This is a genomic window from Salipiger marinus (assembly GCF_035481585.1).
Taxonomy (GTDB): Bacteria; Pseudomonadota; Alphaproteobacteria; order Rhodobacterales; family Rhodobacteraceae; genus Salipiger; species Salipiger marinus.
Window position 1 is genome coordinate 1 of record NZ_JAYKSL010000008.1, and the last position, 56,379, is coordinate 56,379.

A 56,379-nucleotide genomic window follows, 5' to 3' on the forward strand; every position below is an offset into this window, starting at 1 on the left:
ACAGCGACCGCGCATACATCGCCTCATACCCGGACGCATCCACATGCGCCCGCGACACAAATTCCGCCGAGGGGGCAAACGCACCCGTGGTGGATTGAACCTCGTCCTTCATGGACACCTCCCAGTTTTAAATCTCGCGATGCGCGCCGCAGGCTGCACATCTCCATCCCTGCAAGGATCATACCGGGAAGCGAAAATAATGAAATAACCCTCGGGAATATAAGGGTTTATTTGTAAAGTATTTTCCGGATCAACGCGTATGGTGCAAATTTATTTGCATCACCCCGGAATATCGCATGGATTCAATAGCCTGCGGACAGGGGGGATTTTCCGCGATGACGGGAATGGCGGCACGGGCCGCCGCGCGGCGGGTGTGACAAAATGATGCGGGATACAATGGTATACCAGATTGCGGCTGCCAGCCGCGCCAAACGACTCACGCGGCGGCAGCGGTTCCGCGAAACGATCCGCGCATGGGCCCGGCGACCGGGGCAGGGCACCGGCCCCGAAGGGCCGGATGCCGACAGGTCAGACGAAGCGGATCTCGAGCCCGGGCAGCGAGATCCCCTGAAATTCGGTGCTCCAGACCGTGCCGGGCTGGACCGGATGGGCGTCGGTCAGCGTGCCGGTGCTGATGATTTCGCCCGCCTGCAGCGGGGCGGGATCGGGCTCCTGTGCCAGCGCCTCGACCAGATGGCGGAGCGCGCTCAGCGGGCCGCCCAGCACGTTGCGCGCATGGCCGCTGTCCAGCAGCGCACCGTCGCGGCGCAGCGCCACGCCAAAATCCGAAAGCTGCGCCGCCAGCGCCTGCGGGTTGCGGTGGGTTTCGAACCACGGCCCCACCACCAGCCGCCCGTGCAGCCCATAGGCGGCGGTCGCCCCCGCCGCGCTGAACCGCCACTCCGGAAAGACCGAGACCACGATTTCGCAGCCATGGGCGATGCGGTCGATGCAGCCCATCAGATCGGCCTCGTTCATGCCGGGTTCGGGGGCGCGGGCCAGATGCAGCACAATCTCGGGCTCGATCCGGGGCTCGGGCAGGGCATGAAGCGGAATCTCCGCCACGCCCGCCTCGGCCTCGATCACGGTGCTGTCCCAGACGTAATTCCAGATCGGCCCGTCGACACCGTAAAGCGGCCAGAGCGTGCGGTTGGAAAAGCCGATCTTGCGCCCGGCGACGCGGTCGCCCGCCCCGGCGCGCAGCTGGTGCATCCGGCTGCGGATGCGCCCTGCGGCCTCCATGTCGGCCACCTCCAGCGTCGCGTCCTGCCCGGTGCCACCCCAGAGCGTCATCAGCCGGTTGGTGATCTGTGCCTCGTCCATGCCAAAACTCCCCCTGTCCTGCGCGCGCCACTCTGCGGCGGCAGCCCGCTGCCGGCAAGGGCCAAGGCGGCAGAAATGGAAACGCCGCCTGCGGAGAACAGGCGGCGTCCCGGCAACGGAAACGGCGGGAGAAACGGACTGCCGTTCCGAATCTGCGGTTATTCCTTGCGCTTGTTGGTGACGGTCATCGCGGCGTCCAGATCCATGTCATACTGGCCATCGGCGCAGTAGACATCGTCAAGCTCGAAGCCGCCGCCCTCCTCCATCTCGATGTCATCGACATCCATCTCGCAGTCCATGCCCTCCAGCAGGGTCATGATCTGGGTGACCTGCGCCTCGGTCGGGCCGTGGTCATCGGCCAGACCGGCGGCGGGCAGGGTGGTGGTCAAGGCAAGGGTCGCGGCGATCAGCAGGCGCATGGGGGTCTCCTTCCTCCGTGTTGGGTCCAGACTGCGTCGCCCCTGCCGGACACGCAATTCTTAATTGTTAAGAAACTCCGCCGCCGCAACGGCTTGCGCGGCCCGGGCAGGGGACGGAACCTTTTTTCTGCTCGGGGGTTCTTGACACAGGAACGCCGGTGCCATGGGTGCCGGGGCCCACATCACAGGAAGACGGATCGCGCGGGGCTCTGGCCCGGCGGGGCTGGCGGGTTGTCCCGCCGGGCCGGAGCGGCACGGCTTCCCGCCATATGAAACGAAGGAGAACCTGCCATGGAATATGCAGGCATCGGGGGCCTCATTGTCCTCGCGCTCGACATCTGGGCGATTGTCTCGGTCATCGGGTCGCGCGCCAGCACGGGAGCAAAGGTGCTTTGGGTGCTGCTCATCCTCGTGCTGCCGATCCTCGGCTTCATCATCTGGCTCATCGCGGGGCCGCGGTCGTCGCGCTCGGTGGTCTGACCCTACATTCTCTGACAAAAGGACCTTATCATGCTGTACTGGGCACTTCTTTTCTTCATCGTTGCCATCGTCGCCGCCGTGTTCGGATTTGGTGGCATCGCGTCCGCCTCCGCAGGCATCGCACAGGTGCTGTTCTTCATCTTCCTCGTGCTGTTCGTGGTGACGCTGATCATGCGTCTGGTGCGCCGGGCGTGACCCGTCCAGCCGGGCCGGTGAGCGCGCCATGCGCCCCGGCCCTCACCACCTTCCCCGCAGGATGGGGCATAAAAAACGCCCCTCTCCATCCGGAAAGGGGCGTTGATCCATCGCAGAGCGGCCTGTCAGGCCTTCAGCGTCTCGGTGGAGGAGAAGAACATCGCCTGACTGACCGCAGAGCGCACCTGATCCTCGGAATAGGGTTTGGAGATCAGGAAGGCCGGTTCGGGCCGTTCGCCGGTCAGCAGACGTTCGGGGAAAGCGGTGATGAAGATCACCGGACGGTGGCCGATGCTGGCCAGAATGTCGTTCACCGCGTCGATGCCCGAGGAATTGTCGGCAAGCTGGATGTCGGCCAGCACCAGATCGGGAATGTCGCGCTGCGCCAGATCCACCGCCTTGTCCCGGGTGCGCGCCACGCCGGTGACCCGGTGGCCCAGATCGGCGACGATGCTTTCCAGATCCATGGCGATGATCGCCTCATCCTCGATGATGAGCACGCGGCCAGACACCGCATCCGCCATTTCCTGCCGCGCCAGCGACACCAGCTGCCCGGCCTCGTCGCTGCCGATCTGCATGATCTCTCCGACTTCGGGCAGGGTGAACTCTTCGATCGTGTGCAGCAGCAGGGCTTCGCGGCTGTTGGCGGTCAGCTTGCCCAGCCGGGCCTGCGCTGCGGCGCGCGGCCCCGAATCCTCGTCGACGACGGGGGCGCCGGTGCTGGCCCAGATGCCGTGAAAGACGCGAAAGAGACCGACCTTCGGCCCGGACGCTTCCGACATCGCCCCGCGATCGGCAAGAATCGCCTCAAGCGTGGCGGCGGCGTAATTGTCGCCGGTGGTCTGGCTCCCGGTCAGCGCCCGAGCGTAGCGCCGCAGATAGGGAAGGGCGGCGCCGATGGTCTGGCCCAAATCACCCTGTGTCATGAATTCATCCTTTTTCGCTTTTTTCGGGAACCCAACGCCAGATCTGCGCATTGGTTCCGCGACAACAAGAGATATACAAAGAAAAGTGCGCGGACGCGCACCCCAGAGCCAAGGATCGACCAGAATAAAATGCCCCATTCACGGAGAAATCCCAAGGAAGCGGAAGTCATAGATGAAAACCTTCGGCGCGTGTACCAGGACATGCTCGACGAGAAGGTGCCAGACCGCTTTCTTGACCTCATCTCGCAACTGAAGTCTCAGGACGAGGCCCCCGCGCCCGACGCGGCCGGCAAGGGCGAGGATGTGGCATGAGCGCCGATCCCCGCGATGAAATCGTGGAACACCTGCCGGCCCTGCGCGCATTTTCCTTTTCGCTGACCCGTAACGGCGCCTTGGCCGATGACATGGTCCAGGACACGCTGGTCAAGGCATGGACCAAGATCGGCACATTCGAGCAGGGCACGAACATGCGGGCATGGCTGTTCACCATCCTGCGAAACACCTACTATTCGAACCGGCGCAAGGCGGGGCGCGAGGTGTCTGATTCCGAGGGCGTGTTCACCGAAAGCCTGTCGGAGAAACCTGCCCATGACGGGCGGCTGCAGATGGCCGATTTCCGCCGCGCGTTCATCCTGCTGTCGGATGAACAGCGCGAGGCGCTAATTCTTGTGGGAGCGCAGGGTTTCTCTTACGAAGAAGCTGCGGAAACCTGCGGAGTCGCGGTCGGCACCATCAAAAGCCGCGTCAACCGGGCGCGGGCCAGACTGAGCGAGCTATTGCAGCTTGACGAAAACGACGAGCTTGAGATGACGGATCAGGCGACCATGGCGGTTGTGTCCGGGTCGAGGGCCGGCGCCTTGGGTTGAGACAGCACTGCCCGGCGTAAGACAGGGAACGCCGGAAGGGGTGCCGCGATGCGCGGAACAGAACGACGGGCCGGACGCCGCGATGCGGCGACCGACCATCAGAGCCGGAGAACAAGAAAGGGTGTCATGACCGGGACCGCTGGGGTGTGGCGGCTAAGGCCTACCGGGCTGGCCGCGCGGATCATCCTGTTTCTTTCTCTGGCGCTGGTGCCGATTGGGGTCGTTGCCTATTTCCAGACAACCAAACTTGCAGAGGAAACCCGTCTGCGGTCGCAGCTGAGCCTTGTGGCGCTGACCGAGACGGCGGCCCTTGGCGAGCGCGAGACGATTCTGCGCGCGCAGGGCGGCGCGCAGGCCATTGGCGCGACCCTTGGCCAGTCGCTGGGCGACCGGGCCGACTGTTCGCGCCGTCTGGCCAGCTATCTGACCGCCTCTCCGGGTTACAGCTTTGCCGCGATCATGACGCGGGACGGCACCATCGTGTGCAATTCCATGGCCATCGAGATGCGGATCGAGGATTATCCCCGCCTCGCGCAGCTGGTGGACACGCCGGGCGCCACGGCATGGCTCAACCCGCAGGGCCCGATGAGCGGGCGGTCGGTCATCGTGGTGGCGCAGCCGTTTTTCCTGTCCGGCGCGCTGGCGGGGCATGTGCTGCTGTCGGTGCCCTCGACGCTGCTGCCGCGCGGGCAGAACACCGAAGTCCCCGCCGATTTCGAAGAGCTTATCACCATCAATGAAAACGGCGAGATCCTGTCGGCGCGCGACGAGTTCGCGCAGGTGGAGGATCTGCTGCCCGCCGATCTGGATCTGCAAAGCCTGATCGGCGCCAAGCCGCAGAGCTTTGCCGCACGCAGCGCCGATGGCGAGACCCGCGTCTATGCCTCCGCGCCGCTGGTGCCGGGGATGATCCACGCGCTGGGGATCTGGAGCCCGCAGAACGCCGAGGCGCAGGCGATCAGCGTCGGCGGGCTGGCGATGGTGGCGGTGGCGCTGCCGCTGCTGATGTGGGCGGCCTCGGTCGTGGTGGCGTTTCTGGCGGTCAACCGGCTGGTGATCCGCCACATTCACCGGCTGTCGCGGCGGATGCGCGCCTTTGCCCTGTCGCGCCGCGTGCCCGACGCGCGGGATGGCGCCATGCCTGCCGAACTGGCGGACATGGAGGATGACTTCCTCGACATGGCCGATGCGATCCTGCGCGACGAGGCGCTGCAGGAAAATGCCCTGCGTGAAAAGACCATCCTGCTGAAGGAGGTGCACCACCGGGTGAAGAACAACCTCCAGCTGATCTCCTCGATCATGAACATGCAGATCCGCCAGTCCCGCAACGACGAGACCCGCGCCATCCTGCACCGGCTGCAGGACCGCGTGCGCAGTCTGGCCACCATCCACCGCAACCTCTACCAGACCGAGGATCTGGGCCATGTGAATGCGGGCGTGCTGCTCAAGGACATGGTGGCGCAGATGAGTCAGGTGGCCAATTCCGACACCGATGTCAGCGTCGAGGCGGAGGATATCGAGGCCGTGCCCGATCAGGCGGTGCCGCTGTCGCTGCTGACCGCCGAGGCGCTGACCAATGCCACCAAATATGCCGGACCCGGCGCCGATGGCCGCATCGCCGTGCGTGTGGTGCTGCGCCGCGAACCGGGGCGGCGCGCGCTGCTGGAGGTGGTCAATACCGGCGATTCCGAAGCCGTGGCGCAGGAGCGGCGGTTTGACGGCGAACCGGCGGGGCTCGGCTCCAAGCTGATGCAGGCCTTTGCGATGCAGCTGGGCGGCCAGCTGGAGCAGGGGCCGGTGGCCGACGGCTACCGCGTGGCGATCCGCTTCGCGCTGGAAGAATTCATCCCCGACCCAAGCGTTCCCGACAAGGTGCCCAATGTCCCCAATTTCTGACCTTGCGCCCGACACAAGGCCGCTGCCCCTGCCGCGCCCGATGACCGCTGCGGGCAAGCCCCGCCGCGTCGGGGTGGAGGTGGAGTTTTCCGGCCTGACCGAAGAGCAGGTGGCGGGCGTCCTGACCGAGGTGCTGGGCGGGCGCGCCCATGAACAGCGTCCCGGTCGCTGGCTGGTCGAGGACAGCCGCCTGGGCAGGTTCGAGGTCTATCTGGACAGCCGCCCGCTGGAGGCGCTGCATCATGACGGGCTGGGCAACCATATCCGCGATCTGGCCCGCGCCGTGGTGCCGGTGGAGATCGTCAGCGATCCGCTGCAGGTCGATGATCTGGCACCGCTGGACGAGGCGATGGCGGCGCTGCGCGAGGCCGGGGCCGAGGGCACCGGGGCGGGGATGCTGTCGGGCTTCGGCCTGCATTTCAATCCCGAGGTGGTGTCGCTGGACTTTGCCGATGTGGCGCCGGTGCTCACCGCCCATGCGCTGATCGAGGATCACCTGCGCCGCCGCACCGGCACCGATCTGGCGCGGCGGCTGATGACATGGGTCGATCCCTATCCGCGCACGCTGGTGGACCGGCTGGCGGCGCGCGATGCCCCCGCCGACATGACGGCGCTGATGGACACCTATCTGCGGCTGGCGCCCACGCGGAATCACGGGCTGGACATGATGTGCATCTTTGCCGAGATTGACCGGCCCCGCGTCGCGCGCAGCATGGACATGGAACTGATCTCGCCCCGGCCCACCTATCACTGGCGCCTGCCCGACTGCCGCATCGACGAGCCGGACTGGTCGCTGGCGCTGGAATGGAACCGCTGGGTTCTGGTGGAACAGGTGGCGGAAAACCCCGACCTGCTGGAACGGCTCAAGGAGGCATGGCGCGATCACCGCGCCTCGCTGACCTCGATCCGGGCGGACTGGGCATGGCGGTCGGGCGGGCTTCTGGAGGGCGCGGGCCTGTGAAGCCAAGGATCGGGGTCACGGTGTCCCGCCGCTCGGGCTGGCGGGTCTTTCCTTTCATGGCGCTGGCGGTCTGGCTGGCGGGGGGCCGGGCGCTGCGCTGGCAGGCGGGACACCGGGCCGTCGATCTGGATGATGTGGATGGCGTCGTGATCGGCGGCGGCGATGACATCACGCCCACGCTTTACGGCGGCGAGCTGTCGGTGGGGGTGCGGCTTGACCCCGCCCGCGACGATCTGGAACAGGAGGTGCTGCGCGGCGCCTTTGACCGGGGCCTGCCGATCCTCGGCATCTGCCGCGGCGCGCAGATGCTGAACGTGGTGCTGGGCGGCACGCTGCATGCCGATGCCTATGCCGTGCACCCCTCTCGCAAGTTCAACACGGTGCTGCCGCGCAAACGGGTGGACGTGACGCGGGGCACGCTGCTGGCGCGCACCACGCGGGCGATCTGCCTGAACGTGAACGCGCTGCATTCGCAGGCGGTGGATGATCTGGGCAAGGGTCTGCGCATCGCCGCGCGCGACGAGGGCGGCATGGTGCAGGCGGTGGAACGGATGAGCGACCCCTTCGCGGTGGGGGTGCAGTGGCATCCGGAATATCTGGTCTACCGCCGCGCCCACCGGCGGCTGTTCCGCGCGCTGGTCGCGGCGGCGCGCGCCCGCCAGAGCCGCGCCAGCCAGATGGACGCGGCAGAGGCGATGGCGGCAGAGCCGCGCGGCTAGCAGGGGCCGCCGCGCGAGACCCCGCTGCGGGGTCATTCGGGGGACAGCATGTCGCTGGCCAGCGGCGCGGTTTCAAGCCCGGCCAGCGTCAGATCCAGCACCACATGGCCGCCCCGCTCCGCCTCGGCGCGGGTCACCAGTTCAAACATCGGCACGGCGCGCTGGCGGTGGCCAAAAAGCTTGCCATTGTCGACGACGATATGGGTCAGCTCCCCCGCCACCGGATCATACAGCAGATCCGACACGGTGCCCGCCTCGCCGTCGCGGGCAAAGACCGGATGGCCCAGCCAGTCGCCCAGCCGGTCATAGCGCGCCAGCGCCGCCTGTGCGCGCGGATCGGGCTCGTCCTCGCCGGGGCGTTCATGCTCGGGCATCAGCAGCGGCGCAGAGGGCGCGCCAAACGGCCCGATCACCATGGGGGGCATCGCGGCCAGCATCGCCACCATCTCGTCATGGCCGCCGCCACAGCGGGGCGCACGGTCCAGCTCGTCCTCGCGCAGGTGCAGCGGCATCTCCTGCGCCTCCGCCTCGGGCACCCCAAGCGCCGAAGCCGCGATCAGCACGCGGTCGCCGGGGGCCAGCCCCGCAGGTTCCACCATGACATAGACCAGCCTGCGCGTTTCGGCCTCGAACAGCAGGTCATGCAGCGCAAGCCGCCGCTCTCCCGCGCGCACGCGCCACGACAGCAGGTCCGTCAGACTGATAAGCATAGGTCCGCCCCTTCCTCGATTTGTCCAATCCAACCGGGCAATGCGGGAAATGGTTCCGGAACTGCCCTTGCCCCGGCGGCGTTCCTGCTGTGACTGCAAAGGGAGACAGCCATGTCCGTCGATATCTTTATCGTGGGGCTGGCCGCTCTCATCGTCATCGCGATCCTTATTCTGGCGCTGACCGACGCCGACCGGGGGGACGAGGATTCGCGCTGATCGCGTGACATGCCCCGGCTGGTGACCGGGGCGCAACTCACCAGCGGCCTGTCCCTGCGCATGCGTGCATCCGGATGGCGGCTCCCAAGCGGGAGCCGCCATCCCGGTCCGGCCCGAGAGAGGCCGAAAACCCCGCTGCGGGCCCATCATGCCTTGACGGCACGGGCTTCGCCTCTGGTATACCATTTTTCGAATCCCCCGGGCTCCGGCCCGGGTCCGCCACAAGCGAAAGGAATACGACCACATGTCCGACCAACCCGTTTTCACCCCTCATGGCAAACATCTGATCGCTGGCGCATGGGTCGCGGGCGACACGACCTTCGCCTCCGAACCGGCCCATGGTCCCGTGCATCAGTTTTCCGTGGGCACCCCGGCGCTGGTCGATGAAGCCTGCCGCGCCGCGGAAGAGGCATTCTGGACCTATGGCTACACCACGCGCGAGGCGCGCGCCAAATTCCTGCACGCCATCGCCGACGAGATCGAAGCCCGCGCCGCCCAGATCACCGAGATCGGCACGCAGGAAACCGGCCTGCCCGAAGGCCGCCTGAACGGCGAACGCGGCCGCACCACCGGCCAGCTGCGGCTTTTTGCTGAACATATCCTGAAGGGCGATCATCTGGACCGCCGTCATGACAGCGCGCTGCCCGACCGTCAGCCGCTGCCGCGCCCGGACATCAAGCTGGTGCAGCGCCCGATCGGCCCGATCGCGGTCTTCGGCGCCTCGAACTTCCCGCTCGCCTTCTCCACCGCAGGCGGTGACACCGCCGCAGCGCTGGCCGCAGGCTGCCCGGTTGTGGTCAAGGGCCATTCCGCCCATCCCGGCACCGGCGAGATCGTCGCCGAAGCCGTGCACGCCGCCATCGAAAGCTGCGGCATGCCCAAGGGCGTGTTCAGCCTGATCCAGGGCGGCAAGCGCGATGTCGGTCAGGCACTGGTCCAGCACCCGCTGATCAAGGCCGTGGGCTTCACCGGCTCGCTCGGCGGTGGCCGCGCGCTGTTCGATCTCTGCGCGCAGCGTCCCGAACCCATCCCCTTCTTCGGCGAACTGGGCTCGGTCAACCCGATGTTCCTGCTGCCCGAAGCGGTCAAGGCCCGCGGGGCCGACATCGGCAAGGGCTGGGCGGGGTCGCTCACCATGGGCGCGGGCCAGTTCTGCACCAATCCCGGCATCGCCGTGGTCCAGACCGGCCCCGAGGGTGACGCCTTTGTCGCCGCCGCCGCCGAGGCTCTGAAAGGCGCCGCACCGCAGGTCATGCTGACCGACGGCATCGCCAAGGCCTACAAGGACGGCAAGGCGCGCTTTGACGGGCGCAATGCCGTGGAGCCGGTGCTGACCACCGACAGCGAAGGCCGCAACGCCGCCCCCAACCTCTACCAGACCGATGCCTCCAACTACCTGCAGGATCACGCGCTGGGCGAAGAGGTGTTCGGCCCGCTGGGTCTGGTGGTGCGCGTCTCCGGCGCGGACGAGATGGAAACGCTGGCCCGCGGCTTCGAAGGCCAGCTGACCGCGACCCTCCACATGGACGAGGGGGACACCGCGCTGGCGCAGCGCCTGATGCCGGTGCTGGAGCGCAAGGCAGGCCGCGTGCTGGTCAACGGCTTCCCGACCGGGGTCGAAGTCAGCGATGCGATGGTCCATGGCGGACCTTACCCCGCCTCGACCAATTTCGGCGCCACCTCCGTGGGCACCATGTCGATCCGCCGCTTCCTGCGCCCGGTCAGCTACCAGAACCTGCCCGACGCGCTGCTGCCGGACGACCTGAAGTAACGCCGCCGCCCGGACCGCTCCGGCGCGTCCATTGGCTGCAAATATCCCGGGGGAGTCCCCGCAAGGGGACGGGGGCAGCGCCCCCGCACTGCCCGCTCCGCCGCCACAGCGGCAGCGGGCGGCCCCCCTCCGGACCCGAAAGGGCCGACCGCTTCGCCGGTCGGCCCTTTCGCCTTGGCGCAAAATGCGCTACTCGACCCGCTTGGAATCATGGAGCGCAGCTGATGTCCTTCTCCCTTGCCATCGTCGGCCGCCCCAATGTGGGCAAGTCCACGCTGTTCAACCGTCTTGTGGGCCGACGGCTGGCGCTGGTCGATGACCAGCCCGGCGTGACCCGCGACCTGCGCGAAGGCGAGGCGCGGCTGGGGGATCTGCGGTTCACCGTGATCGACACGGCGGGTCTGGAAGAGGCCACCGACGAAAGCCTGCAGGGCCGGATGCGCAAGCTGACCGAGCGCGCGGTGGACATGGCCGATATCTGCCTCTTCATGATCGACGCGCGGGTGGGCGTGACCCCCACCGACGAGATTTTTGCGGAAATCCTGCGCAAGCGCGCCGCCCATGTGATCCTTGCCGCCAACAAGGGCGAAGGCTCCGCCGCCGATGCGGGCGTGCTGGAGGCTTACGGGCTGGGCTTGGGCGAACCGGTGCGGATTTCGGCGGAACATGGCGAGGGCATGCCCGAACTTTACGCCATGCTGCAGCCGCTGGCCGATGCCTTTGACGAACGCGCCGAGGCCGAGGCGCCCGAAACCGAGGTGGAACTGGACACCGATGGCGAACTCGCCGAGGGCGAGGAGGCCAAGCTGGTCCTGCCCACCGCCAGCAAGCCGCTGCAGATCGCCGTGGTGGGGCGGCCCAATGCGGGCAAGTCCACGCTGATCAACGCCATTCTGGGCGAGGAACGGCTGCTGACCGGCCCCGAGGCGGGCATCACCCGCGATGCCATCTCGGTCCGGCTGGACTGGGAAGGCGTGCCGATGCGGGTCTTTGACACCGCAGGCATGCGCAAGCGCGCCAAGATTCAGGAAAAGCTGGAAAAACTCTCGGTCTCCGACGGGCTGCGCGCGGTGAAATTCGCCGAGGTCGTGGTGGTGCTGCTCGACGCGGCCATCCCCTTTGAACAGCAGGATCTGCGCATCGCCGATCTGGCGGAACGCGAGGGCCGCGCCGTGGTGGTCGCGGTCAACAAATGGGACGTGGAAGACAACAAGCAGGAAAAGCTGCGCGATCTCAAGGAGGCCTTCGACCGGCTGCTGCCGCAGCTGCGCGGCGCGCCGCTGGTCACGGTTTCGGCCAAGACCGGGCGCGGGCTGGACCGGCTGCAGGCCGCGATCATGAAGGCGTGGGAGGTGTGGAACCGCCGCGTCACCACCGGGCAGCTCAACCGCTGGCTGGAGGCGATGGTGTCCTCGCACCCGCCGCCCGCGCCGCAGGGCCGCCGCATCAAGCTGCGCTACATGACGCAGGCCAAGACCCGACCGCCGCATTTTGTGGTGATGTGCTCGCGCCCCGAGGACATGCCGGACAGCTATTCGCGCTATCTGGTCAACGGGCTGCGCGAGAGCTTCGACATGCCCGGCACGCCGATCCGGCTAGTGCTGCGCGGGCAGGGCGACAAAAACCCCTACAAGGGCCGCCGCGAACGCAATGCCGGCGCGCTGAAGAAGCATCTGGGCAAGAAGGGCTGAGCCCGCTCCCAAGGGAGGGGGCGCTGCCCCCTCTGCGGCTTTGCCGCATTCACCCCCGGAGTTTAGGGGCAAGATGAAGGGGCAGGGCCGCGCGCCCGCCCCTTTTTTTCGGGTCAGCTCTGACGGTCGAGCGCCTTGCGGAAGGCCTCGGCGAGGCTGTGTTCCGAAAACGGTTTCTGCACGATCTCGCAGGGCGGGTAGGCCGCGATGATCTCCTGCGCCTCGCCATAGCCGGTGGCGACGACGAAGGGGATGCCCAGTTCCGCCAGCCGTTCCGCCACCGGCACCGACTGTTCCTTGCCCAGATTGACGTCGAGCAGCGCAAAATCCGGCGGTCCGGCGGCGATGGTCGCCAGCGCTTCGGAGACCGAGGCGCAGATGGTGACCTCGGAGGCGCCTGCCGCTTCCAGCGTGCTCTGCGCGTCAAGCGCGATGATCAGGCTGTCCTCGACCACAAGACCGCGCCCCTGCAGAGCCGCCGGGGCGCGGGGGGCCCTTGCTTGGGGGGCTGCGGCGGGCTGCTGGTCCTCGGGCAGGAAGGCCGTGACATGGGCGGGCGGGATGCGGAAGCGGGCCTCGAGCCCGGTGACGTGATAATCCACCTGCGCGTCGCCTTTCAGCTCGTGCGGGATCGAGGTTTCGATGATCGTGGTGCCGAAGCCGCGCCGTCTGGGCGGGCTTACCGGCGGGCCGCCGCGTTCCACCCAGCGGATCTCCAGCGCGCCGCCCCTGTCTTCGGAGAGGGTGATCCGCACCGATCCCGAATTGTCGCAGAGCGCGCCGTATTTGACCGAATTCGTGGTCATCTCGTGCAGCACCAGCGCCAGCGCCGTGTAGGCATTGGGGCCGATCAGTGCATCGGGCCCGTCGATGCGCAGCCGTCTTGCGCCGGGCTGGGCATAGGCATCAAACTCGCAGGTGATCAGCGATTTCAGCGAGGCGGGCTCCCAGCGTTCGGCGGTCAGCTGGTCATGGGCGCGGGCCAGCGACTGGATGCGCCCGTCTAGGTTCGCGGTGAATTCGCCAAGGCTGCGCGCGCTGCTTTTGGTCTGCGCCACCAGCCCGCGCATCAGGTTCAGGATATTGCGCACCCTGTGGTTCAGTTCCGAGATCAGAAGCTGCTGCTGCTGCTGGGCATGGCGGCGTTCTTCGGAGGCGGCATCGGTGATCTTGAGGAAGATCTCCAGCAGCACGGTGCGCAGCAGGTCGGCGGCATGGCGGGCATGGGGGGACCATGGCGCGGAACGGCCGCGCACGGTTTCCTGCCAGACCTCGAAGCTTTTGCGCGGGGTCAGCCGCACGCCGTTGGGGCCGAGCGTCGCGGGTTTGGCGGGATCGCCCGCCCAGTCCACCGTGGTCACCTGTTCCCGGCGGCAGAGGGCGATGTAATCGCGCGGGCGGCGCGAGATCGGGATGGCAAGCACCCCCGCGCAGCGTCCGGCGTAATCCGCGGCAGGGGGATGCACCTCGGCAAGATGTTCCGAGGCGAAGACGCCCGAGCCGATGCTGCGGTCGAAGACGCGGGCAAGGGCGCGGAATTCTTCTTCGGTGGGGGTGTCGCCGGTGGCATGGACATGGCCGTCGGTGAACAGCACCATGCCGTCATGCGGGATCACGGCGCGCAGGTCGTCGGACACCGACAGCAGCGTTTCGGGCAGGGCCGCGCCATTGGCCATATGCGCCATGAGACGGCTCTGCAGCTGCGCCATGTCGGCCTGCGCCTTGGCCTTCTGCCGCTCCAGATGGCGGCCCAGCTCATAGGCGAAGAGATGGGCGAACATCTCTATGGCGGTGCGGCGTTCGAAATCGATGTAGCGCGGGCTGTCATGGTGGCAGGCAAAGAGCCCCCACAGCTCCCCGTCGCGCATGATCGACACCGACATCGAGGCACGCACCCCCATGTTGCGCAGATATTCGATATGGATGGGCGAGACCGCCCGCGTCACCGACAGCGACAGGTCGAGCGGCGCCCCGGTCACGGTCTGCGGCGGCAGGATGGCGGCGCCCGGATCCTCGGTATCGGCGATCAGCCGCAGCAGCGCCCGGGCATAAAGCGCGCGCGCCTGCGCGGGAATGTCCGAGGCCGGAAAGCGCTGGCCCATGTAGCGCGGGCCGCGGTCGGCGCGGTCTTCGGCGATCACCCGGCCCGACTGGTCGGGCTGGAATTCATAGACCATCACGCTGTCAAAGCCTGACAGCGCGCGCAGGCCACGCGCCGCCTCGCGGGCAAGATCGGCCAGACCCGCCTCCGGGGGCAGGGCGCGGATATGCGGATAGACCTCGCTCATCACGTCGCCGCCGCGGCGCGGGGTCTTCGGCTCCAGCTCCACGATCAGATGCGCGCCGCTGTAATGCATCGACACGTCAAAGCCCTGTCCCCGTGCGGTCAGCACCACGTCAAAAAGCCGCGTGGTGCCGTCCTGCTGTCCGGCGGCACGCAGGTTGCTGCGCAGCCGCTCGAACCCGTCGCTGACGATCAGATCCGACAGCGGACGGCCCAGCAGGCTGTCTTCGGGCAGGCCAAGCAGTCCGGCTGCGTTTTCCGAACAGTGCTGCACGATCCAGTCCTGCGACACCGCCAGCAGCGCGCCATAGGATTGCACGCGGCCCAGCTGGTGGATCGGTTCACGGTCGCAATTGGTCAGGTCGACGGGCGCCGTGCCGGTTTCGGGGGAAAACGTGTCAGCCAAGAAGAAGGTCTTTCCGTGTCTGGGCGGGGCGCGGCGGGGCTTGCCGCGGGGGAGATGCCGCTGGGGGGGCCTGCGCGGCCAGCGCGAAGATCTGGAAGGCCCGCCGCGCATCGGCGCAGATCCGGGCGGCGCGGGGGCTGGCGGGGTCGATGCCGTCGAGCAGGGTGCAGAGCGCGCGCCACTCTGCCGGGGCCTGCGTGGCGGTGAAAGAGCGGGGCAGCGGGGCATGGCCCGCCTCGGTCAGCCGTCGCCGCAGCACCTCCGTGCCCAGACGGGATCCGGTCGCGATATACTCTGCCGCCAGCGGGTCCAGCCGGTGGGGGGCGGCAAGGCGGGGCACAGCAAGCCCGCGCGCGGCACAGTCGGCCCGCAGCACGTCCAGCACTTGCGGCAGCACCGATCCGCCGGGCAGATCGGGCGCGGCCTGTCTCAGGGCGGCGAAGCCTGCGGCCTGCGCCTGCAGAAAGCGATCCAGATGGCGGACCGGATCCGCCAGCATCGGGGCAAACAGCTTCTCGACGCGATGATGATCGCGGGCGGTGCTGCGGCGAAGGAGGTGACGGAAGCTCTCTGCTGCGGGGGCAGGCGGGCAGGCGGTCGGGGCGATGGTGGTCGGCGTGATCTGGTCGTTTCCCTGTCTTGCGGCATCGTGACAAAACCCCGGCAAAAGCCGGGGCACGCTGCCACATTTCCCCGTAAACGCGGGAACAGACCCGCAGGTTCCCGGAAATACGAGATTTTTTCGTGATCTATTCTGCGGGCTGCAGGGCGGGCCGGATCTGCAGCAGGGCCGCCATTCCCAAGCCCCCCGCAGCGATGGCCGCCAGCGCCAGAAAGGCCGCGAAGGACAGGGTGGCGGTGCCCGACAGGCCCGCACCCACGGTGCAGCCCCCGGCCAGAACGCCGCCCGCGCCCATCAGCACCGCACCCGCCAGATAGCGCCCGGTTTCGCGCGGGGAGGAGAAGCTTTGCCACTGGAACCTGCGGCTGGCCAGCGCGGAGCCGAGCGCCCCCAGCAGCACGCCGCCCACCAGACCTGCGCCAAAATTCGCGGGCACGGCAGTGCCGGCGATGGCCCAGAACAGGCTGTCCGCCATGCTGGAGGTGAATGCGAGGCTTTCCACCGCGATGGGGTCGAATTCATCCTGCAGCGCCAGCCCGGTGCCGACCCAGCCCAGCGGCACCAGCAGACCCAGCGCCGCCGCCTGCGCCAGCAGCGCGGGCCGCGCGCCGGAGCGCAGCGCCAGCACCAGCGCGCCCGCCGCCAGCAGCGCCGTCCAGACCAGCGCGCCGCCGGGCAGGGCGGCAAAGCCGGTGAGCGTGCCCAGATCCAGCGTGACGCCGCCCAGCGTGGTGCGCAGCGGCGCCAGCAGGCCCTTCAGCGTGGCATGGGCGGTGACGGCAAAGACCAGCACCACGGTCAGCGCGCGCAGGTTGCCCGAGCCGGTGAGCACGGTCAGCCGCGAGATGCAGCCCCGCGTCAGCACCATGCCCGCGCCAAACATCAGCCCGCCCGCAAGGATGGCCGCCACCGGCAGGGCCTGCGCGTAAAAGCGATGATCGCCGAAGCTGATCCAGCCCAGAGCCACCGCCGCCTGCGTGCCGAGCAGGGCCGCGGCAAAGCCCGCCAGCCAGACGCCACGGGCCTGCGGGGCGTCCTCGCGCACCAGCGCGCGGCGGAAACAGAAGGCGGTGCGTTCCGCCAGCAGGCCAAACAGCAGGCCAAGCCCCACGCCAAAGACCACCGCAACCTGCGGCGCTGTCAGCGACTGAAAGCCAAGGGTTTCGAACATGGCGCATCCTCCGGGGTCTGGAACACCGGACCAGATGGCCGAGCCTGTGCGGCTTGGCAAGGGGGGCGGGGCGAAGGATTTCCCGCCTGCCTGCCTTTGGGGCGAACCGCTGTTCCGCGGGATGCGGAACGGGCGGGGGATGGTCCGTCCCCCGCCCGTGCCTGCGCTGCGCGCGTTCCTATTTTTCAGCGCCCGCGGATTCTTGGGTCCAGCGCGTCGCGCAGCCCGTCGCCAAGGTAATTCACCCCCAGCACGGTCAGCGAGATGGCGATGCCCGGCAGCAGCACGCGTTCGGGGAAATCCTCCATCCGGGCGACGGCATCGGCCAGCATCTTGCCCCATGTCGGGAAGTCGGACGGAAAGCCCACCCCCAGAAAGGACAGCGCGGATTCGGTGATGATCGCCGTGGCGAGCCCCAGCGTGGCCGAGACCATGATGGGTGACAGCACGTTGGGCAGCAGGTGGCGGCGGATGATCTTGAAGGGCCGCGTGCCGATGGAGCGCGCCGCCAGCACGAATTCCCGTTCCTTCAGCGCAAGGATTTCGCCGCGCACGATCCGCGCCGTGGGCATCCACGAGGTGATGCCGACCACGGCCACGATCAGGATGAACATCCCGCCTTCGGGGCCGAAATTGGCGCGCAGCGGCTGGCGGAACAGCGTCACCGCCACCAGCAGCAGCGGCAGGATCGGCAGCGACAGGAACAGGTCCGTGAGCCGCATCAGCACGCCATCCGCCTTGCGGAAATAGCCCGCCATGACGCCGATGCCGGTGCCGATGATCAGCGACAGCAGCATCGCTGCCCAGCCCACCGCCATCGACGCGCGGCCCCCCGCGATCAGCTGCGAAAGGTTGTCGCGGCCCAGCTGGTCAGTGCCCAGCGGATGGCCCCAGCCGGTCTTGGCGGTGCTGTCCCAGAGGGCTGTGTAGATGGGCCGCATGTCCTTGGCGCGGATGTCCAGCCGCTGCGGGTCCAGCGTCCAGAGCCATGGCCCGAACAGCACGCCCAGCGTGATGATCAGCAGGAAGGCGGCCCCGACCATGGCGCCCTTGTGCTTGCGGAACTGGCTCCAGACATCGCGCCACTGCGACCGGGGCGGGCGGTCCGGCCCCTTGTCGCGCAGGGCCTCGATCGGAGCGGGGGAGGAGGGCACGGGTTCAGTCATAGCGGATCCTCGGGTCGAGAAGGCCGTAGAGGATGTCGGCGATCAGGTTGAAGAGCACGATCAGCATCGCGAAGATGAAGGTCAGCGTCATCACCATGGGCAGGTCATTGGCGAAAAGCGCGGTCAGCAGCAGCTGGCCGATGCCGTTCACCTTGAACACGTTTTCGGTGATGATGGCGCCGCCGAAGATGGCGGGCACGCCAAGCGCGATCACCGTGACCACCGGGATCATGGAATTGCGCAGCACATGGACCATGACCACCACCGCCTCCGACAGGCCCTTGGCGCGGGCGGTGCGGACGTAATCCTGATTGAGGTTGTCCAGCATCGAGGCGCGCATGTAGCGCGACAGCTGCGCCGTGGTCTGCAGCGCCAGCACCATGACCGGCATCACCATCTGATAGATCTGCACCTTGAAGCTCGCCCAGTCGTTGACGACATGGGTGGTGTCATAGATCGACGGGAACCAGCCCAGATAGACCGAGAAGATCACGATCAGCAGCGGCCCGGTGAAGAAGGGCGGGATCGAAAAGCCGATCATCGTGACAAAGGTGCCCGCCTGATCGAAGACGGAATACTGCCGGTAGGCGGAATAGATGCCGATGGGCAGCGCGATCAGCACCCCCACCACATAGGCCAGCCCCACCACCCACAGCGTCTGCGGCAGGCGCTGCAGCACGATGTCCATGACCGGCGAGCGGGTCTGCCACGAGATCACCCGCAATTCGCCCTGATAGAGCTGCGTGTCGGGCAGCCAGCCCAGCAGCAGGCTGTCACGGGTCAGCCAGTCGATGAAGATCTTGGGCTCGGTCCAGAACACCTGCACCAGCCATTTCCAGTATTGCACCAGCACCGGTTCGCCCAGACCCAGCGCCTGACGCATCTTTTCCTTGACCTCGGGCGGGACGGTCAGCGGCACCTGCGCCATGGGATCCCCCGGCGCCAGCTGCAGCAGCATGAAGATCACGAAGCTGATGAAAAACAGCGTGGGAATCGCCAGCACAAGGCGGCGGACGGCAAAGGTCAGCATGGGGTGCCCCCCGGTGACTGCGGGTGAAGGTGGGGGCAGGCCGGGAAATGCCGCGGCCTGCCACGTCGCCGCAAGGCGGTGCAGGGTCTGGTCGTCATATCGTCCTTGTCGGATGTAAGAGGGCCGAAGGGGCGGGGCAGCCAGCGCCGAAAAGCGAAACCGCGACCGCCGGATCGGCAGGCCCCGAAGTCGTGGCCGGGTGGGGTCCGGAGGAAATCCGTCACGCGCTGTCCTTCCAGAAAACCGGCCCCCGCAGGCGCGGGGACCGGTGTGTCAGAAGGACGTCAGCCGTCGATGCGATACCAGTCGGCAGCGTTCCAGAGTTCGCTGTCCCAGGTGTTCAGCACCACACCGCCCAGCGTGTTCGACTTGGCGGAAACGCGGCCCCGGTCCACCAGCGGCACGATGGTCATGGTTTCCTTGGTGATGATGTCATTCAGCCGCTTCGCGATCTCGCCGCGCTTTTCCAGCTCGCCGGTCTGGGCCAGCTCGTCGAGCAGCGCGTCGTATTCCTCGTTGCAGAAGCGGTTGATGTTCTCACCCTGCCACTGGCTGGACGGCTTCGGCTCGTTGCCGCAGCGATACATGGACAGGTAGGACTGCGGATCGGTGCCGTCGAAGTTGTTGGCGTACATTTCCACGTCGGCATAGAACTTCTGGAAAGTGTCGGGCGAGCCCGGATCCCCGCCGAAGAACACCGACGAGTCGACGTTGCGCAGTTCGGTTTCCACGCCGATCTCTTCCCACCACTGCTTGATGAGCGCCTGGAAATCCTGACGCACGGCGTTGGTGGAGGACTGGTAGAGCAGCGACAGCTTCATGCCGTCCTTGTCACGCACGCCGTCGCCGTCGCTGTCGGTCCAGCCGGCCTCTTCCAGCAGCGCCTTGGCGCCTTCGAGGTCTTGGGTCAGGCATTCGGTGTTGGTTTCAGAGGCGTAAAGCTCGGGCGCGGGCACGAGGTTGCAGGTCGGACGACCGGCGACGCCATAGCCGATCTCGGTCAGCAGCGCCCGGTCGATCGCCATGGACAGCGCCTTGCGCACGTTGAAATCCGACAGGATCGGGTGCGGATGCGCGACGGTGGACCGCTCGCCCTCGGGCAGGGAGGGCGAGGGATCGGTCATGTTCATCTCGATCCGCTCGACCAGCGTGCCGAACGCGGTGATGGGCTCGCCGGTGCCGCCTTCGGCCATGGAGGCGATGACATCGGGGGCCAGCTGCAGGTTCCACGCATAGTCGAATTCGCCGGTCTGCAGCACCGCGCGGGCGGCGGATTCGGCATCGCCGCCGCCTTTCAGCGTGGCGGTCGCGAAGGCGGGCTTGGCCGGGTCGCGGTAATTCGGGTTGGCGGAAAGCGAGATCACGTCATTGGGCTTGAACTCGTCCACCACGAACGGGCCGGTGCCGATCGGGTTGAAGTTGGCCTCGGTGCAGGAGGAGGCGTTGGCGCCCTTGCACTGCTCGAACTGCGCCTTCTGCAGGATGGGCGACTGGTTGCCCATGAAGGGGCCGTAGGGGTTCGGCATCGGCTTGTCGAAGGTGACCACCACGGTCAGATCGTCGGGGGTGTCGATGCTGGCCACGTTGGAGAATTTCGCCAGCTGCGCGCAGCCGCCTTCGGGATCCATGCAGTAATCGGCGGTGAATTTCACGTCAGCCGAGGTCACGGGCGTGCCATCGGACCACAGCAGGCCCTCTTTCAGCTTCCACGTGATCTGGGTCAGATCCTCGGACACGCCGCCGTTTTCCACGGTGGGGATTTCTTGGGCCAGATAGGGCACCAGCGCGCCGGTCTGGTCGTAGCGGCCCAGCGGCTCCAGCACCAGCGACGCGGCTTCGATGTCCTTGGTCCCGCCCGACAGGAAGGGGGTCATGATCGACGGCGCCTGCCAGTAGATGATGTTCACATGGCCGTCTGAGCCACGCTCTGCAAAGGCGGCGGGCGCCAGCGAAACGCCAGCGGCAGCCCCGAGCAAGAGGGTCTTGAGCTTCATGGATCTCTCCTTGTTGGACATCAGTTGATCTGAGTCGTCTCTGTTTCGTCGAAGGGGGCAGCGTTTTTCCCCGGCCCATTCCCCCGGGCGCCGGTTCGCGCCGCTCTCCTTGCCGAATATCGAAACAGAACGGAAGGAAAATGCAAGCATTGCCTTGGAGTAAGCAGGGTCAGGGGTTTGACAGTTCCGCGCCGCTGCCCTTAGCGTTTGCATCTGACAAGCACGGAGAGCTCATATGCTGGACAGCGCCCCCGCGCAGCCCATCGCCCGCATCGAACGCCTGCGGGTGCAATTCCAGACCAAGGACGGCCCCGTCACCGGGGTCGAGGACGTGAGCTTCGACATCGCGCCCGGAGAGACGGTCTGCGTCGTGGGCGAATCGGGGTCGGGGAAATCCGTCTCCTCGCTGTCGCTGATGCGGCTCATCGAATATGGCGGTGGCGAGATTGCCAATGGCCGCCTGCTGTTCGACCGCAAGGAGGGCGGGCAGGTCGATCTGGCGCAGATGGATCAGGATCTGATGCGCACCATCCGCGGCAACGAGATCGGCATGATCTTTCAGGAGCCGATGACCGCGCTCAACCCGGTCTTCACCGTGGGCCGCCAGCTGACCGAAGGGCTGCGGGTGCATCGCGGCATGTCGCGCCAGCAGGCGGAGGCGCGGGCGCTGGAACTGATGCAGCAGGTGCGCATCCCCGAGCCGGAGCGGCGGCTGAAACAGTATCCGCACGAACTGTCGGGCGGCATGCGGCAGCGGGTGGTGATCGCCATGGCGCTGGCCTGCAAGCCGCGCCTGCTGATCGCGGACGAGCCGACCACCGCGCTTGACGTGACGATTCAGGCGGAAATCCTTGCGCTGATGGACCGGCTGAAGCGGGAAACCGGCACGGCGGTGATGTTCATCACCCATGACATGGCGGTGGTGGCGCAGATGGCCGACCGCGTGGTGGTGATGTTCCGCGGCACCAAGGTCGAGGAAGGCACGGTCGAGGAGATCTTCGAGCGGCCCAAGCATCCTTATACGCAGGCGCTGCTGGCGGCCGTGCCCAAGCTGGGGGAGATGACCGGCAAGGCGCTGCCCGAACCGATGAAGCTGCTGGGCCGCGAGGCCGAGGTGCCCAAGCCCATCCCCGGCAGCGACAAGCCGCTGCTGACCGTCGAAGGGCTGGTGACGCGCTTTCCGGTGAAGGGCGGGTTTTTCCGCCGCACCATCGCCAATGTCCACGCGGTGGAGAATGTGAGCTTTACCGTCAACAAGGGCCAGACGCTGAGCCTTGTCGGCGAATCGGGCTGCGGCAAATCCACCTGTGGCCGGTCGATCCTGCGGCTGATCGAACCGCAGCAGGGCCGCATCGTGCTGGACGGGGTGGATGTGATGGGGCTTGGCCCCGAACATCTGCGCGACGCGCGGCGCGACATGCAGATGATCTTTCAGGATCCCTTCGCCTCGCTCAACCCGCAGCAGAAGCTGGCCGATGCGGTGGCCGAGCCCATGCGCAATTTCGGCACCCACAAGGGATCCGAGGTGATGGACCGCGTGGCGCATCTGTTCGACCGGGTGGAACTGCCGCGCAGCTACATGCGCCGCTATCCGCATGAACTGTCGGGCGGGCAGCGCCAGCGCATCGCCATCGCCCGCGCGCTGGCGCTGAACCCCAAGCTGATCGTCGCCGACGAGGCGGTGTCGGCGCTGGACGTGTCGGTGCAGGCGCAGGTGCTGAACCTGATGATGGAGCTTCAGGCCGAACTGGGCCTGTCCTACCTGTTCATCAGCCATGACATGGCGGTGGTGGAACGGGTCAGCCATCGGGTGGGGGTCATGTATCTGGGCCGCATCGTGGAAATCGGGCCGCGCGCGGCGGTGTTCGAGAACCCGCAGCACCCCTATACGCGGGCGCTGATGCTGGCGGTGCCGGTGGCCGACCCGCACCGGCGCAAGTCGGAAAAGGATCTGAACTTCAAGCCGATCCCGTCGCCGATCCATCCCGTGGGCTATGAACCCGCGCCCAATGTCTATGACGAGGTGTCGCCCGGACATTTCGTACTGACCTCGGACAGCGGCTACTGAGCCTGCGCTCCGGTGCCCTGTGCGCCCGGAAAATAGGCATCAGCCCCCGCCCGCAGCCTTTGCGGGCGCCCGGACAATAAACATCCCCCCGCCCGCAGCACCTGCGGGCGGGGGTTCGCGTTCAGCCTTCGCGGTAGTAATAGCTGTAGCCGTTGAGCGCGGGCGCGCCGCCCAGATGGGCGTAAAGCACCTTCGATCCCTTGGGGAAGAAACCCTTCTTCACCAGATCGATCATGCCCTGCATGGATTTGCCCTCATAGACCGGGTCGGTCATCATTGCCTCGGTGCGGGCGGCAAGGCGGATGGCCTCGTTGGTCTCTTCCGAGGGCACGCCATAGGCGGGATAGGCGTAATCTTCGTTGATGACGATTTCATCGTCTCGCACCGGGCGGCCGAGATCGACCAGGTCCGCCGCGTTGTCGACGATCTGGCGCACCTGCGCCCGGGTCTGCTCGGGCGTGCCCGAGGCGTCGATGCCGATCACCCGGTCGGCGCGGTCCTGTGCGGCAAAGCCCACGATCATGCCCGCCTGAGTCGATCCGGTGACCACGCAGACCACGATGTAATCGAACTGGAAGCCCAGATCGGCCTCCTGCTGCGCCACTTCTTCGGCAAAGCCGATATAGCCCAGTGCCCCATATTTGTGCACCGAGGCGCCAGCGGGGATGGCATAGGGCTTGCCGCCGCGGTCCTTGACCGACTGGATCGCGTCTTCCCAGCTTTTGCGGATGCCGATGTCGAAGCCATCCTCGACCATGCGCGATTCGGCGCCCATGAGCCGGGTCATCAGGATGTTGCCGACGCGGTCATAGACGGCATCAAAATGCGGCACCCATTTTTCCTGCACCACCACGCAGTCCATGCCCAGTTTTGCGGCAGTGGCCGCCACCATCCGCGTGTGGTTGGACTGCACGCCGCCGATCGACACCAGCGTGTCGGCGCCTTCCTTCAGCGCGTCGGGCACGATGTATTCCAGCTTGCGCAGCTTGTTGCCGCCCATGGCGAGGCCGGAATTGCAGTCGTCGCGCTTGGCATAGATCTGCACGTCGCCCCCCAGCGCCTCGGTCAGGCGGGGCAGGTGTTCGATGGGGGTGGGTCCGAAGGTCAGGGGGTAACGGTCGAATTTGTCCAGCAGCGACATGCGGCAGCCTCCTTGTTGCGATGGGCGGCAGACTAGCGCCGTATCCCTGAAAGGTGCTTGCAAACTTGGGGCTTGGTTTTTGCGTTCTGTGGGGAAATAACGGGGCAGGGTCGCAGCTTTGCCAGACAGGAGCCGCTGGAATGGAAGAATCTTCCACACAGGATCTGGACCGAATCGACCGGTCGATTCTGCGCCATCTGCAGCGCGACGGGCGGTTGACCAATGCCGAGATCGCGCGGCTGGTGAATGTCTCTGCCGCCACCTGTCACCGGCGCACGCAGCGGCTGTTCGATCTGGGCCATGTCATGGGGGTGCAGGCACGGGTGGCGCCGCAATCGGTGGGGCTGGGGGCGCTGGTCATGGTGGGCGTGGTGCTGGACCGGTCCACCCCGGACAGCTTTGCCGCCTTCGAGGGCGCGGTCAGCGCCCGCAAGGAGGTGCTGGACTGCCACCTTGTTGCCGGAGATTTCGATTACCTGCTGAAAATCCGGGTGCGCGACATGGCGGATTTCAACCTGCTGCACGGGCGGATGCTGATCGCGCTGCCGGGCGTGCGCCAGATCCGCACCTTCTTCGTGATGAAGGAGGTGAAAGAGAACGCGCCGCTGCCGTTCTGACCCGCCGTTCCGGGGGTCAGAGCCGCCTTGCGCCGGGGGACAGCGCGCGGGTCAGCTCATCCTCGCGCCCGTCCATGATCTCTGCCAGCAGCCGCCCCGTGGTGGGGCCAAGGGTAAATCCCTGATGGCCATGGCCAAAATCGAACCACAGCCCGCGATGGCGCGGTGCTGCCCCCACCAGCGGCAGCATGTCGGGCAGGCAGGGCCGGTGGCCGTGCCAGATGCTGTCCGGCACCGGATCGCCCAAGGCGACAAGCTCCGCTGCCGCCTGCGCGCCGCGCTGCAGCTGGCGCAGGTCGCGCGGCGCGGCAAGCCCGGTCAGATGCGCGCCCGTGGTGATGCGCAGCCCGCGCGCCATGCTCGACAGCACGATGCCATTGTCCACATCCACATAGGGCCGCGCCAGCGTCGCGGGGCTGGCGAAATGGCCGTGATAGCCGCGTTTGGTCACCATCGGCACGCGGTAGCCCAGCCGTTCCAGCAGGGCGGGCGACCAAGGCCCAAGCGCCACCACCACATCCGAGGCGGTGACCTCTCCGGCGCTGGTGTAAAGCCGCCAGCCCGGCCCGCGATCCGACAGGGACAGGATCTCTGCCGTGACGATCCGCCCGCCGCGCGCGGTCAGCAGATCCGCATAGGCGCGGCAAAGCGCCCCGGGGTCGCTGCTGCTCCAGCTGTCGGTCCATGTCAGGATGCCCGCAACGGGGGCATGCAGCGCGGGCTCACTGGTGGCGAGGGTGGAGGCGATGCCATACCGCTCCCGCATCAGCTCGGCATGGCGGGCGGCGGCCTCCAGCGTGGCGGGCTGGCGGTGGATCTCGCCCAGTCCCGTGCGCCGGATCAGCCCCTCGCTGCCCGAGGCGGCGATCAGCGGCGCGTGGTCGGTCGTGGCGCGGGCCACCAGCCGGGCATAGCTCTGCGACAGCGCCTGATGCCGCACCGGGCTGGAATTGCCCCAGTAGGTCCAGAGCGCTGCCGCCTGCCGCAGCACCCCGCGCGGGTGCCACAGCAGATCGTTGCTGCGCCCCCGCGCATAGGTCCAGAGCGTGGCGAGATCGCGCGGAAAGGCATAGGGCTCTGCCGCTTCCGCCTGAATCGCCCCCGCATTGCCGTGGCTGGTTTCCGCACCGGGGCCGGTGCGGTCGATGACGGTGACCGCATGTCCGGCCTCCTGCAGGGCGAGCGCGGCGCCCAAGCCCGCCATGCCTGCGCCCAGAATGACAGTTTCCGTCATCGGTCTGCCTCAGCCCTTGGCGATGACGGTGATTTCCACCTTCGCGTCGATCATCAGCGCGCAGCCGATGGTGGTGCGCACCGGAAAGGGCTCCGGAAAGCGCGCGGAATAGACCGCGTTGAAGGCGGCAAAATCCGCAGGATCGGTCAGGTAGCAGGTGCAGGAGATCACGTCGGCCAGCGACTTGCCCTCCTTGGCCAGCGTCGCCTCGATATTGGTAAGGCACTGTTCGGTCTGCGCGGTGATGCCCTCGGGCAGGGTGCCGTCAGGGGCAAAGCCCAGCTCGCCCGACAGATAAAGCGTGTCGCCGTGGCGGCGGGTCTTGGACAGGGGGATGGCCATGGAGAATCCTTTCAGGATCAGTCGAAGGTGTAAAAGCCGGGTGCGTCGCGCAGCGCCGGGGCCGCGCGCAACAGTGCAAGATCCGGGCGGCGCGGGGCAAGGGTGGAGCTGCCCGCGATGACGGCCTCCAGTTCGGCGGCGATGGCCAGCACCTCGGCATCGCCATGGCGGCGCCCGGTGATCTGCAGCCCGAAGGGCATGCCATTGGCGTCATGGCCGCAGGGAATGGTGATGGAGGGATGGCCGGGGATGGTGGTGGCATAGGCCAGCGCCAGCCAGTGGTAATAGCTTTGCGTCGGCGTGCCGTCGATCTGGGTCGGGTAGAACTCGCGCCACGGGCGCGGGCTGATGGTGACGGCGGGCGACAGCAGGATGTCGTGATGGTCGAAGAACCCCTGCCACGCGCGGTGATACTCCGCCTGCCGGTGCAGCGCCCAGGAGACATCCTCGGCGGAATAGCGGCGGCCTTCGGCGACGTTGTCGGTGACGTTGGGGCCCACCTTCTCGGGCATGGTGTCCACAAGCTGCGCGTGTTTGCCCAAGAACTGCACCGCGCGCAGGATGGCAAAGATCCGGTCGGCTTCGGTGCAGTCGGGGGTGGTGTGGTCGAGCCGCCCGAACTGCGGCTCCAGCTCGGCCAGCGCCATCTGGAAATGGCTGCGGATCATCCCTTCGACCGGGGCAAAGCCGAAATCCTCGGTCGCGGCCACCCGCAGCGAGGACAGATCGCGTGCGGGCAGGGTGGCGAAACCTGCCGGATCCCACGGCGTGCGCCCGTCCACCATCACCGTATAGGGATCGCGCCGGTCGGGCCGGGCCATGACCGACAGCATCAGCCCCAGATCGCCGACGCTGCGCGCCATGGGTCCGGGGGTGGGCAGCGGGATCAGCGCCGTGCCCCGGGTGTCGCCCGGCACCACGCCGGGGCTGGGACGGAAGCCCACCACGCCGCAATAGGCCGCCGGGTTGCGCAGGCTGCCGCCGGTATCCGACCCGGTGGCGAGCGGTGCATAGCCGCAGGCCAGCGCCACCGCCGAGCCGCCGGAGGATCCGGCGCAGGTGCGGCTCAGGTCATAGGGGTTGGCGGTGACGCCATTGACGGTGTTGCGGGTGTTGGCGCCCGCGCTCCATTCCGGGGTGTTGGTCTTGCCCATGGGCAGCGCCCCCGCGCCGCGCAGCGCCACCACCATGGCATCGTCGCCGGTGGCGATGTTGTCGCGGAACACCTCTGATCCGTAGGTGGTGGGCAGGCCCGCCACATCCACCATGTCCTTGACCGCCAGCGGCAGCCCGTGCAGCGCCCCCAGCGGCGCGCCGCGCATCACCGCCGCCTCGGCGCTGCGCGCGCCTTCCAGCATGCCGTCAAAATCGCGCGCGATCAGCGCGTTGACGGCGTGATCCACCGCCTCGGTGCGGGCGATGCAGGCCTCGGCCAGTTCCACCGGCGACAGCTGCTTGCGGGCGATCAGGCGGCGGGCGGCAAGGGCGCCCAGATCGGCGGGATCGGCGGGAAGGGAGGTGCTCATGGAATATGGCCTTTCATGGATAAGGAGGGGCTCAGCCCATCACGCCCTTGCGCAGCATGTTGCCCGCCAGCACCAGAACGGTGACGGCAAACACCACCCGCAGATGCGCGGGGCTCAGCCGGTGGGCAAGCCGGACTCCCAAGGGCACGGTGACCAGCGTGGCAAGCGTGACCAGCGCCACGGCGGGCAGGTTGACATAGCCCACGGTGTAGGGCGGCTTGCCGGTGATCTGCCAGCCGGTCAGCAGGAAGGTGATGAACGCGGGGACCGAGATCAGCAGCCCGAACCCGGGCGAGGTGCCCACGGCGCGATGCGGCGGCACGTTATAGGCGGTCAGCAGCGGCACAGTGAAAGACCCGCCGCCAATGCCCATCAGCGCCGAACAGAAGCCGATGAACCCGCCATAAACGGCGCTGAGCGCGCGCCCGGGCAGATCCTGCGCCAGCCGCCAGTGGCGCGGGCCAAAGGCCATATAAAGCCCCAGCGTCACGCCGATCAGGCCGAACACCACCTGCAGTTCGCGCGACCGCAGGGCCGCGGCGGCAAACACCCCCGCCACGGCGCCCACGGCGATGAACGGCCCCCAGCCCCGGATCAGGTCGGCGCTGACCGCGCCGCGCCGGTGATGCGCCAGAACCGACCGCAGCGAGGTGAAGATGATCGTGCCGGTCGAGGTCGCCACGCAGATCTGCATGAGCTGGTCGGGGTGATAGTCCAGCGCCTCGAAGACGTAATAGAACACCGGCACCAGCACGATGCCGCCGCCCACGCCCAGAAGCCCCGAAATGATGCCCGCCACCCCGCCTGCGGCGGCGATCAGGACCAGGAGCAGCAGCGCCTCCTGCATCACGCGGCCCGCCCGGGCAGACCGGCGCCTGCGGCGATCTCGGCGAAAAGCCCGGTCATGCCGATCAGCGCCTGCCGCGCCAGCGGCTTCAGGATATGTTCGTTGGGCGCGTGCTGCGAACAGCCCGCATAGGAATGCGGCACCCAGATCGTGGGCAGCGCCAGCACTTCGGCAAAGCAGTCATTGGGCAGCGATCCGCCCAGATTGGGCAGGATGTCGGGCGCGCGTCCGGTGGCGCGCTCCAGCGCCGCACTGGCAAAGCGCACCCACGGGTGATCGGGGTCAAGCCGCGTGGCCGGAAAGCTGCCGCTGTCGGCGGCCTCGATGCGCACCTGCGTAAAGCCCTGCGCGTCCAGATGGCGGTGCAGCGCGGGCAGGATGTCCGCAGGATCGGTGCCCACCACATAGCGCAGCTGGCAGGTGGCGCGGGCATGGCCGGAAATGGCGTTGACCGGCGCCTCCGGCACGCCGGATTTCATCGCGAGCACCGCGAAGCTGTTCCAGCCAAAGACCCGTTCGGCGGGGCTCAGGCTTTCTTCGCCCCAGTCAGGGTCGAGCGCGATCCCGGCCTCGACGGCGGGCAGCACCGCCAGCACCTCGCGGATGCGCGGGGTCAGGCTGTCGGGGCGCCATTCCGGCACCCGGATCTGGCCGCGCGCATCGGTGATGCAGGCCAGCGCATGGGCAAGGATCATCGCCGGATCGGCCAGAAGCCCGCCGAAATTTCCGGAATGATGCGCGCCCTCGCGCAGATCCACCACCAGATCGAACATCGCGCCGCCGCGCGAGCCGGTAAAGATCGTGGGCCGGTCCGGGGTCAGGCGCGGCCCGTCCGAGGCGATGAACACATCCGCCGCCAGCAGACCGGCATTTTCCTCGCAGAACTGCTTCAGCCCCGGCGAGCCCGCTTCCTCGCCCATCTCGATCAGCACCTTGGCGTTGAAGCCCAGACGGCCCTCCGCCTCGATCAGTGCCGCCATGGCGCGCAGGTTGATGAGATGCTGGCACTTGTTGTCGGCGCTGCCCCGGCCATAAAGCCGCTCGCCCTCTTCGGTCAGGGTGAAAGGGGTCAGCCCCGCGCGCCACTGGTCGGTCTGGGCGCGGATCACGTCGCCATGACCATAGGTCAGCACGGTGGTCAGCGCCGGATCCTCGATCCGTTCCGCCGTCAGGATCGGGCCTGCCCCCGCCGGGTTGGCATGGATGCGGCAGGCAAAGCCCATGGCCTGCAGCATCGGGATCATCGCCTCGTCCAGATAGGCGCGCAGATGCGGCGCGCCATGCGGCTCCTGGCTTTCGGTGGGAAAGGCCACCAGTCGCGCCAGATCGGCCTGAAAGCGGCCCGTGTCGAAATAGTCTGCGCTGATCGCCAGCGCCGCGTCATGAGAGGTCATCGGATCGGTCTTTCAGGACAAAGGTTCGGCCACCCCGTCGCCCCAGGGCGAAAAGGTCTCGGTCGTGCCGGAATTGACATCGCCTGTCCGCATCACCCCGGCGGGGCAGGCGAAGGCATAGGGGAAGGGCAGGCGCTGGGCGGTGGCGGTGGGAAAGCGCGCCGCCAGCGCCCCGGTCACCGCGCCCGCCAGCCGTTCATCGGCGATCACCACATCGCCGCCCGAGACGTCAAGCCGGGGGGCCTCGATCGCGTCCTGCAGGGTCATGCCCTGTTCGATCAGGTGGCCCGCGATCTGGCCCACGGCGGGCATGATCTTGCGCCCGCCGCTGGCGCCCAGCGCAAAGCGCCGCCCCGGCGCCTCGCCGATCACCGGGCAGACATTCATCAGGCAGCGCTTGCCGGGCGCCAGCGAGTTGGGCTTGCCCGGTTCCGGGTCGAACCACATGATGCCGTTGTTGAGCATCAGCCCGGTCTGCGGCGACAGCGTGCGCGAGCCGAAGATCGACAGTAGCGTCTGGGTCATGGCGACCATGTTGCCCTGCCGGTCCACGATGGAAAAATGCGTGGTGCAGCCGGGGGCCTTGGCCGCCTCGTGATCGCCCATGCCCGCCAGCCGCGCCTCATAGGCGGCGCGCAGGGCCGTCGCGCGGGCCACATGCGCCTGCGGGCTTGCGGCCTCCGCTGCGGCATAGTCCTGCTGCCAGCGCGCCACGGCATCGGCCAGCGTCGGCCCGGCGCTGAAACTGGGCACCGCCCACAGCCCGCCGTCGCGGAAGGGGATGTGCAGCGGCGCCTGCCAGTCGGCGCGATAGCTGGCCAGATCGCCTGCGGTCAGAAAGCCGCCCTTGGCGGTCACATCGGCCACCAGCGCCTGCGCGATGTCGCCTTCGTAGAAATCGCGCGGGCCCGCCTCGGCCAGCCGGGTCAGGGTGGCGGCCATGGCGGACTGGTCGAGCCGCAGTTCGGACTGCGCCGTCCAGCCAAAAATCTTGGGCCATGTGCCCTGATCCAGAAACAGCGCCGCCGCATCGGGATCGCGCGACAGCGCCTGCGCCGAGGAGGCGATGATCAGCGCGGCATACCAGTCGACCAGCATCCCCTGCTTGGCAAAGCTGATGGCCGGTGCCAGCAGGTCGGCCCATGGCATCCGGCCAAAGCGGCCATGCACCTCTGCCGCGCCTGCCACGGTGCCGGGCACCGCCACCGAGGATCCGCCGATGACGTTGCGATCCTCCACCACCGCTTCCCACGGGAACAGATCCCCCGTGGCCTTGCCGGTGCCCGCCAGCGGGTAATGGGCCGGATCCAGCGCTTCGGAGGCGCGCATGCCGTAATTCACCGCATAGGCGCGGCCTTCGTCCTCGCGCCACAGCATCATGGCGCCGCCGCCCATGGGGCCGGACATCCACGGTTCCAGCACCCCGATGGCGAAGCTGACCGCCACCGCCGCATCGACCGCGTCGCCGCCTGCGGCCAGCACCTGCGCGCCTGCTTCGGCGGCCAGCGCATGCTGTGCCGCCACCACCCCGCCCGAGGTCGCGGTGACCCCCGGCTTGCGCACGCTCTGCGAACGCGAAAACGATCCGCTCATATCAGCCCTCCCATGGCATCAAGCCGCGCGGGGGGCAGGGAGGCGATGTCGGGCACCTCCCAGGCCTGACCCGGCTGCGCGGCCAGCAGTTTCTGCGTATAGGCGTGTTTGGGGGTGCCGAACACCTCGTCGACGGTGCCGCGCTCCACGATCTCGCCTTTCTGCATCACGATAAGCCGGTCGCAGACCTGTGCCGCCACCCGCAGGTCATGGGTGATGAAAAGCACGGTCAGCCCCATGCGGTCGCGGATCTCGTTGAGCAGTTTCAGCACCTCTTTCTGCACCGACACGTCCAGCGCCGACACCGCCTCGTCGGCGATCAGCACCTTGGGTTCGACCATCAGCGCGCGGGCGATGCAGATGCGCTGGCGCTGCCCGCCGGAAAACTGGTTGGGATAGCGGTTGAGCGCCTCCGGCTCCAGCCGCACGATACGCATCAGCTCGCGGGCGCGCGCCATCACCTTGGCGCGCGGCTCGCCGAAATTGGTCGGCCCCTCGGCCAGCTGGTCGCCGATGGTGCGCCGGGGGTTGAGCGAGCCATAGGGATCCTGAAAGACGATCTGGATGTCCTTGCGATAGGGATGCAGCGCGCGGCGCGAATAGCCCGCGATGTTGGTGCCCTCCACCCAGACCGCGCCGCTGTCCGGATCTTCCAGCCGGATCAGGCATTTGACCAGCGTCGACTTGCCAGAGCCGCTTTCGCCCACGATGCCCAGCGTTTCGCCCCGGCGCACGCCGAACTCGATATCGCGGCAGGCATGGACGGTGCGGGCGGGGCGGAACATGGTGCCCCGGATGTGATAGGTCTTGTCCAGCCCCGCCACGCGCAGAATCTCTGGCGAGCGCGACAGATCCTGCCCCACGGCCCGGCTGCGGCGCGGCACGGCGTCGATCAGCAGGCGGGTATAGGGATGGCGGGGGCGGGTCAGCACCTCCTCGGCGGGGCCCTGTTCGACGATGCGGCCCTGCTTCATCACCACCACGCGGTCGGCAATCTCTGCCACCACGTCGAAATCATGGGTGACGAACAGGATGCCGGCGGAATGTTTTTCGCGCAGATCCTTCAGCAGATGCAGGATCTGCGCCTGTGTCGACAGATCGAGCGCTGTGGTCGGTTCGTCCGCGATCAGCAGCGCCGGGTCGAGCGCCAGCGCCATGGCGATGACGATGCGCTGGCGCTGCCCGCCCGACAGCTGATGCGGATAGCTTTCGTAGATGCGCGGCGGATCGGGCAGCTGCACCTCGTCCAGCAGATGCAGCGTGCGGGCGCGGCGCTCGGCCTTCGACAGCGTGGTGTGCTGTTCGAACATCTCCTCGATCTGGTCGCCCACGGTGTAGCAGGGATTGAGCGCCGACATCGGCTCCTGAAAGATCATCGCCATGCGGCGCCCGCGCAGCTTGGCATGTTCGGCGGCGGGCAGGGTCAGCAGGTCGCGCCCCTCGAACAGCACCTCGCCGGAACTGGGGGTCAGCGCCTTGGGCAGCAGCCCCATGGTGGTGAAGGCGGTGATGGACTTGCCGGAGCCGCTTTCGCCGACGATGCAGACGATCTCGCGCGGCTGGACCTGCAGGGTCAGCGCCTCGACCGCATGGGGGCGGTCGGCGCCACGCGGCAGATCCACGGTCAGGTTGCGGATGGACAGGATGGGATCGGTCATCAGTTGCGCCCCTCGGGGGCGGTGACATCGCGGATGCCGTCGCCCAGCATGTTGATGGACAGGACCAGCAGGAACAGCGCCACGCCGGGAATGGTGATGAGCCACGGCTCGAACAGCAGCATTTCCTTGCCTTCGGAGATCATCAGCCCCCAGGACGGCGTGGGCGGCTGCACCCCCAGCCCCAGAAAGGACAGCGCCGCTTCGAGGATGATGGCATGGGCCATTTCCAGCGTGAAGATCACGATGAGATGGTTCATCACGTTGGGCAGGATGTCCTTCCACAGGATGCGCGGCAGCGAGGCGCCCAGCACCTCGGCGGCGGCGACATATTCCAGCTTGCGCACCTGCATGGTGGCGGCGCGCAGCACCACGGCGAAGCGGTCCCACAGCAGCAGGCCCAGCACGGTGACCACCACGGTCAGCGATCCGCCGAAAAGCGCCACCACGGCGAGCGCCACCAGCACCACGGGCATGGCGAGCCGCACGTTGATGAGAAAGGTCACCGCCATGTCGACGCGCCCGCCGAAATAGCCCGCAAGGATGCCAAGCGTCGATCCGATCAGCGCCGAGATGGTGGCGGCGAACAGCCCGATCATCAGCGACACGCGGGCGCCATGGGCCAGACGCGACCAGTAATCGCGCCCCAGCGCATCGGTGCCCAGCCAGTGGGTCGCCTCGCCGCCCAGAAAGACCGGCGGTTTCATCCGGGCCATCAGGCTTTGCGCATAGGGGCTGTGCTGGCTCAGCAGCGGGGCGAAAATGGCGATCAGCAGGATCACCAGCATCACCGCGCCGCCAAAGAGCAGGCCGCGATGGCGCAGCGCGCGGCGCAGCATCATCTGCCGGGGGCTGGGCTGGACCTCGCGCACGGGGGGGACGGGCGGGGTATGGGTCATGGAACTATCCGTCATGGTCATGACCTTTCAGCCGACGCGCAGGCGCGGATCCATCCACGCGTTGAGCAGGTCCGCCAGAAAGGTGAACAGGATGTAGAACATCGAGAAGACGAGGATCAGCGCCTGCATCACCGGCAGGTCATTGCGCGAGATGCTTTCCCACGCCAGATACCCCGCCCCGTGCAGCGCAAAGATCGATTCCACCACGATGGAGCCGCCCAACATGAAGCCCATCTGCACCGCCGCCAGCGAGATCACCGGGATGATGGCATTGCGCAGCGCGTGCTTGAACAGGATCTTGCGGGTGTCGAGCCCCTTGGCGCGGGCGGTGCGGATGTAATCCGCCGACAGCACCTCCAGCATGCCCGCGCGGGTCAGGCGCATGATGGCGGGGGTGGCGTAATAGCCCAGCACCACGGTGGGCAGGATGAAATGTTTCCAGCTGGCCGAGCCCGAGGCGGGCACCAGCCCCAGCTTGATCGAAAACACCACGATCAGGATCAGCCCGAACCAGAAGGACGGGATCGCCTGTCCCACCACCGACAGGAACAGCGCGGCGCGGTCGATCAGCGAATTGGGCCGCACCGCTGCCGCCACCCCCATGGGAATGGCAAGGATCAGCGCAAAGCTGATCGCCAGCGCCCCCAGCGTCACGGTGACGCCCAGCCGGTCGGTGACGATCTGCGTCACCGGCAGGTCGAAATACCACGACCGGCCCAGATCGCCGGTCAGCGCCCCGCCCAGCCAGTCGGCATACTGCACCAGCAGCGGCCGGTCGAAGCCGTATTGCGCGGTGATGGCGGCGATATCCTCGGAGGAGGCGTTTTCGCCCGCGATGGCCACCGCCGGATCGCCCGCCATATAAAGCAGGCCGAAGCTGATCGCGGACACGGTCAGTGCCACGCAGATCGCCAGCCCGAAACGTTTGAGAGTGAATAGCAGCATGTAAGGCGCCCTTTTGCCGGCCATGCGGGGCCGGGCATCCCGCGAAACCGTGCCGGGCCGGAAGGCGGCCCGGCACGGATCCGGTCATTTCCAGTCGAAGGCGAAGAAGCGCACGATCTCGTCGTCGGTGGGGGTATAGGCGATGTCCGGCCCCAGCACGTAGTTCACGTTGTAGGTGAACAGCGGCACCCAATAGGCTTCCTCGACGATCTTGGTCAGCGCCTGCTTGTAAAGCCCGGCGCGCTTTTCCTTGTCGGTGGTGGAATCCGCCTGCTGGATCCAGTCGATGATCTCGGGGTCGCGGGCATCGTCCTGCGGGCCGCCGGTGAAGAATTCGGCGGTCATGGCCGAGGCATCGGCCACCGAATTGGAGCCCCAAGTCAGGAAGGTCATCGGCACCTCGCCCTTGCGGTGCTGTTCGCGCAGGGCGGCATATTGCATGTAATTGAGGTTGGTCTTGATCCCCACCGCATCCAGAAAGCCCATCATCGCCTCGGCATAGGGGCGGTCGCGATAGGCGTAGAAATCGATGGTGAACCCGTCGGCATAGCCCGCCTCGGCCAGCAGCGCCTTGGCCTTTTCGGGATCATACTCATAGCTCGGCAGATCCTGCGCGCAGGCGGTCTGCACCGGGGCGCAGGCGCTGTCGACCACCTTGGAACTGCCCTTCACCAGCGCGTCGAGGATCGTCTGGCGGTCGATGGCGTGATAGATCGCCTGCCGCACCCGCTTGTCGGTCAGCGGGCTGTCCCCGGACCGGCCCGCCGCGTCCATGCTGATATAGCCCACGCGCATGGCGGGGGCGTTCACCACCTCGTAGCGGCCCATCGCCTCCAGCTTTTCGGCCTGATCGGCGGGGACGTTCCACAGGAAATCCAGCGTGCCGTTGAAGAATTCGGCGATCTGGGTGTTCACGTCGGGAATGGTGCGGATGTCGATGCGGTCGATGGCAGACGCGCCCTTGGGCCCGTCGAAATAGGCCTCGTTCGCCTCCAGCACAAAATGTTTGCCCGGATCCAGCTCTGCCACTTTCAGCGGGCCGGTGCCGATGGGGGCCACGCCCATGCCCTGCGGGCCGACTTCGGCGTAATATTCGTCGGGATAGATCGCGACGGGACCGGCAAGGAAATCCTCTGCCGCCGGGAAGGGCGCCTTGAGGATCAGCCGCACGGTGTGATCGTCGATCTTTTCGGCGCGCTCCATCCACATGACATTGGCAAGGTTCTTCACGCCATTGTCAGGGTTGGTCACATAGTCGACGGTGTAGACCACGTCATCGGCGGTGAAGGCTTCGCCATTGTGGAAGGTCACGCCCTCGCGCAGCTTGAATTCGATGGTGGTGGGGTCGATCCATGTCCAGTCGGTGGCCAGATTGCCCTCATAGGCGCCGGTTTCGGGGTTGCGATACAGCAGCCCGTCCCAGATCGCATGGTTGAGCAGCAGGCCTTCGCGGGCGGTGTTGAAATAGACATCCGCCGTCTCGACCTCCTTGGAGAAGGCAAGATTGAGCGTGCCGCTGGCTTGATCGGCGCTGGCCATGCCCGCGCAGAGCGCAAGACAGGTGGATCCAAGCAGCATCCGTGCAGGGGTCATCTTGGGATTTTCCTCTCTGTTACAGGCAGTTGGCTTGCCTTTGTGAATTGCATTATTTTTGGTATTTTTGTATACAATCACGATAGCGTTGTATTGGTCCTAGGAAAATCCCGATGCCAGAGAAATCCCGCGCCGCTGACCGCATCTGCTCGGAAATTGAGCAGGCCATCGCGATGGGTGCGTATGAGGATGGCGAAAAGCTGAACGAGGTCGCGCTGGCCCGGCAGTTCGACGTCTCACGCACGCCGCTGCGCGAGGCGCTGCAGAGCCTGCAGGCCATCGGGCTGGTCGAACTGATTCCCAATCGCGGCGCCTTCGTGCGGCGCCCGTCGATGACCCGGCTGGTGGAGATGTTCGAACTGATGGGAGAGATGGAGGCGCTGTGCGTGAAGCTTGCCACCAAGCGCATCACGCCCGCGCAGCGGCTGCGCCTGCAGGAGGCCGCGCGCGGCTGCGAGGAGGCGCTGTCAGAGGGCCGGGCGGATGAGTATTACGCCGCCAATGGACGCCTGCATGGGGTGATCTACGAGGCCTCGGGCAACGAGTTTCTGGCCGAGGAGACCCGGCGCCTGCTGCGGCGGCTCAGCCCGTTCCGGCGGCGGCAGCTGGATGTGACTGGGCGCCTGCGCGCCTCCATGGGGGAGCATGCCGCGATCCTTGAGGCCATGGACCGGGGCGAGGCGGAGGCGGCGGCAGATCTGATGCGCGTGCACATCACCGCGCTCAGCCGCACCTATGACCAGTATATCGCCGCCATCGGCCCGCGCGCCGAGGCAGGCTGACCCGCGCGCGGGCGGTGAGGGGGCCGGGCCCTGTCTGGCCGCCAAGTGCAGCGGTCAGGCGCCCTTTGATCCAAAGCCGCGCGTTGGGTTTTGCCGACGAGCCTGCATCAGGCCATTCAGGCAGGCTCTGCACAGAAAGTCCTTGCGTCTCGGTCGGTTACGGCGTTCCTGAAGGCATGGGTAAGCTGGTCCTCCTGCATAAGGCCGACTCGATCTACGAGGACGAGCCGGACATCGTCTATGATTTTCCGCGCTCCTATCTCAGGGCAGTCGAGGAAGCGGTTGGTGACTGGATCGTCTATTGCGAACCGGTCAAAGCCGGGCCGCGCGGTTATTTCGCGGTGGCGAAGATCGAGCGGGTGATCCCGAAACCGGGCGCCGAGGGCCGGTTTCTCGCCATGATCGAGCCCGGGAGCTTTCTTCCTTTCGACCGTGAGGTGCCGCGGCTGGTCGAGGGGCGGCCGATGGAGGCGTCGCTGACCCAACCGGACGGAACGCCGAAGAGGGGTGGCGCCGTGCAGCTGGCCGTCAGACGCCTGCCTGACGCGGATTTCGCCCACATCGTCAACTTGGGGCTTCCTCAGGATCTGGAACGGATCGAGGCGACGCGCTACGACCCGCAGCCGGCAGAGTTTGACGATGGCGCCGAACTTTTCGAGCGACCGGTGCTTGAGCGGCTCACCCGGAGACCCTACCGCGATGTCGCGTTCCGCCGGAAGGTTCGGGACGCGTATGGCTATCGCTGCGCCATGTCCGGCCTGATGCTGCGCAATGGCGGCGGGCGGCCCGAGGTGCAGGCAGCGCATATCCGGCCCGTCGAGAGCCTGGGAAGCGATTCCGTGCGCAACGGGCTGGCGCTTTCGGGCACGCTGCACTGGATGTTCGACCGTGGCCTGATCTCGGTTGCAGCTGACTGCGAGACGATTCTCGTCTCCCACAACAAGGTGCCCGGTGATGTCGTGGGGCGGCTTCTGGCGCCCGGCGGCAAGCTTGTCAGGCCTGTGGACCCACGAAACGCGCCGCACCCGGAGAACCTGCGCTGGCACCGCGAGAACATTTTCGGTCGGTCCTTGCCGGACGACGCCGCGCCGTTCGGGTAGCCGTCCTCTGTCCCTGCGGCCCTTGGCCACCGGAACCCCTAGTCACCTGATTTCCGGCGGGAGGAGGGCCGCTCTTGCAGCAGATCCAGCGCGTCGGAGTTTCGGCGGCCCCAGTCGTAAACCAGATCGACCAAGCCAACGAAGCGGTGTCCAAGCGAGGTCAGGCTGTATTCCACGGCTGGCGGAACCGTGCCCTTGACGTGGCGGTGGATCAGGCCGCTGCGCTCCATCTCGCGCAGGGTCTGGACCAGCATCTTCTTGGAGATCCCAGGCAGGCTGCGATACAGCACCCCGGTGCGCGCCCGCCCGTCATGAAGCGCATGGAGCGTGTGCAGGATCATGCTGGTCCATTTCGTCGAGAAGATCTCGAGCACGCGGCGCGGCGCGCAATCCTCGCGCCATTCCCGCTCGTCTGTGCCGGGTTGCATGGTGGTTACCTCATGGTGCCTATGTCCCAATTCGGTGCCGTCTACCCGAAGTGCCGGCCCGCGCCTAGATGTGGCGTGCAAAGACGAATTGGAGAGCGAGATGACGAAACGCGCATTGGTGGTTGGCGCCACCGGTATTCAGGGAAGCGCCGTGGCCGAGCAACTTGTCGGCGATGGCTGGACGGTCTTCGGCCTTGCCCGGACGCCCGGAGAACAGGATGGCGTGACGCCGGTCGCGGCGGATCTGCTTGATCCTGACACCCTTGGCGCGGCCCTCGCGGGCATTGATCCCACGCATGTGTTCCTTACGACATGGCTGCGGAAAGACACCGAAGCCGAGAATATCCGGGTCAACGCGGCGATGGTCCGCAACCTGCTTGACGCGCTGCGCCCTGCGGGCTCTGTCGAACACGTAGCGCTGGTGACGGGCCTCAAGCATTACCTCGGCCCGTTCGAAGCCTATGGCAAAGGCACCCTTCCCAAGACGCCCTTCCGCGAGGACCAGGGTCGTCTCGACGTGGCGAACTTCTATTACGCGCAGGAGGATGTGGTCTTCGCCGCCGCCGAACGCGACGGCTTCGGCTGGAGCGTTCACCGCCCGCATACCGTGATCGGAAAGGCGGTCGGCAACGCCATGAACATGGGCACGACGCTGGCGGTCTATGCCGCGATCTGCCGGAAAACCGGGCGCCCGTTCCGCTTTCCCGGGTCGAAGGTGCAATGGGAGAGCCTCACCGACATGACCGATGCGCGCCAGCTTGCAGCTCAGGCAGTCTGGGCTGCGGTCACCCCGGAGGCTCGCAACGAGGATTTCAACGTGGTCAACGGCGATGTCTTCCGCTGGAGCTGGATGTGGTCGCGCATCGCCGGCTGGTTCGGCATTGAGGCGGAGGAGTTCGACGGCACCGAGCGCCCACTCGCAGAGCAGATGAAAGACGACGCGGAGGTCTGGTCCGACATGGCCGCCCGCCACGGCCTTGCCGAGGCCGACCTCGCCCGACTCGTCTCGCCATGGCACACCGACGCCGATCTTGGCCGTCCCATCGAGGTGGTGACCGACATGTCGAAGAGCCGCCGGATGGGTTTCACCGGCTACGTCGCCACCGACGCCGCGTTTTTCGACCTCTTCGAACGCCTTCGGGCTGACAAGCTCATTCCGGCCAGCTGAAACCGGTGTGTCCTGGCCACGGGGTCGGCATCGACCGGCGCCGTGGCCTCGCACCACGACCGGCTTCCATTCTGGCCCATGCCCGTCAGACGGAACTGAGTGACCTAAGGCATGCTGCGGCAGGCATGATGGGCCGGTTCAGTCTTGCTGCGCTTCGGGTTCCGTGGGCGTGCGGACCGGCGGCTCTGGTCGGAGAGCGTAGTTGCGAAATTCCGCCTGCAGGAAGTCCAGGAAGGCCCGCACGGATGGGGTGCTTCTTCGGCTCTCCGGCCAGATCGCGGTGATCGCGCTGCGCTCGACGGCGAAGGCACCAAGCACGGGAACAAGCGTGCCACGCGCGACGTGGGGCGCAGCCAGGAGCGTCGAGGTCATGCCGATCCCCGCACCGGCCAGCAGCGCCTGGATCAGGGCGTCGCTGGCATCGACCGTGATCGCGGCCTCTGGCAGGATTTCGGTCGTGCGGTCGCCGGTCCGGAAGGGCCAGGGCATCAGCATCCCCGAACTCTGGTAGCGCAGCGCGACCGTCTCGTGCGCCTCGAGATCCGCGGGGCAGCGCGGCTCGCCGCGGGCGGCAAGGTAGTCGGGAGAGGCAAAGCAGCAGAGCGTCTGCACCGCCAGCTTCCGCGACAGCAGACGGGACTCCGCAAGCTCGCCGATCCTGACAGCGAGATCGACGCCTTCCTCGACCAGATCCACGAACCTGTCGCTCAGCCGCAGATCGAGGACAACATTCGGGTACTGCGCGCGAAAGCGCGGAAGGGCCGGCGCGATCACGTGGATGCCGATCGGCAGCGGTGCCGCGATCCGCAGCCGCCCGACAGGCTCGGACCGGAGGGAACTGGCCGTCTGCTCGATATCTTCGGCCGCTTCGATCAGGCGCAGGGCACGCTGGTGCAGCTCCTGCCCTTCGGTCGTCAGGGCGATCGACCGCGTGGTGCGGGTGAAGAGCGCGATGCCCAACTGGTCTTCCAGCCGCCGGACGCTCTTGCTGACCGCAGAGGGCGACACCGACAGCGACCGGGCAGCGGCAGAGTAGCTGCCGAGCGACGCCGTCCGGGCAAAGGCGATGAGGCCGGTCAGACGCTCCAGTCCGATCTGTTCCATGAGGGCACAACTCAAGTGACTTTCGGGTTTATTATAAACCCAAGGCGAGGCGCGTATCTACCTGTCATCACAGACGGCCCTGAAAGGACCCCCAAGATGACCGAAATGATGAAAGCCGTTCGCCAGCATGCCTTTGGCGGACCCGAGGTCCTGTCCTACGAGGACGCCCCGATCCCCAGACCCGCCCGGGGCGAGATCCGCATCCGCGTTATGGCCGCGAGCCTCAATCCTCCGGACTGGTACCTGCGGGACGGCTACCGCGCGCTCCCCCCGGAATGGCGGCCCGAGGGGGCGTTCCCCTTGATCCTCGGCACCGATGTTTCGGGCGTGGTCGATCTGGCCGGAGAGGGCGTGACCGGCTTCGCCCCCGGAGACGAGGTCTACGCCATGGTGCGCTTTCCCGATGCCCTCATGGAGGGGGCTGGCGCGCATGCCGAATATGTCACCGTTCCTGCCAATCAGGTCGGCCACAAGCCGGCGGGTATCGGTCACCAGCAGGCCGCCGGGGCGCCCATGTCCCTGCTGACCGCCTGGCAGTTCCTGGTCGAGCTTGGGCATGACGCCGCGAACCCGTTCCAGCCACAGGCCCATGCGCCGGTCCCGCTTGCGGGCAAGCGTGTTCTGGTCAACGGTGCCGCTGGCGGCGTCGGGCATCTGTCGCTTCAGATCGCCAAGTGGCGGGGCGCACATGTGATCGCGGTTGCCTCACACCGGCACGGGGATCTTCTGCGCGGGCTCGGCGCGGACGAGGTCGTCGACTATACGCAGGCGAAGCCCGAAGCGGTCTGCGCGGATCTGGATCTCGTGCTCGACTGTGTCGGCGGGGCCGCCGCTGCTCGGTTCCTGCGCTGCCTGAAGCCGGGCGGGGCGCTGTTCATCGTCAATCCGCTGGGATTCGACGGCCATGCCGAGGCGGACCGTCTTGGCGTGACCGTCTCCTCGACGCAGGTGCGCTCCAGCGGGGCCCAGCTTGATGCCGCGGCGCGTCTGCTGGACGACGGCACGGTCCGCGTGGTGATCGACACCGCCTTCCCGCTTGCCGACGCGGCGCATGCCCACCTGCGCGCCGCCGAGGGGCATATTCAGGGCAAGATCGTCCTGAGCGTCGCCTGACCGAAACGCGCCTCCGGGGCGAGGGGCAGGGCCCTTTCCCCGGAGGTCGAGCAAAGGAAATCCGCCATGACATCCAAGATCAACCACACTGCGGGCAGCCACGACTGGCTGACCATGGTCGGAGAGGTCCTGCAGGCTGCCGCGCGGTCAGCGGCGCTGCCTGACGATCTGAACCTGTCCTTTGTCGAGCACTACATCGACGGGTCCGAACTCTCCCCGGGACTTTTTCAGGGACTCCGGTTTGACATCAGGAACGGGGTGCCGGGCTTTTGCGTGGGTGTGGCGCCGCATGAGGTGGGGGACATTACCATCAAGGTGACCGCCTTGGTGGCGCAGAGGCTGAACCAGATCTACAGCTCCGACCCGGCCTATGCGCAGGTCCAAGAGGAAGCCCGTGCAAGCGGTGAGCTTTGCGTAAGCGGAGATCCCTCCAGGCTTGGCGCCTGGTTTGCCGCAGCCCATGACGACATCGTGCGCCGGACCGCAGGTTCGCCCCCGGCAGCGCCACGCGCTGCACCCTAGGTCTGGTTGCCGCTGCCACGCGAAGGAGCCCCTAGCGGCCCGCGTCGGGCGCGTCACGCCGAAGCGTGACCCGCGGGCCGACATCGGCTTGGTGGCCGACAATGCGACAGACTTTTCCGCGCACCGCGCTGCCACCGGCGTTGCAGGGGATCCCGCATGATGTTCTCGCAACGCGAGCCTGCCGCATAGTCACGGGGAGAAAACGCCACTTGATGGCCGGGCCGGGGGGCTCTGCCCCCGTCTGCGCGGGGCGCAGACTCCCCCGGGATATTTTTGGTCAGAAGAAGCGGCGGTCAGCTTTCGGGGCTGGCGCGGGGTTTGCGCGGGGCTTTCGCCTTGGCGGATTTTTCGGCGGGCGCGGCCTTGGCGGGTTTTTCGGGCTTTGCCGCAGCGGTCTTGGCGGGTTTTGCCGCCTTTGGTGCCTTAGGGGCCTTGGCCGCGGCGGACTTGCGGCGGCGGGGCTTGGCGGCGAGGGCCGCTTCGGCTTCGGCCCAGTGTTCTGCGGCGCGGCCCTCGGGGCGGCCTTCGGCGAGCCAGAGGAAATAGGCGGCCTCGGCCAGAGCCTGCGGGGAGAGCGGCGGCGGGGTTTCGCGGGAGGAGTGCGGATCGGACATGGGCGTGTCTTTCTGCTGGGGCGGCATGGGAAGGGCAGTCTGCCGGAAGGATGAGGAAAAAGACTGGCGCGGGGCGGGCGCGGGTCAATGCCGCAGGGCAGGCGCGCGCGGCCATCGGCGGGGCTTTGCCGAAGCGGGTGGCGGGGGCTGCGGCTTTGGGCTAAGCCCGGGCGCGGAGCGACGGGGCAGCGGGGACGGACATGCAGGCCAATATCTTCTGCATCAAATGGGGCACGGCCTTCGGGCCGGAATATGTCAACCGGCTCTATTCCGGGGTGCGGCGCAACATGGACCGCCCGGTGCGCTTTTTCTGCATGACCGAACACGGCGCCGGGCTGCATCCCGAGATCGAGGTGCTGCCGCTGCCGGTGGAGCCCTTTGCCGGGCCGATGGCGGCGGCGCTGGCGGTGGCCAACCGGCAGGGCGCCATGCGCAAGGTGTCGCTGTTCCGCCCCGGTCTGGTGCCCGATCTGGAGGGGCCCGTGCTCGGCTTCGATCTGGATGTGGTCATCACCGGGCCGCTGGGGCCGCTCCACGATCTGGCGCCGGGCACGGTGGCCATGCGCCATGACTGGGTGGAAAAGCGCAAGGGCCGCCCCACCGGCCATGGCTCGGTCTTCCGCTTCGATCCGGCGCAGCACGGCTTTCTTTACGAGGATCTGGCCCGCGCGCCCTATGCCGAGGTGGAACGCGCGCGCGGATCCGAACAGCGCTATACCAGCCACAAGGCGATGGACCGGGGCGTGTTCACCTATCTGCCGGATCCGTGGGTGGTGTCGTTCAAATATGACTGCAACCCGTTTCCGCGCAACTGGATCCACCCGCCGCGCCTGCCCGCCGAGGCCCGCGTGGTGTGTTTTCACGGTCATCCCAAGATGACCGAGGCGCTGGAGGGCTGGAACGGCAGCCTGATCCGGCATTCGAAGCCCTGCGGCTGGCTGCGGGAGCACTGGATCGACAGGACACGGGCGGATCTTGGCCCGGACTGGGCGTGAGGACGATCAAGACTAGGTCAGGACTGATCCTGACCCTGCGCATGGACTTGCCCCGCGCGCCGCGCACGGGGTAAGAGCGGGATCAACGTGAGAAACTTGAGGGAAGGGCTTAACGATGCGTCGCGTTGTGGTCACAGGGCTGGGGCTGGTCACGCCGCTGGCGGACGGGGTCGAAGAAAGCTGGGAACGGCTGCTGGCGGGGCAGTCGGGAGCCGGGCCGATCCAGCAGTTCGACACCGAGGGTCTGACCACGACCTATGCCTGTGAGGTCAAACGCGGCTCCGGCCCCGGCGAGTTCGATCCGGACCGCTACATGGAGCCCAAGGAGCAGCGCAAGGTCGACACCTTCATCCTGTTCGGCATGGCCGCCGCCCAGCAGGCGGTGGAGGACAGCGGCTGGAAACCCACCGCCCCCGAGGATCAGGAACGCACCGGCGTGCTGATCGGATCGGGTATCGGCGGGCTCAATTCCATCGCAAACACCGCCGTCATGATGGAAGAGAAGGGCCCGCGCCGCGTCTCGCCGTTCTTCGTGCCGGGGGCGCTGATCAACCTGATCTCCGGTCAGGTGTCGATCCGCTACGGCTTCCGCGGGCCGAACCATTCCGTGGTCACCGCCTGTTCCACCGGGGCCCATGCCATCGGTGATGCGGCGCGGCTGATCAGCTTCGGCGATGCCGACGTGATGGTGGCCGGGGGCGCCGAGGCGGCGATCTGCCGGATCGGCATTGCCGGGTTCAACGCCTGCAAGGCCCTGTCCACCAAGCGCGCGCATGAGCCGGAAAAGGCCAGCCGCCCCTATGATGCCGACCGCGACGGCTTCGTGATGGGCGAGGGCGCGGGCATCGTCGTGCTGGAAGAATACGAACACGCCAAGGCGCGCGGCGCCAAGATCTATGCCGAGGTGCTGGGCTATGGCATGTCGGGCGACGCCTATCACATCACCGCCCCCGCCGAGACCGGCGAGGGCGCGGAGCGGTCGATGCGCGCGGCGCTGCGCTCGGCCAACCTGCAGCCGCAGGACATCGATTACATCAACGCCCATGGCACCTCGACCATGGCGGATGTGATCGAGCTTGCGGCGGTGGAGCGGCTGATGGGCGATCACGCGCAGAACGTCACCATGTCCTCGACCAAATCCGCCACCGGCCATCTGCTGGGGGCGGCGGGCGCGATCGAGGCGATCTTCTCGATCCTTGCGATTCGCGATCAGGTGGCGCCGCCGACCATCAATCTGGACAATCCGGCGGTGGAAACGCCCATCGACCTTGCCCCCAATGCCAAACGTCCGCGCAAGATCGACCTTGCGCTCTCCAACAGCTTTGGCTTCGGCGGGACCAATGCCAGCGTGATCTTCGGAAAGGTGCGCTGAGATGTGGCGCCACATCGCCTCCAATGCGCTGACCTTCCTTGTCGTGCTGGTGTTTCTGGCGGGCGGTGTGCTGCTCTGGGCGCAGGAGGAATACAGCTCCGAAGGGCCGCTGGCGCAGCCCATCTGCCTGCAGGTGGCGCGCGGGTCCAACATGTCCCGCGTGTCGGAAGATCTGGCCGGGCAGGGGGCGATCTCGTCCGACGTGCTGTTCCGGCTGGGCGCGGATTACGAGAAAAAGACCGGCGATCTGAAGGCCGGATCCTATCTGGTGCCCGAACGCGCCTCGATGTCCGAGATTCTGGGCATCGTGACGCGCGGCGGCGCCTCGACCTGCGGGACCGAGGTGGTCTACCGCATCGGCGTCACCGCCGCCGAGGTGCAGGTGCGCGAGCTTGACCCCGCCACCGGGCGTTATGCCGAGGTGCTGGAATTCGATCCCGGCGCGGGCGAGGCCCCGGCGGAATACGAAAGCTTCAAGACCGGCTTGGGCACGCGGTTCCGCGTGGCGCTGGCCGAAGGCGTGACCAGCTGGCAGGTGGTGCAGGAACTGGGCCAGATCGACGTGCTGGAGGGCGAGGTGGCCGAACTGCCCGCCGAAGGCGCGCTGGCCCCCGACAGCTACGAGATCACGCCCGGCGACAGCCGCGCCGATCTGCTGGTGCGGATGCAGGAGGCGCAGCAGGCGATTCTGACGCAGGCGTGGGAGAACCGCGCCGAGGGCCTGCCCTATGAGACGCCGCAGGACGCGCTGACCATGGCCTCCATCGTCGAGAAGGAAACCGGCGGCGCCGAAGAGCGCCCGCTGGTGGCCAGCGTCTTCGTCAACCGGCTGGAGCGCGGGATGCGGCTGCAGACCGACCCCACGGTGATCTATGGCATCACCAATGGGCAGGGCGTGCTGGGGCGCGGCATCCGGCAGTCCGAACTGCGGGCAGAGACGCCCTACAACACCTATGTCATCGCGGGTCTGCCGCCGACGCCCATCGCCAATCCGGGCCGCGCCAGCATCGAGGCGGCGCTGAACCCGGCGGAGAGCGAGTTCATCTACTTCGTCGCCAAGACGCTGGATCCGGCGGACGGGCATAACTTCGCCACCAATCTTGACGACCATAACAGCAATGTCGCGGCCTATCGGCGGCTGGAGGCGGAACGCGCGGGCCAGTAAGGCCCGGGCCACAGCAGGCAAGCGGGGCCCTGCGGGACCCCGTTTCCCCTGCCGCGCGCGGGGCCGGGGCGCGGGCTTTACGTGGCGCGCGGCGCAGGCTAGGGTCGGGCCATGACCCAGCACCTGATCCTCCCGATCTGCTGCATTCCCTGCTGATCTTTCGGCGGGCCGGTCTTCTATTCCCATCCAGAAGCGAAGTTGCTACTCCCGCCGCGACCCCGTGCGAAGGAGCGCGCCATGGACATCTTTCTGACCAACAGCCGCAGCCGGACGAAGGAGCGGTTCACCCCGCTCGATCCCGCCAATGTGCGGGTCTATGTCTGCGGACCCACCGTCTATGACCGCGCCCATCTGGGCAATGCCCGCCCGGCCATCGTCTTTGACGTGCTGTCGCGGCTGCTGCGCCATGTCTATGGCGCCGAGCATGTCACCTATGTGCGCAATTTCACCGATGTGGATGACAAGATCAACGCCCGCGCCGCCGAGACCGGGCGCGACATCGCCGAGATCACCGAAGAGACCATCGGCTGGTATCTCGACGACATGGCGGCGGTCGGCGTGGCCGAGCCCGACCACATGCCGCGCGCCACGCGCTATATCGCGCAGATGGTGGTGATGATCGCGGATCTGATCGCCAAGGGCCATGCCTACGAGGCCGAAGGCCATGTGCTGTTCGCGGTGGAAAGCTATGCGGACTATGGCGCGCTGTCGGGCCGGTCGCTGGAGGACATGATCGCGGGCGCGCGGGTCGAGGTGGCGCCCTACAAGCGCAACCCGATGGATTTTGTGCTGTGGAAACCCTCTGCCGCCGGGCTTCCGGGCTGGGACAGCCCATGGGGCCGGGGCCGTCCGGGCTGGCATATCGAATGCTCGGCCATGGCGCAGGATCTGCTGGGCGCGTCTTTCGACATCCATGGCGGCGGCAATGACCTGATGTTCCCGCATCACGAAAACGAGATCGCGCAAAGCTGCTGCGCCCATCCCGAAGGCAGCTTTGCCAAGGTCTGGCTGCATAACGAGATGCTGCAGGTCGAGGGCCGGAAGATGTCCAAATCCCTGGGCAATTTCTTCACCGTGCGCGACCTGCTGGATCAGGGCATCCCCGGCGAGGTGATCCGCTTCGTCATGCTTTCCACCCATTACCGCAAGCCGATGGACTGGACGGCGGAGAAGGCAGAGGTTGCTGAAAAAAAGCTACGTCGGTGGCGCCGTTTAGCAAAGGGAGTAAATCCCGGTGCTGCGCTTCACGATGTCCTTGCGCCGCTGGCAGATGATCTGAACACCTCTCTCGTTCTCGATAGGCTGGACAGCTTGGCAAGGGCCATCGAGATGAACCAGACAGATCCCACGAAGGCGCGTTTCGCCCCTTCAATCGAAGATTTTGTCGCAACTGCAAATTTGCTCGGGTTGCTGCTCCCGGGAACTCACGACTGGTCGATGCAAGGTTTCGATCTGTCCGGCCTTGCGGCGCGGCTGGCCGAAATCCGCGCCACGGCCATGGAGACCAAGGATTTTTCCGAAGTGGACCGGCTCAAGGCGGCGCTGGTGGCGGCGGGGGTCGAGGTGCGCATGTCCAAGGCGGGTGTGGAGCTTGTGCCGGGGGCGGGGTTCGATGCCTCCGCGCTGGAGGGGCTGGAATGACCTCTGGCTTCTGTGCGGGACGGGACGCGGGGAGGGGGGCTGTCTGCCCCCCGCTCGGCCTTGCCGAGCCCCCCCGAGGATATTTGTGGCCAATGGAAACCGGGAGAGCGTGATGGGCGGCGAGCGGCTTTATCTTTACGACACCACGCTGCGCGACGGGCAGCAGACGCAGGGCGTGGCTTTCTCCACCGCCGAGAAGCTGCGCATCGCGCAGGCGCTGGACGCGCTGGGGGTCGATTACATCGAAGGCGGCTGGCCCGGCGCCAACCCCACCGACAGCGCGTTTTTCGAGGAGGTGGGCGCGACCCGCGCCACGCTTACCGCCTTTGGCATGACCAAGCGCGCCGGGCGGTCCGCCGAAAATGACGATGTGCTGGCCGCCGTGCTGGATGCGCGCACGCCTGCGGTCTGTCTGGTGGGCAAGACGCATCTGTTTCAGGTGACCGAGGCGCTGGGGATCACTGGCGAGGAAAACCTTGAGGCGATCCGCGCCTCGGTCGCGCATGTGGTGGCGCAGGGGCGCGAGGCGCTGTTTGATGCCGAGCATTTTTTTGACGGCTATGCCGGGGATGCGGAGTATGCCGTGGCCTGTCTGGAGGCGGCGCTGGCGGCAGGGGCGCGCTGGGTGGTGCTGTGTGACACCAATGGCGGCACCATGCCCGGGCAGATCGGCGCGGTGGTGGCGGATCTGATCGCGCGCGGCCTGCCGGGCGACCGGCTGGGCATCCACACCCATAACGACACCGAACAGGCGGTGGCGGGCAGTCTTGCGGCGGTGGAGGCGGGCGTGCGACAGGTGCAGGGCGCGCTCAACGGGCTGGGCGAGCGTTGCGGCAATGCCAACCTGACCTCGCTCATCCCGACGCTTCTGCTGAAGCCGCCCTTTGCCGGGCGGTTCGACATCGGCGTGACCGAGGCGGCGCTGGAGGGGCTGACCCGGGTCAGCCGGATGCTGGACGAGATCCTGAACCGGGTGCCGCTGCGGCAGGCGCCTTATGTCGGCAGTTCGGCCTTTGCCCATAAGGCGGGGCTGCATGCCTCGGCCATCCTCAAGAACCCTGCGACCTATGAGCATGTGGATCCGGCGCGGGTGGGCAACCGCCGGGTGATCCCGATGTCCAATCAGGCCGGGCAGTCGAACCTGCGCCGCCGTCTGGCGGAGATGGGGCTGGAGGTGCCGCGCGACGCCCCCGCGCTGGGGCGCATCCTTGAGCGGATCAAGGCGCGCGAGGCGGAGGGCTATACCTATGACACCGCGCAGGCCAGTTTCGAGCTGCTGGCCCGCGAGGAGCTGGGCTGCCTGCAGGAGTTTTTCGAGGTGGAGCGCTACCGCGTCACCATCGAGCGGCGGCGCGACGCTCAGGGACGCCGGGTGACGCTGTCAGAGGCGGTGGTGGTGGTGCGCATCGATGGCGAGCAGACGCTGTCGGTGTCGGAAAGCCTAGATGCGGCGGGCTGCGATCAGGGGCCGGTCAATGCGCTGTCAAAAGCGCTGGCCAAGGATCTGGGCCGCTACCAGTCGGTGATCGACGACATGCGGCTGGTGGATTTCAAGGTGCGCATCACCCAAGGCGGCACCGAGGCGGTGACCCGGGTCATCATCGACAGTCAGGATGGCATGGGGCGGCGCTGGCAGACCGTGGGGGTCAGCGCGAACATCGTCGACGCCTCGTTCGAGGCGCTGCTGGATGCGGTGCGCTGGAAGCTGATCCGCGACTGCGGGGCGGGGCCTGCGGCATGAGCGGGGCTTTGGGGTTCGATGCGGATGTGACCGCCTGCGCCGGTCTGGTGGAGCGGGGCGATCCTGACCGGTTCGCCGCCGTCATGGCGGCGCCTGCGCCGCAGCGGCCCGGGCTTTTTGTGCTATATGCCTTCAACCTTGAAGTGGCGCGGGCGCCCTGGGCCACGCAGGAGCCGCTGATCGCGGAGATGCGGGTGCAGTGGTGGGCCGATGTGCTGGCGGAGATCGCCTCGGGCGGGGGGGTGCGGCGGCACGAGGTGGCCACGCCGCTGTCGCGGCTGCTGGATGCCGAAGGCGCGCGGCTGCTGATGCCGGTGGTCGAGGCGCGGCGGCGCGATGCCGCCCGCGAGCCGATGGCGGATGTGGCGACCCTGCGCGCCTATCTGGCCGAGACCGGCGGCGCGCTGCTGTGGGGGGCGGCACGGGCGCTGGGATCGGCGCACGAGGCGCGGGCCCGCGCGGCGGGGACACGCTCGGCCCTGGCCAATTACCTGCTGGCGGTGCCGGAATTTCTGGCGCGCGGGGTCAACCCGCTGCCCGCGATGACCGAGGCGGAGTTTGCGGCGCTGCTGCGCGGACATCTGGAGGGCGTGTCGGGGCAGGCGGACCGGCCGCTGCGCATTGCCGAGCTGGCCTGCTGGCGCGCGCCGGGGATCCTGCGCCGGGCGCTGCGCGATCCGGCGGCGGTGCCCGAGGGTCGGCTGGGCGGGCCGGAGGTGCTGCGCCGCCTGTCGCTGCTGCGCCGGGGGCTGCTGCTTTAGCGGGCTCAGCTCTGGGGGGCGCTGTCGCGCGGGCGCAGCACCAGCCAGATCAGCGCGGCGCCCGCCAGCACCAGAAACGGCGCCATGGCGAGGTTGACGGCGGTCCAGCCCGCCTGTGCCGTGCCGCCCGAGCAGTTCATCAGCCCGCCCGAGGCGAGCGAGGCGAAGGTGACGCCGCCGAAGACCAGAAGGTCGTTGAGCCCCTGCATCCGCCCTCGCTCCGCCGCCGTATGCGCCCCCGCCAGCATGGACGTGGCGCCGATGAAGCCGAAATTCCAGCCGATCCCCAGAAGCACGAGGGCCACGAAGAAATTCTCGAGCGCGACGCCGGTCAGCGCGACCCCGCCCGCAGCGGCGAGAATCATCAGGCCGATCGCCATGATGCGTTCGACGCCGAAGCGCGCGATCAGATGGCCGGTGACGAAAGAGGGCGCGAACATCGCCAGCACATGCGCCGTGACCACATTGGCGGCATCCGAGGTCTCGTAGCCGCAGCCCACCACCGCCAGAGGGGTCGAGGTCATCACGAGGTTCATCAGCGCGTAGCTGACCATGCCGCAGATCACCGCCACGGCGATGCGGGGCGTGGCCAGCAGTTCCAGCGCGCTGCGCCCGCGCGGGGCATCGGCATCGGGCTTGGGCGGGCGCGGAATGTCGAGGAACAGGAAGAGCAGCGAGCCCACGAGGTTGATGGCGATGACCGCGCCATAGGTGCCCAGAAACGGCACCACATAGGCCCCCGCCGTCAGTTTCACCAGCTGCGGGCCGATGATGGCCGAGGCGAGCCCGCCCGCCATGACATAGGAAATGGCCTTGGGGCGGAAGGCCTCGGGGGCGGTGTCGGCGGCGGCGAAGCGGTAAAAGCCCTGTGCCGACATGTAGAGCCCGGTGAGCAGGCTGCCCGCGAGGAAGATCGGGAAGGAATGCAGGTAAAGCCCCACCGCACCGACCACGCCGCCCAGCGTGCCGCCGAGCGTGCCGAGCAGGAAGCCCGCGCGCCGTCCGAAGCGCTGCATGAAGGCCGAGACCGGCGTCGCCGACAGCATGGAGCCCAGCACGATCAGCGAGATCGGCAGGGTGGCGAAGCAGGGATTGGTGGCCAGCGACTGCCCCGCCAGCCCGCCGATGGTGAAGATCATCGGCATCTGCGCGCCCAGCAGCGCCTGCGCCAGAACAAGCACGGTGACGTTGCGGGTGGCGCGGGAGGGGGCTTGGCTGCTCATGCGCATATCGGTAGGCGCAAGCCGCGGCTGGAGCAAGAGCCATGGCTGTGCGAAGGTGCCGCAGGCCGGGGGCGCTGCCCCCGGACCCCCGGGATATTTTGACCAAGAAGAAGGAGCGGACATGGCGGGCCGCATCATCACCAGCGAGGCCTGCGTGGCGGAGGGGGCGGCGTGGCTGGCGGCGGCCGAGCCGCGTTTTGCCCATGCGCTGGATCTGACCGGGCCGCTGCCGCTGCGGCGCCGGGAGGACGGGTTTGCGCAGCTTCTGTCGGCCATCGTCAGCCAGCAGGTCAGCGTGGCCTCGGCCCGGGCGATCTGGGCGCGGCTGGAGGGGGCGGGCATGGTGACGCCTGCGGCGATCCTTGCGGCGGATCCGGAGGCGCTGCGCGGGCTGGGCCTGTCGCGGCAGAAGGCGGGCTATGCACAGGCGCTGGCGGCGGCAGGCATTGATTTTGACGCGCTGCGCGAGGCGCCCACCGAGCAGGTGGTGGCGGATCTGACGGCGGTGAAGGGCATCGGGGTCTGGACCGCCGAGATCTATGCGATGTTCTCGCTGGGCCATGCCGATGTTTTTGCGCCCGGCGATCTGGCCCTGCAGGAAGGCGCGCGGCTGCTTTTTGATCTGGAGGAGCGGCCAAGGGAGCGCGGCCTGCGCACCATGGCCGAGGCGTGGAGCCCGTGGCGGGCAGTTGCGGCGCGCGCGCTCTGGGCCTACTACCATGTGCAAAAGCAGAGGGAAGGGATAGCATGACCCGTGTTCTGAAGGCTGGCCGCAAAGAGGCCCTGTCCGGGGAGACCCGGTCCTGCGTGGTGTTCCTGCATGGCTATGGCGCCAATGGCGCCGATCTGCTGGGGCTGGCCGATCCGCTGGCGGAGCATCTGCCCGACACGCTGTTTGTCGCCCCCGACGCGCCCGAGGCCTGTGCCGGGGCGCCGTTCGGGTTCCAGTGGTTTCCGATTCCGTGGATCGACGGATCCTCGGAGGAGGAATCGATGCAGGGCATGGCCCGCGCGGTGCGGGATCTGGACGCGTTTCTGGATGCGCTGATGGTGGATCAGGATCTGATGCCCGAACAGGTGGCGCTGGTCGGGTTTTCGCAGGGCACGATGATGGCGCTGCATGTGGCGCCGCGCCGCGAGGACGAGCTGGCGGGCGTGGTGGGCTTTTCCGGGCGCCTGCTCGACCCTGAGTCGCTGGCGGACGAGGTGCAGAGCCGCCCGCCGGTGCTGCTGCTGCATGGCGACGAGGATGACGTGGTGCCGGTGCAGTCGCTGCCCGCCGCCGTGGAGGCGCTGCAGGAGGCGGGCTGGAAAGAGGTCTATGCCCATGTGATGCAGGGCACCGCCCATGGCATCGCGCCCGACGGGCTGGGCGTGGCGCTGGCCTTCCTGCGCGACAAGTGCGGATTCTGAGCCTCACGCCCCCGGCATTGGCCCTGTCTTGTCATGCCGCTGTCATGGGCATGACCTATCCACAGGGCAGTCACCGCATATAGCGAGGCTTGCCAGAAGTCTCCCGCGATATATAGTGGCTGGGATGCTGGGGCGGGTGGTCCCGCTCTGGTGCTTGACGGCAAGCAGACAGGGCGGGGGACGAGTCACCCATGGACGGCGATTTCAGAACACATTTCGTGAGGGAACCGGCGGCGCTGCGGAACCACCCGGCGCTGGTGCTGAACGCGGATTATCGGCCGCTGTCCTACTATCCTCTGTCCTTATGGCCTTGGCAGGAGGCGGTGAAAGCGGCCTTCCTCGACAGGGTCGACATCATCGCCGAATATGACGAGGAGGTGCGAAGCCCCTCGATGACGCTGAAAATTCCCAGCGTCGTGGTGCTGAAAGATTACGTCAAACCCAGAAAGCGCGTGGCCTTCACGCGCTTTAATCTTTTTCTGAGGGATGAATTCCGCTGCCAGTATTGCGGCAGCAAGGGCGATCTGACCTTTGACCATGTGGTGCCCCGCGCCAGTGGCGGCATCACCAGCTGGGAGAACGTGGTGGCGGCCTGTTCGCCCTGCAACCTGCGCAAGGGGTCGAAATCGCTGCGGCAGGTGGGTATGAGCCTGCGCAAGCCGCCGCGCCAGCCCGGCGCCTCCGAGCTGATGAATGTGGGCCGGAAGTTCCCGCCCAACCATCTGCACGAAAGCTGGATGGATTTCCTGTACTGGGATGCCGAACTGCAGGCCTGAACGGCCCGCAGCCGCGGGTCATGTCTGCCGGCAGGGGAGGGGGGCCGCGCGCCGCATCCGGGCTCGTCACATAAAAACGCCGGGCAGGGCCCGGCGTCTGATGGCTGGTCTGTGGTGGGCTGCCCTCAGGCGGCGGGATCCGACGGGGCTGCGGCAGGCGCGCCTGCGGGTGCTGCACCACCTTTGCCCTTGCTGGACAGCGGATCGTCGGCGCGCTGCACGGAGCCTTCGAAGTGGGCGCCGGATTCGATCGCGATGGTCTTGTGGATGATGTCGCCTTCGACGCGCGCGGTGGCGGTCAGGCGGACCTTCAGCCCGCGCACCCGGCCCACGATGCGGCCATTGACCACCACGTCATCGGCGATGACCTCGCCCTTGATGGTGGCGGTTTCGCCCACGGTCAGCAGATGGGCGCGGATGTCGCCCTCTACCGTGCCTTCGACCTGAATGTCGCCGGTGGTCTTGAGGTTGCCGGTGATGTGCAGATCGCTGGACAGGACCGAGGCTGCCGGCTTCGGCTTGGGTGCGGACGGCTTGAAATCGGACCCGGAGCGCGGCGGCAGATCCGGCGTCGCGGTCTTGACCGAGCTGTCCTCGGTCTTGGGTCCGGGCTCGTTGATCTTGCTCTTAGAAAACATCGTTTGCAGCCTTGATGTAGATCATGGGATTGACAGCTTCACCGCCGACACGAACCTCGTAATGGAGATGGGTGCCCGTCGAGCGTCCTGTATTCCCCATAGCACCAACCTGCTGCCCGCGCGAGACCCTTTCCCCCACCTTCACGGTGATTTTGGACATATGGGCATAGCGCGTCTCGATGCCGAACTCGTGCTGGATCTTCACCAGACGGCCATATCCGGACATCCAGCCCGCGAAAGTGACCACGCCATCGGCGGTGGAATAGATCGAGGTGCCGTGCGGAGCGGCAAAATCGGTGCCTTCGTGCATGCGGCCCCAGCGGCGGCCAAAGCCCGAGGTGAAGCGGAACGCATCTTTCAGCGGCACGGCGAAGGGCGCCTTTTCAGCGGCGATGCGATAGAGGTTGAGCCGGTCCATCTGCCCCAGAATGCGGTTGGCGCGTTCGGTATCGGCGGAAGGTTCCTCGCCCCGGGTCGAGAAGGTCAGCGGGGTCAGCGGGCCGCCCTGACCGGTATAGCCCTTGCGCACTTCGGAAATGATGCGGTCGGGATCCATGCCTGCGGAGGTGAACATCTTGTCCAGCGGCTTGACCGAGACGGTCATCGCCTCTTCGAGCTGGCGGAAGATCAGGTCGTTCTTTTCTTCCATCAGCTTGAGGTCGGTGGCCATCTGGTCGGCGCGCACCAGCGCGTCCTGCGCGTCGGCCACCACCTGATCGCGCTCCTGCGCGGTGCGGGCCAGCGCCTCGGACAGAAGGTCCATGGTGCCGTCGGCTTCGGCGGCGGTGGCGGTGCCGTCCTGCGTTTCCGCCTCAAGCGCTGCGACGCGGCCTGCGGCATCCTCGCGCTGTTTCATCGCGGTGCGCAGCGTGGTCTGGATCACGTCGATCCCGGTTTCCAGCTCGCGGCGGCGGGTTTCGCTGTCCAGAAGCTGCGACTGCATTTCCGACACCTGCGTCAGCGCGGTGTTGAACCGCTCCTGCGCCGCCAGCGCTTCCGCGGCGCGGCGGTCGCGTTCGCGGGAGATTTCATTGAGACGCTGCTGGTAGGTCACCTGATCGCGCCGCGCCTGTTCGCGGAAATTCCCGGCGCTGATGCTGTCCATCAGCAGGATCGCGGTGGC

Annotated in this window: 52 protein-coding genes (1 of these 52 only partly in view); 25 read left to right on the forward strand and 27 right to left on the reverse strand. The window is 67.3% G+C overall.

The genetic code is table 11. The features are described from left to right. Positions 1-528: 528 nt before the first annotated feature. Positions 529-1,323 carry a 2-keto-4-pentenoate hydratase gene (locus tag VK682_RS12070; protein WP_230796904.1) on the reverse strand — a complete coding sequence of 265 codons (795 nt, stop codon included), beginning with the start codon at positions 1,321-1,323 and terminating at the stop codon, positions 529-531. A 158-nt stretch (positions 1,324-1,481) separates the two neighbouring features. Further along, a complete protein-coding gene (locus VK682_RS12075) occupies positions 1,482-1,742 on the reverse strand; it encodes a PepSY domain-containing protein (protein ID WP_089849833.1) in 261 nt (86 codons plus the stop codon). 291 nt (positions 1,743-2,033) lie between these two features. Between VK682_RS12075 and VK682_RS12080 the strand changes: the two genes are divergently transcribed. Both VK682_RS12080 and VK682_RS12085 read left to right on the forward strand, forming a co-directional pair. Next, the gene (locus VK682_RS12080) at positions 2,034-2,222 is read left to right on the forward strand and encodes a PLDc N-terminal domain-containing protein (RefSeq protein ID WP_089849835.1); all 189 of its coding nucleotides are present in this window, start codon (positions 2,034-2,036) and stop codon (positions 2,220-2,222) included. Positions 2,223-2,252: 30 nt separating this feature from the next. Further along, entirely contained in the window at positions 2,253-2,417 is a 165-nt protein-coding gene (locus VK682_RS12085; protein WP_089849839.1) for a DUF1328 domain-containing protein, read from the forward strand. A gap of 125 nt (positions 2,418-2,542) precedes the next feature. On the opposite strand, the gene VK682_RS12090 is transcribed toward VK682_RS12085, so the two are convergent. Continuing rightward, complete coding sequence (locus tag VK682_RS12090; protein ID WP_089849841.1) at positions 2,543-3,343, reverse strand: response regulator; 801 nt, start codon at positions 3,341-3,343, stop codon at positions 2,543-2,545. Positions 3,344-3,472: 129 nt separating this feature from the next. Between VK682_RS12090 and VK682_RS12095 the strand changes: the two genes are divergently transcribed. The 5 genes from VK682_RS12095 to VK682_RS12115 all read left to right on the forward strand — a co-directional run bounded on the left by VK682_RS12095 (position 3,473) and on the right by VK682_RS12115 (position 7,785). Beyond that, complete coding sequence (locus tag VK682_RS12095; protein WP_089849844.1) at positions 3,473-3,655, forward strand: NepR family anti-sigma factor; 183 nt, start codon at positions 3,473-3,475, stop codon at positions 3,653-3,655. Further along, the gene (locus VK682_RS12100) at positions 3,652-4,209 is read left to right on the forward strand and encodes an RNA polymerase sigma factor (protein WP_089849846.1); all 558 of its coding nucleotides are present in this window, start codon (positions 3,652-3,654) and stop codon (positions 4,207-4,209) included. The genes VK682_RS12095 and VK682_RS12100 overlap by 4 nt, the downstream gene beginning before the upstream one ends. Before the next feature lie 126 nt (positions 4,210-4,335). Then, positions 4,336-6,105 (forward strand): sensor histidine kinase, encoded by a 1,770-nt coding sequence (locus tag VK682_RS12105; RefSeq protein WP_089849849.1) that lies wholly within the window; start codon positions 4,336-4,338, stop codon positions 6,103-6,105. Then, complete coding sequence (locus VK682_RS12110) at positions 6,089-7,066, forward strand: amidoligase family protein (RefSeq protein WP_230796902.1); 978 nt, start codon at positions 6,089-6,091, stop codon at positions 7,064-7,066. The genes VK682_RS12105 and VK682_RS12110 overlap by 17 nt, the downstream gene beginning before the upstream one ends. Then, positions 7,027-7,785 (forward strand): gamma-glutamyl-gamma-aminobutyrate hydrolase family protein, encoded by a 759-nt coding sequence (locus tag VK682_RS12115; protein WP_230796900.1) that lies wholly within the window; start codon positions 7,027-7,029, stop codon positions 7,783-7,785. Before VK682_RS12110 ends, VK682_RS12115 begins: the two co-directional genes overlap by 40 nt. A gap of 32 nt (positions 7,786-7,817) precedes the next feature. On the opposite strand, the gene VK682_RS12120 is transcribed toward VK682_RS12115, so the two are convergent. After that, complete coding sequence (locus VK682_RS12120; RefSeq protein ID WP_324782008.1) at positions 7,818-8,495, reverse strand: PRC-barrel domain-containing protein; 678 nt, start codon at positions 8,493-8,495, stop codon at positions 7,818-7,820. Between the two features lie 460 nt (positions 8,496-8,955). On the opposite strand from VK682_RS12120, the gene VK682_RS12125 reads away from it, so the two are divergent. Further along, positions 8,956-10,482: an aldehyde dehydrogenase (NADP(+)) gene (locus tag VK682_RS12125; protein ID WP_324782009.1), complete on the forward strand. Its 1,527-nt coding sequence runs from the start codon at positions 8,956-8,958 to the stop codon at positions 10,480-10,482. Between the two features lie 224 nt (positions 10,483-10,706). Further along, positions 10,707-12,173: a ribosome biogenesis GTPase Der gene (gene der / locus VK682_RS12130; RefSeq protein ID WP_230796895.1), complete on the forward strand. Its 1,467-nt coding sequence runs from the start codon at positions 10,707-10,709 to the stop codon at positions 12,171-12,173. A gap of 113 nt (positions 12,174-12,286) precedes the next feature. On the opposite strand, the gene VK682_RS12135 is transcribed toward der, so the two are convergent. From VK682_RS12135 to VK682_RS12160, 6 genes are all read right to left on the reverse strand, one after another. Then, complete coding sequence (locus tag VK682_RS12135) at positions 12,287-14,863, reverse strand: HWE histidine kinase domain-containing protein (RefSeq protein WP_230796893.1); 2,577 nt, start codon at positions 14,861-14,863, stop codon at positions 12,287-12,289. After that, a complete protein-coding gene (locus tag VK682_RS12140) occupies positions 14,856-15,542 on the reverse strand; it encodes a heme oxygenase-like domain-containing protein (RefSeq protein ID WP_230796892.1) in 687 nt (228 codons plus the stop codon). The genes VK682_RS12135 and VK682_RS12140 overlap by 8 nt, the downstream gene beginning before the upstream one ends. 70 nt (positions 15,543-15,612) lie before the next feature. Beyond that, a complete protein-coding gene (locus tag VK682_RS12145) occupies positions 15,613-16,656 on the reverse strand; it encodes a YeeE/YedE family protein (protein WP_324782010.1) in 1,044 nt (347 codons plus the stop codon). Between the two features lie 185 nt (positions 16,657-16,841). Next, positions 16,842-17,822, reverse strand: coding sequence for an ABC transporter permease (locus VK682_RS12150; protein WP_089849865.1), 981 nt, complete (start codon positions 17,820-17,822; stop codon positions 16,842-16,844). Beyond that, a complete protein-coding gene (locus VK682_RS12155; RefSeq protein WP_089849867.1) occupies positions 17,815-18,852 on the reverse strand; it encodes an ABC transporter permease in 1,038 nt (345 codons plus the stop codon). The genes VK682_RS12150 and VK682_RS12155 overlap by 8 nt, the downstream gene beginning before the upstream one ends. A 284-nt stretch (positions 18,853-19,136) precedes the next feature. Beyond that, positions 19,137-20,846 (reverse strand): peptide ABC transporter substrate-binding protein, encoded by a 1,710-nt coding sequence (locus VK682_RS12160; protein ID WP_324782011.1) that lies wholly within the window; start codon positions 20,844-20,846, stop codon positions 19,137-19,139. A 235-nt stretch (positions 20,847-21,081) separates the two neighbouring features. On the opposite strand from VK682_RS12160, the gene VK682_RS12165 reads away from it, so the two are divergent. Then, a complete protein-coding gene (locus VK682_RS12165; protein ID WP_089849871.1) occupies positions 21,082-22,914 on the forward strand; it encodes an ABC transporter ATP-binding protein in 1,833 nt (610 codons plus the stop codon). A 121-nt stretch (positions 22,915-23,035) separates the two neighbouring features. Here the strand turns inward: VK682_RS12165 and VK682_RS12170 are convergent, their stop codons facing one another. Then, on the reverse strand, positions 23,036-24,055 hold the full coding sequence (locus VK682_RS12170; RefSeq protein WP_230796889.1) for a 1-aminocyclopropane-1-carboxylate deaminase: 1,020 nt from the start codon (positions 24,053-24,055) through the stop codon (positions 23,036-23,038). A gap of 140 nt (positions 24,056-24,195) precedes the next feature. Between VK682_RS12170 and VK682_RS12175 the strand changes: the two genes are divergently transcribed. Beyond that, positions 24,196-24,672 (forward strand): Lrp/AsnC ligand binding domain-containing protein, encoded by a 477-nt coding sequence (locus tag VK682_RS12175; protein ID WP_089849874.1) that lies wholly within the window; start codon positions 24,196-24,198, stop codon positions 24,670-24,672. Positions 24,673-24,688: 16 nt separating this feature from the next. Here VK682_RS12175 and VK682_RS12180 read toward each other — a convergent pair whose 3' ends face one another. The 10 genes from VK682_RS12180 to VK682_RS12225 all read right to left on the reverse strand — a co-directional run bounded on the left by VK682_RS12180 (position 24,689) and on the right by VK682_RS12225 (position 36,700). Beyond that, a complete protein-coding gene (locus VK682_RS12180; protein WP_230796888.1) occupies positions 24,689-25,906 on the reverse strand; it encodes an NAD(P)/FAD-dependent oxidoreductase in 1,218 nt (405 codons plus the stop codon). A 9-nt stretch (positions 25,907-25,915) separates the two neighbouring features. After that, positions 25,916-26,248: a RidA family protein gene (locus VK682_RS12185; RefSeq protein WP_230796887.1), complete on the reverse strand. Its 333-nt coding sequence runs from the start codon at positions 26,246-26,248 to the stop codon at positions 25,916-25,918. Positions 26,249-26,265: 17 nt separating this feature from the next. Further along, positions 26,266-27,774: an amidase gene (locus tag VK682_RS12190; protein WP_230796885.1), complete on the reverse strand. Its 1,509-nt coding sequence runs from the start codon at positions 27,772-27,774 to the stop codon at positions 26,266-26,268. Positions 27,775-27,805: 31 nt separating this feature from the next. Continuing rightward, complete coding sequence (locus VK682_RS12195; protein WP_230796884.1) at positions 27,806-28,621, reverse strand: sulfite exporter TauE/SafE family protein; 816 nt, start codon at positions 28,619-28,621, stop codon at positions 27,806-27,808. Continuing rightward, on the reverse strand, positions 28,621-30,015 hold the full coding sequence (locus VK682_RS12200; protein ID WP_230796882.1) for a M20 family metallopeptidase: 1,395 nt from the start codon (positions 30,013-30,015) through the stop codon (positions 28,621-28,623). The genes VK682_RS12195 and VK682_RS12200 overlap by 1 nt, the downstream gene beginning before the upstream one ends. Positions 30,016-30,027: 12 nt before the next feature. Beyond that, a complete protein-coding gene (locus VK682_RS12205; protein WP_230796881.1) occupies positions 30,028-31,608 on the reverse strand; it encodes a gamma-glutamyltransferase in 1,581 nt (526 codons plus the stop codon). Continuing rightward, positions 31,605-33,266, reverse strand: coding sequence for an ABC transporter ATP-binding protein (locus VK682_RS12210; protein ID WP_230796880.1), 1,662 nt, complete (start codon positions 33,264-33,266; stop codon positions 31,605-31,607). Before VK682_RS12210 ends, VK682_RS12205 begins: the two co-directional genes overlap by 4 nt. Then, a complete protein-coding gene (locus VK682_RS12215; RefSeq protein ID WP_089849999.1) occupies positions 33,266-34,177 on the reverse strand; it encodes an ABC transporter permease in 912 nt (303 codons plus the stop codon). The genes VK682_RS12210 and VK682_RS12215 overlap by 1 nt, the downstream gene beginning before the upstream one ends. Before the next feature lie 12 nt (positions 34,178-34,189). Further along, on the reverse strand, positions 34,190-35,107 hold the full coding sequence (locus VK682_RS12220) for an ABC transporter permease (RefSeq protein WP_230796879.1): 918 nt from the start codon (positions 35,105-35,107) through the stop codon (positions 34,190-34,192). An 84-nt stretch (positions 35,108-35,191) separates the two neighbouring features. Further along, positions 35,192-36,700, reverse strand: a complete 1,509-nt coding sequence (locus tag VK682_RS12225; RefSeq protein ID WP_230796878.1) for an ABC transporter substrate-binding protein — start codon at positions 36,698-36,700, stop codon at positions 35,192-35,194. 113 nt (positions 36,701-36,813) lie between these two features. Here VK682_RS12225 and VK682_RS12230 point away from each other — a divergent pair, with 113 nt between their 5' ends. Both VK682_RS12230 and VK682_RS12235 read left to right on the forward strand, forming a co-directional pair. Continuing rightward, positions 36,814-37,482 carry a GntR family transcriptional regulator gene (locus VK682_RS12230; RefSeq protein ID WP_230796876.1) on the forward strand — a complete coding sequence of 223 codons (669 nt, stop codon included), beginning with the start codon at positions 36,814-36,816 and terminating at the stop codon, positions 37,480-37,482. A gap of 176 nt (positions 37,483-37,658) precedes the next feature. Beyond that, a complete protein-coding gene (locus VK682_RS12235) occupies positions 37,659-38,582 on the forward strand; it encodes an HNH endonuclease (protein WP_324782012.1) in 924 nt (307 codons plus the stop codon). A 38-nt stretch (positions 38,583-38,620) separates the two neighbouring features. Here VK682_RS12235 and VK682_RS12240 read toward each other — a convergent pair whose 3' ends face one another. Beyond that, entirely contained in the window at positions 38,621-39,010 is a 390-nt protein-coding gene (locus tag VK682_RS12240; RefSeq protein ID WP_230796872.1) for a winged helix-turn-helix transcriptional regulator, read from the reverse strand. A 100-nt stretch (positions 39,011-39,110) separates the two neighbouring features. Here VK682_RS12240 and VK682_RS12245 point away from each other — a divergent pair, with 100 nt between their 5' ends. Continuing rightward, the gene (locus VK682_RS12245; RefSeq protein WP_324782013.1) at positions 39,111-40,178 is read left to right on the forward strand and encodes an SDR family oxidoreductase; all 1,068 of its coding nucleotides are present in this window, start codon (positions 39,111-39,113) and stop codon (positions 40,176-40,178) included. 138 nt (positions 40,179-40,316) lie between these two features. Here the strand turns inward: VK682_RS12245 and VK682_RS12250 are convergent, their stop codons facing one another. After that, positions 40,317-41,282 (reverse strand): LysR family transcriptional regulator, encoded by a 966-nt coding sequence (locus VK682_RS12250; protein ID WP_230796869.1) that lies wholly within the window; start codon positions 41,280-41,282, stop codon positions 40,317-40,319. A gap of 96 nt (positions 41,283-41,378) precedes the next feature. Here VK682_RS12250 and VK682_RS12255 point away from each other — a divergent pair, with 96 nt between their 5' ends. Both VK682_RS12255 and VK682_RS12260 read left to right on the forward strand, forming a co-directional pair. Next, a complete protein-coding gene (locus VK682_RS12255; protein WP_230796868.1) occupies positions 41,379-42,395 on the forward strand; it encodes an NADP-dependent oxidoreductase in 1,017 nt (338 codons plus the stop codon). 66 nt (positions 42,396-42,461) lie between these two features. Further along, a complete protein-coding gene (locus tag VK682_RS12260) occupies positions 42,462-42,917 on the forward strand; it encodes a hypothetical protein (protein WP_230796867.1) in 456 nt (151 codons plus the stop codon). A gap of 293 nt (positions 42,918-43,210) precedes the next feature. Here the strand turns inward: VK682_RS12260 and VK682_RS12265 are convergent, their stop codons facing one another. Continuing rightward, entirely contained in the window at positions 43,211-43,531 is a 321-nt protein-coding gene (locus VK682_RS12265) for a DUF2934 domain-containing protein (protein WP_230796866.1), read from the reverse strand. A gap of 200 nt (positions 43,532-43,731) precedes the next feature. On the opposite strand from VK682_RS12265, the gene VK682_RS12270 reads away from it, so the two are divergent. From VK682_RS12270 to VK682_RS12295, 6 genes are all read left to right on the forward strand, one after another. After that, on the forward strand, positions 43,732-44,526 hold the full coding sequence (locus VK682_RS12270) for a glycosyl transferase (protein ID WP_089849908.1): 795 nt from the start codon (positions 43,732-43,734) through the stop codon (positions 44,524-44,526). Between the two features lie 115 nt (positions 44,527-44,641). After that, on the forward strand, positions 44,642-45,898 hold the full coding sequence (gene fabF / locus VK682_RS12275; protein ID WP_089849910.1) for a beta-ketoacyl-ACP synthase II: 1,257 nt from the start codon (positions 44,642-44,644) through the stop codon (positions 45,896-45,898). Position 45,899: 1 nt separating this feature from the next. Next, positions 45,900-47,063 (forward strand): endolytic transglycosylase MltG, encoded by a 1,164-nt coding sequence (gene mltG, locus VK682_RS12280; protein WP_089849912.1) that lies wholly within the window; start codon positions 45,900-45,902, stop codon positions 47,061-47,063. 237 nt (positions 47,064-47,300) lie between these two features. Beyond that, the gene (gene cysS / locus VK682_RS12285; RefSeq protein WP_230796865.1) at positions 47,301-48,704 is read left to right on the forward strand and encodes a cysteine--tRNA ligase; all 1,404 of its coding nucleotides are present in this window, start codon (positions 47,301-47,303) and stop codon (positions 48,702-48,704) included. A 112-nt stretch (positions 48,705-48,816) separates the two neighbouring features. Further along, positions 48,817-50,445: a citramalate synthase gene (gene cimA / locus VK682_RS12290; RefSeq protein ID WP_230796907.1), complete on the forward strand. Its 1,629-nt coding sequence runs from the start codon at positions 48,817-48,819 to the stop codon at positions 50,443-50,445. Beyond that, complete coding sequence (locus tag VK682_RS12295) at positions 50,442-51,206, forward strand: squalene/phytoene synthase family protein (protein ID WP_230796864.1); 765 nt, start codon at positions 50,442-50,444, stop codon at positions 51,204-51,206. The genes cimA and VK682_RS12295 overlap by 4 nt, the downstream gene beginning before the upstream one ends. A 5-nt stretch (positions 51,207-51,211) precedes the next feature. Here the strand turns inward: VK682_RS12295 and VK682_RS12300 are convergent, their stop codons facing one another. Next, entirely contained in the window at positions 51,212-52,435 is a 1,224-nt protein-coding gene (locus tag VK682_RS12300) for an MFS transporter (protein ID WP_380715192.1), read from the reverse strand. Between the two features lie 115 nt (positions 52,436-52,550). On the opposite strand from VK682_RS12300, the gene VK682_RS12305 reads away from it, so the two are divergent. The 3 genes from VK682_RS12305 (at position 52,551) to VK682_RS12315 (ending at position 54,618) form a co-directional block, all read left to right on the forward strand. After that, a complete protein-coding gene (locus VK682_RS12305) occupies positions 52,551-53,180 on the forward strand; it encodes a DNA-3-methyladenine glycosylase family protein (RefSeq protein WP_324782014.1) in 630 nt (209 codons plus the stop codon). Then, the gene (locus VK682_RS12310; RefSeq protein ID WP_089849922.1) at positions 53,177-53,842 is read left to right on the forward strand and encodes an alpha/beta hydrolase; all 666 of its coding nucleotides are present in this window, start codon (positions 53,177-53,179) and stop codon (positions 53,840-53,842) included. The genes VK682_RS12305 and VK682_RS12310 overlap by 4 nt, the downstream gene beginning before the upstream one ends. Positions 53,843-54,033: 191 nt before the next feature. Beyond that, the gene (locus VK682_RS12315; RefSeq protein ID WP_089849924.1) at positions 54,034-54,618 is read left to right on the forward strand and encodes an HNH endonuclease; all 585 of its coding nucleotides are present in this window, start codon (positions 54,034-54,036) and stop codon (positions 54,616-54,618) included. A gap of 125 nt (positions 54,619-54,743) precedes the next feature. On the opposite strand, the gene VK682_RS12320 is transcribed toward VK682_RS12315, so the two are convergent. Both VK682_RS12320 and VK682_RS12325 read right to left on the reverse strand, forming a co-directional pair. Then, entirely contained in the window at positions 54,744-55,256 is a 513-nt protein-coding gene (locus tag VK682_RS12320) for a bactofilin family protein (RefSeq protein ID WP_089849925.1), read from the reverse strand. After that, positions 55,246-56,379, reverse strand: partial view of a M23 family metallopeptidase gene (locus VK682_RS12325; protein WP_324782015.1) — the 3' portion only. 168 nt of this gene lie beyond the right edge of the window; only the last 1,134 of its 1,302 coding nucleotides appear in the window; the start codon falls outside the window, past its right edge; it ends in the stop codon at positions 55,246-55,248. Before VK682_RS12325 ends, VK682_RS12320 begins: the two co-directional genes overlap by 11 nt.

Coding starts and splice junctions, on each gene's coding strand:
- VK682_RS12070 (WP_230796904.1), bottom strand. CDS start 1,323: ATGGACGAGGCACAGATCACCAACCGGCTGATGACGCTCTGGGGTGGC.
- VK682_RS12075 (WP_089849833.1), bottom strand. CDS start 1,742: ATGCGCCTGCTGATCGCCGCGACCCTTGCCTTGACCACCACCCTGCCC.
- VK682_RS12080 (WP_089849835.1), top strand. CDS start 2,034: ATGGAATATGCAGGCATCGGGGGCCTCATTGTCCTCGCGCTCGACATC.
- VK682_RS12085 (WP_089849839.1), top strand. CDS start 2,253: ATGCTGTACTGGGCACTTCTTTTCTTCATCGTTGCCATCGTCGCCGCC.
- VK682_RS12090 (WP_089849841.1), bottom strand. CDS start 3,343: ATGACACAGGGTGATTTGGGCCAGACCATCGGCGCCGCCCTTCCCTAT.
- VK682_RS12095 (WP_089849844.1), top strand. CDS start 3,473: ATGCCCCATTCACGGAGAAATCCCAAGGAAGCGGAAGTCATAGATGAA.
- VK682_RS12100 (WP_089849846.1), top strand. CDS start 3,652: ATGAGCGCCGATCCCCGCGATGAAATCGTGGAACACCTGCCGGCCCTG.
- VK682_RS12105 (WP_089849849.1), top strand. CDS start 4,336: ATGACCGGGACCGCTGGGGTGTGGCGGCTAAGGCCTACCGGGCTGGCC.
- VK682_RS12110 (WP_230796902.1), top strand. CDS start 6,089: ATGTCCCCAATTTCTGACCTTGCGCCCGACACAAGGCCGCTGCCCCTG.
- VK682_RS12115 (WP_230796900.1), top strand. CDS start 7,027: ATGGCGGTCGGGCGGGCTTCTGGAGGGCGCGGGCCTGTGAAGCCAAGG.
- VK682_RS12120 (WP_324782008.1), bottom strand. CDS start 8,495: ATGCTTATCAGTCTGACGGACCTGCTGTCGTGGCGCGTGCGCGCGGGA.
- VK682_RS12125 (WP_324782009.1), top strand. CDS start 8,956: ATGTCCGACCAACCCGTTTTCACCCCTCATGGCAAACATCTGATCGCT.
- der (WP_230796895.1), top strand. CDS start 10,707: ATGTCCTTCTCCCTTGCCATCGTCGGCCGCCCCAATGTGGGCAAGTCC.
- VK682_RS12145 (WP_324782010.1), bottom strand. CDS start 16,656: ATGTTCGAAACCCTTGGCTTTCAGTCGCTGACAGCGCCGCAGGTTGCG.
- VK682_RS12150 (WP_089849865.1), bottom strand. CDS start 17,822: ATGACTGAACCCGTGCCCTCCTCCCCCGCTCCGATCGAGGCCCTGCGC.
- VK682_RS12155 (WP_089849867.1), bottom strand. CDS start 18,852: ATGCTGACCTTTGCCGTCCGCCGCCTTGTGCTGGCGATTCCCACGCTG.
- VK682_RS12160 (WP_324782011.1), bottom strand. CDS start 20,846: ATGAAGCTCAAGACCCTCTTGCTCGGGGCTGCCGCTGGCGTTTCGCTG.
- VK682_RS12165 (WP_089849871.1), top strand. CDS start 21,082: ATGCTGGACAGCGCCCCCGCGCAGCCCATCGCCCGCATCGAACGCCTG.
- VK682_RS12170 (WP_230796889.1), bottom strand. CDS start 24,055: ATGTCGCTGCTGGACAAATTCGACCGTTACCCCCTGACCTTCGGACCC.
- VK682_RS12175 (WP_089849874.1), top strand. CDS start 24,196: ATGGAAGAATCTTCCACACAGGATCTGGACCGAATCGACCGGTCGATT.
- VK682_RS12180 (WP_230796888.1), bottom strand. CDS start 25,906: ATGACGGAAACTGTCATTCTGGGCGCAGGCATGGCGGGCTTGGGCGCC.
- VK682_RS12185 (WP_230796887.1), bottom strand. CDS start 26,248: ATGGCCATCCCCCTGTCCAAGACCCGCCGCCACGGCGACACGCTTTAT.
- VK682_RS12190 (WP_230796885.1), bottom strand. CDS start 27,774: ATGAGCACCTCCCTTCCCGCCGATCCCGCCGATCTGGGCGCCCTTGCC.
- VK682_RS12195 (WP_230796884.1), bottom strand. CDS start 28,621: ATGCAGGAGGCGCTGCTGCTCCTGGTCCTGATCGCCGCCGCAGGCGGG.
- VK682_RS12200 (WP_230796882.1), bottom strand. CDS start 30,015: ATGACCTCTCATGACGCGGCGCTGGCGATCAGCGCAGACTATTTCGAC.
- VK682_RS12205 (WP_230796881.1), bottom strand. CDS start 31,608: ATGAGCGGATCGTTTTCGCGTTCGCAGAGCGTGCGCAAGCCGGGGGTC.
- VK682_RS12210 (WP_230796880.1), bottom strand. CDS start 33,266: ATGACCGATCCCATCCTGTCCATCCGCAACCTGACCGTGGATCTGCCG.
- VK682_RS12215 (WP_089849999.1), bottom strand. CDS start 34,177: ATGACGGATAGTTCCATGACCCATACCCCGCCCGTCCCCCCCGTGCGC.
- VK682_RS12220 (WP_230796879.1), bottom strand. CDS start 35,107: ATGCTGCTATTCACTCTCAAACGTTTCGGGCTGGCGATCTGCGTGGCA.
- VK682_RS12225 (WP_230796878.1), bottom strand. CDS start 36,700: ATGACCCCTGCACGGATGCTGCTTGGATCCACCTGTCTTGCGCTCTGC.
- VK682_RS12230 (WP_230796876.1), top strand. CDS start 36,814: ATGCCAGAGAAATCCCGCGCCGCTGACCGCATCTGCTCGGAAATTGAG.
- VK682_RS12235 (WP_324782012.1), top strand. CDS start 37,659: ATGGGTAAGCTGGTCCTCCTGCATAAGGCCGACTCGATCTACGAGGAC.
- VK682_RS12240 (WP_230796872.1), bottom strand. CDS start 39,010: ATGCAACCCGGCACAGACGAGCGGGAATGGCGCGAGGATTGCGCGCCG.
- VK682_RS12245 (WP_324782013.1), top strand. CDS start 39,111: ATGACGAAACGCGCATTGGTGGTTGGCGCCACCGGTATTCAGGGAAGC.
- VK682_RS12250 (WP_230796869.1), bottom strand. CDS start 41,282: ATGGAACAGATCGGACTGGAGCGTCTGACCGGCCTCATCGCCTTTGCC.
- VK682_RS12255 (WP_230796868.1), top strand. CDS start 41,379: ATGACCGAAATGATGAAAGCCGTTCGCCAGCATGCCTTTGGCGGACCC.
- VK682_RS12260 (WP_230796867.1), top strand. CDS start 42,462: ATGACATCCAAGATCAACCACACTGCGGGCAGCCACGACTGGCTGACC.
- VK682_RS12265 (WP_230796866.1), bottom strand. CDS start 43,531: ATGTCCGATCCGCACTCCTCCCGCGAAACCCCGCCGCCGCTCTCCCCG.
- VK682_RS12270 (WP_089849908.1), top strand. CDS start 43,732: ATGCAGGCCAATATCTTCTGCATCAAATGGGGCACGGCCTTCGGGCCG.
- fabF (WP_089849910.1), top strand. CDS start 44,642: ATGCGTCGCGTTGTGGTCACAGGGCTGGGGCTGGTCACGCCGCTGGCG.
- mltG (WP_089849912.1), top strand. CDS start 45,900: ATGTGGCGCCACATCGCCTCCAATGCGCTGACCTTCCTTGTCGTGCTG.
- cysS (WP_230796865.1), top strand. CDS start 47,301: ATGGACATCTTTCTGACCAACAGCCGCAGCCGGACGAAGGAGCGGTTC.
- cimA (WP_230796907.1), top strand. CDS start 48,817: ATGGGCGGCGAGCGGCTTTATCTTTACGACACCACGCTGCGCGACGGG.
- VK682_RS12295 (WP_230796864.1), top strand. CDS start 50,442: ATGAGCGGGGCTTTGGGGTTCGATGCGGATGTGACCGCCTGCGCCGGT.
- VK682_RS12300 (WP_380715192.1), bottom strand. CDS start 52,435: ATGCGCATGAGCAGCCAAGCCCCCTCCCGCGCCACCCGCAACGTCACC.
- VK682_RS12305 (WP_324782014.1), top strand. CDS start 52,551: ATGGCGGGCCGCATCATCACCAGCGAGGCCTGCGTGGCGGAGGGGGCG.
- VK682_RS12310 (WP_089849922.1), top strand. CDS start 53,177: ATGACCCGTGTTCTGAAGGCTGGCCGCAAAGAGGCCCTGTCCGGGGAG.
- VK682_RS12315 (WP_089849924.1), top strand. CDS start 54,034: ATGGACGGCGATTTCAGAACACATTTCGTGAGGGAACCGGCGGCGCTG.
- VK682_RS12320 (WP_089849925.1), bottom strand. CDS start 55,256: ATGTTTTCTAAGAGCAAGATCAACGAGCCCGGACCCAAGACCGAGGAC.